Source organism: Streptomyces sp. NPDC030165, from assembly GCF_055573595.1.
The window spans coordinates 346,971-404,288 of sequence record NZ_JBVIBD010000002.1 but is presented as its reverse complement, the minus strand read 5'-3'; the positions used below and the strand labels follow the sequence as shown (position 1 = coordinate 404,288).

Here is a 57,318-nt window from a genome sequence, read left to right as displayed (position 1 = left end):
GGCTGGCGGACCTCTACGTACAGGTGCAGGCGGCCCGGTCCGCGGCCTACTACGCGGCATGGGCGGTCGGCGGCCCCGAGGGGAGCGCCGAACCCGGCGCCCCCGGCCTCGCGCTCGCCCACGCCCTGGAGGCGCTGCGCGCGGTGTCCGGGGAGGCCATCCAGTTGCACGGCGGTATCGGCTTCACCTGGGAGCACGACGCCCACCTCTTCTTCAAGCGCGCGGTCTGCGACGAGCTGCTGCTGGGACCTGTGCACCGGCTGCGGGCGCGCGCCGCCGAAGTGGCGGGAGTGTTCGGGGGCGGCGGGGTGCGCGCAGGGGTGTCCGTATGAGAGCGCCCGGCGGCCCGGGGGCATGCGGCGGCCCGGGAGCGTCCGGCGGCGCGGCGGCGTCCGCCCGGGTGAAGGCGTCCGGCAGGCGGGTGGTGCAGAAGGTGTCCGCGACGCGTGCGTTCGCGCGGGTGGCGCCGTACGTCGTGCCCGCCGTGGACCGTACGGTGCACCGGCTCACCCGGGGCCGGCTGCTGCTGAGCGCGCGGATGCTGCCAGGGGTGGTCCTGACGGCGACGGGGGCCCGGACCGGCCTGCCGCGGCGGACGCCGCTGGCCTGCCTGCCGGAGGAGGAGACCGGGACCTGGCTGCTGGTCGGCAGCAACTTCGGCCGCCCCGGGCACCCGGCCTGGACGGCCAACCTGCTGAAGAACCCGGAGGCGGAGATCAGTTGGCGGAGCCGGGACGTTCCCGTACGGGCCCGGCTGCTGACGGGCGCCGAGCGGGCGGAGGCGTGGGCGGCGGCGGTCGGGTTCTGGCCGCCGTACGCCGCGTACCAGGCGCGCGTCACCCGGGAGATCCGGCTCTTCCGGCTGGAGCCGCGCTGAGCGCCGGCGCCCCGGCCCGCCGCTGCGCGGTCCGCAGACGCGCACAGCGGGTGCCGGCCGGCCCCGAGGGGCGGACAACACCCGCTGTGACGTACAGCTATGGCAGGACGAGCGCGAACGGAGAACGTTCCATGGGCTATTTCGTGAGGTATTCCCGAGTTGTGTGGTGGGGTGGGAAGCAGGAGTGAGCCGTGGGGCGAGCCCTGGGTTATTTGGTGGGCTTTTTCCCGGTGACGCCCAGGTGGACCAGGAGCGCCAGGTTCGGCTTCAATTCCTGCTGTTTGACGCCCCAGCTCGTGAAGCCCTTCTGATGGGCGGCGACCGCCGCCAGCATGGCGACGAGCGAACCGGCCATCGCGGCCGCGCTGACGTCCTTGTCGACCTTGCCCTTGGACTGGAGTTCCTTGATGGAGTCCGTAAGGGAGTTGGTGACGGCATTCAGGATCTTCATGCGGATCTTGTAGAACCGTTTGTCGCCCTCGGCGGCACCGAGGTCGACGACGCGCAGGATCGCGTCGTTTCTGCGCCAGAAGGAGAGGAATCCCTCGACGAGTTCCTCGGCCGCCTGCCGGCCGGACTTGCCCACCCAGGAGCGTCCGGCCACCAGATCGGTCAGGCTCGCGCCCTCTTTGGCCATCTCCTCGGCGATTTCCAGTACCGCGCCCTCGACATCGGGGAAGTACTGGTAGAACGTCGCGGGCGAAGTGCCCGCTTTGCGGGCCACATCGATGACCTTGACGTCTCTGTACGGGGACGAACTGAGCATGTCGCTGAGGCAGTCGAGCAGCTTCTGCCGGGTCGCCTGTCCACGGCGCCCGGCGACTCTGCCGTCGACGGTCCGAACTTGTCCTGTCATGCCGTCAGCTTACCGAGGGGTGATCGGAGCGCGATTTGGCTGCCTGCAAATGGGGATGCGGGAGTTCGGCCGTATCGGTCCTGGCCGGCCCTGCGCACCGGCCGGCCGGTGCGGCCCGGGCAGGGCCGGGGGACGCCTTGGCCCGAACAAGTGAATCGTATTGTCAACAGGCTGTGGACAACTTTCCGGTAAGCGGGGGGCGGGATTCCGCCGGAGAGCGCCCGTCGCCGGACAGCCGGGGAATGTCCGGTAATGAACGTGATCACAGCGAATTGGCAAAATGTTCGATTAATCTCCGGGCGCGGAGCTTGATCCGGGGCTAGTTTGGCCCCATGACTGCATTCGCTGCGGGCGTCCCGTGCTGGGCCGATGTCATGCTTCCCGACCTGGAGGCGGGCAAGAGATTCTACGGAGAGCTGTTCGGCTGGACCTTCTCCGAAGGCGCTCCGCAGTTCGGGAACTACACCGAGGCGTACAAGGACGGCAGGGCGGCCGCCGGGCTGATGCCCAAGCGGGACGGCCGGATGCCCACCGCGTGGAACATCTACTTCGCCACCCCGGACGCCGCCAGGACCAGCGCGCGGATCCTGCGGGCGGGCGGCCGGATCGTCTCGGAGGCCTCACCCGTCGGCGACTTGGGCACCATGCTGGTCGCCGCCGACCCGACGGGCGCGGTCTTCAGCGTCTGGCAGGCCGGCACCCACCAGGGCTTCGGGGCCCGGCGCGAGCCCGGCGCGTATGTCTGGACGAGCCTGAGCACCCGTGAGCCGGAGCAGGCCGACGCCTTTTACGAAGAGGTCTTCGGCTTCGAGAGCGTGGCCGACAGCCCGGCGTCCGACGAGCGCTTCCGGCCCTGGCGGCTCGCCGGGCAGGACCAGGAGATCGGCGGCCGCATCCGTATGGACGAGCACGCCCCCGCCGCGATGCCGGCGCACTTCACCGTCTGCTTCCTCGTCCCCGGGATGGACGACGCCGTACGGACCACCACTCGGCTCGGCGGCCGGATCACGGTGGAGCCGGTCGGCACACCGGGCGGCCCGTTCGCGGTGTTCGCCGACAACCAGGGTGCCGGCTTCGGCGTCATGGCCCCTAAGTAGGCACCCACCCACCACAATTGGGACCGGTAGCAGCTCCCGCTGTCGGGCCGCGGACGGCGCGGCCCGGCAGCGGGTCTGTGCGGAGCCTGTGGAGGACCTGTGAGGGGGAGCCTGCGCGAGGGCACTCGTCCGGGCAGAAGTGACCACCCGGCGGGGCAGCGCGACGACCTTGAGTACGGCACAGTGGGTACGGCCGCGCCGGTGCGCGACGGCACGGCGGCGCCGACCCGGCACGGGGTCCGCGCGCGGGGAGAGAACGGGGACGGGGCGCATGACCGGTACGGACAGCAGGCTCGGCGGACGCCTTCCGCTGCGTGCGGGGGAAGGCCGGGGGCCGCGGGACATACCGGCGCTCGACGGACGTACCCGGACGAGGTGACGGCCCGGCGCCGGTTTCGGGCGAGGTGACGGCGCGGCGACCGCACGGCGCGGCGCGATCCGGTCGTACGGTGTTCGACAGCCCGCCGGCGGCCCGCGCCGGTGCCCCGGGCACACCCGTACGGACGCCCGTCCGCACGGGCCCGTCACGGCATGTGACGGTACCGGTGCGCACCGCAGGAGCCGCCGGGACACGACGGGAGCGGCCCCGGGTTCGCAACCGTGGGCCCGGCCAGGAAGAATCAGCACGCGTACGGCCGAATCGGCCAGGCGGTGAGACGCTGCACGGGGCAGTGGCTCTCGGCGGCCACTGGCTTTTGAGAGTCTCTTTTACGCCCCACGGGGAGGTGGCAGGCAAGTGGTGGAGCAGCTGACACAGCTGACGCAGCACGATCCCCGGCGGATCGGCCCGTTCGAGGTGCTCGGCCGTCTCGGGGCCGGCGGCATGGGGCTGGTCTACCTCGCGCGCTCGGCGTCCGGACGGCGCGTGGCGATCAAGACGGTGCGTACGGAACTCGCCGAGGACCAGCTGTTCCGGGTCCGCTTCACCCGCGAGGTCGAGGCGGCCCGCGCGGTCAGCGGCTTCTACACCGCCGCGGTGGTGGACGCCGACCCCCGGGCCGCGGTGCCGTGGCTGGCGACCGCGTACGTGCCCGCACCCTCCCTGGAGGAAATAGTCAATGAGTGCGGGCCGCTCCCGGCCCAGGCGGTGCGCTGGCTCGCGGCCGGCATCGCCGAGGCGCTGCAGTCCATCCACGGCGCGGGCCTGGTCCACCGGGACCTGAAGCCGTCCAACGTGCTGGTCGTCGAGGACGGTCCCCGGGTCATCGACTTCGGCATCGCCAGCGGCGTCTCCAACACCCGCCTGACCATGACGAACGTGGCCGTCGGTACGCCCGCGTACATGTCGCCCGAGCAGGCCCGCGACTCCCGCAGCGTCACCGGCGCCAGCGACGTCTTCTCGCTCGGCTCCACCCTGGTCTTCGCCGCCACCGGACACGCCCCCTTCCACGGCGCCAACCCGGTCGAGACGGTCTTCATGCTGCTGCGCGAGGGCCCGGACCTGGCCGGGCTGCCGGACGAGCTGCGGCCGCTGATCGAGTCCTGCATGCAGATGGAGGCGTCAGGGCGCCCCACCCCCGCCGACCTCCAGTCGCAGCTCGCGCCGCACCTGTTCGGCTCCGGCAGCGACGACAGCGGCACCGCCTCCGCCTGGCTGCCGGCCGGCGCCGTCGCCCTCATCGAGGGGCGGCGCGGCGGTCGCCAGGCCGCGGCGGCGTCCGCCGGCCGCGGCGGCTCCGGGCAGGCCCGTGCCGCCGCGCGGCAGCCCGTACCGCAGTCACCGCCGCCCGCCCAGCCGCCGCCACCGCGCCCGCGCAACGCCCCGGCAGCCGCGGCCGTGCAGGCCGGCGGCGGTGCGACGGCCGCGCCCGAGGCGGAGCCCGGCTGGGCCGGAGCCGCCGGCGTGGGCCCCGGCGCACGCCGGGCCGCCGACCCGCGCGGCGCCGCGCAGCCGCCGCAGTCCGCGCCCGCCGGTCCGGTGTCCGCCGCGCCGTCGGTCTCCGTGGCCCCGCAGGTCTCGTCCGCCCCGCCCGTACCGTCACGGCTGCCGGAAGCCGACGCTCCGGACGGCTCCGTTCGCCTCGCCGGCACCTCGGCACCGATAGGCCCCGGCCCCCGCGCCGGGGACGGCGGCCAGCCGCAGCCGCCGCGCGCCCAGGCGCCCGCCACGGACTGGGTCCGGCCGCCCGCGGGCGCGCCCGTCCCCGGCCCCCACGAGAGCGACCCGCCCGCGTCCCTGCCGCAGCAGGGCGGCGCCGCGGGGCACGGCTCCGGGCAGGCCCCCGCCGGGGCTTCCGGAGGCGCTGCCCCGGCCCGCTGGCGCCCCTGGCGTTTTCGCATGTCCAACGACGTGTGGGGCACGCCCACGGTCGCGGGCGACCTGCTGTACGTCACCTCCTTCGAGGTGCACGCCCTCGACGTGGCCAGCGGCCGGCGCCAGTTCAAGACCCGCGACGTCGCCTGGAGCATGGCCGTCGCGGACGGCCGTATCCACGCCTCCGACGGGCCGAGCCTGTACGCGCTCGACGCGGCCGACGGCACCGAGCGCTGGCGCCTGGGCAGCGACGGCTGGATCTACGCCCTCAGGGCCGACCGCGGCACCGTCGTCACCGGCACCCGTGGCGGCGGCGTCCAGGCATGGGAGGCCGCCACCGGCGAACGGCTGTGGGAGACCGGCGGCGTCCAGACCGACTTCGAGACCGCCGACCTGGGACCGGTCCTGCACGAGGGCACGGTCTTCGTCTGGGCCGACGGGCGGCTGAAGGCCCTGGAGGCCCGTACGGGCGCCGAGCGCTGGTCGTACCCGGTCGGCGACGCGGCCTCCTGCGGCGGCGTCCCGGTGCGGCTGCTGCCCGCGCCGGACGGCGCCGTGTACGTCACCGCGGGCACCCGGGTGCTGGCGATCGACATCGCGCGCGGCGAGGTGCGCTGGCACTTCGAGGCGCCCGCCGCCTTCCTCGGCCGCCCCGCGTTCGCGCCCGGGCCCGCGGTCACCGGCGGCGGCCTCTACCTCGCCGACTACCTCGGCACGGTCTACGCCCTGGACGCGGCCGACGGCCGGGACCGCTGGCGCATCGCCACCGAGGCCCGGCAGTCCACCGAACCGGTGCTGGTCGCCGACGGCGCCGTCCACCTCGGCAGCGGCAAGGCGCTCTACACCCTGGACGCCGTCACGGGCACGCCGCGCTGGCGCTTCCAGGCGGGCGGCGAGGTGATCGGCGCGCCCGTCGTGGCGGACGGCCGGGTGCACTTCGGCTCCGCCGACCACTGCCTGTACACCCTGGACGCGATGGGCGGGCAGCTGCGCTGGAAGCTGGCCACCGGCGGCGAGATCACCGGCACGCCGGTGGCCGTCGGGGGCGTGGTCTACGCGTGCAGCAAGGACCGGTGCGTGTACGCGCTGGACGCGGCGAAGGGGACGGGGCTGGCGCGGCGTTCGTGACGGGCCGCCCGCGGCGTTCGTGACGGGCCGCCACGGCGCGCTGGGCGGCAACGGCCGTAAGCCTACTGGTCCTTGTCCCAGCGCGGGCGGTCCTCCGCAGAGGGCCGCTGTTCGGGCCGGTCCGGCTGACCGGCCCGTTCCGCCGGCCGGTCCGGCTGTTCCGGAGGCGGCGTGGTCCTGATGGGGCGCGTCTCGTCGTCGGGGCGGGGCGGCGGCTGCCCCGGGTCGTCCGAGGCCGGCGGCATCCGGACCGCGCGCGTGGGCTGGTCGTCCGCGGCCTGCCCCGACTCCGGCGGCGGGTGCCCGGCGCCCGGCCACCGTACGGGCGGCTGGTGGTGCGGTGTCGAGGGCGGCGGCGCGCCGTATGCGGGCACGCCCTGCGGCGGGGTGTCCCCGCCCCGGATCGGCCCGGGCTCCCACTCGGGCGCGGGACCGGGGCCGCCGGGAGCCGCGTACGGTTCCGGATCGCCGTACCGTTCGTCGAAGCCCGCGTCACGACGCCGGGCGCGTAGGCCGCGGCGCCCGCTCATCACCAGCGCCGCCAGCCACAGCAGCGCGCCCCCGCCGAGGGCGTACGCCACGCCGAGGCCGAGGTCCTGGTTCGCGTTCTCGCCCACCGTCAGGCTGCCCGCCTCCTGGCCCTGGCGGACCATCCACAGGATGGTGAAGCCGAGCACCACCACGCCCGCCACCGTGACGAGCAGGCGGGAGCGCAGCACGATGCCGACCAGGGTCACCAGCGCGGCGAAGGCCATCGGCAGAAACAGCGAGCCGAACAGATCGGCCTTCTCGCCGGTGATGCCCCGGAAGAGGTCCTCGATACGGATCTCGCGTCCGGGGCGGCCGTCGTACCAGGCACGGAAGGGGCTCCAGACGGCGGCCGCCGCTCCGGCGAGGGCCAGTACGGATCCGAGTACGTTGCGCACCACAGGCGTCGCCTCTCAGGTCGCTGATTCGTCCCGTTTCCCTCTGTAAACGACGCTACGCCCGACTGCGCGCGTGCGCCAGAGCTGCGCGTTTTACCTGGTCAGGAAGAGATTTTGGGTAATGCAAAGACGTTGCTAGTCTGCCGTGCACTCGTCAAGAAAAGATAAGGACGAGATGCGCCGCGCGTGCGGCGCGGTTCTTTCAACGGGGTCAACGGGGGCACAACATCATGAAGTTCCGTCATGTCCGCGCGGTCGCGGCGGCCGGGGTGGTCCTGGTCGCGCTGACCGGCGCCCGTCACTCGCACGGCGGCGGCTGCGGCAGCAGCCACAGCAGTGGCAGCGACGGCGGCTCCAGCAGTACGGGCGGCAGCAGCACCAGCGGCGGCTACGAGGCCAGCACCGGCGGCTACGACGGCGGCACCAGCAGCGGCAGCTCCAGCAGCTCCACCAGCGGCAGCACGTCCGGCTACACCACCGGCGGCAGCACGTCCGGCTACACCACCGGCGGCTCCGGCAGCAGCCGCAGCGCCATGCGCGACATCAAGATCGACGGCTGCCGGTACAACGGCGCCGGAAGCGTGAAGACCACGGTCAGCGCCACCAACAGCTCGTCGACCACCAAGTACACGTACCTGCTGACGGTGAAGTTCACCGCGCCGGGCGGCAAGGACCTCGGTACCCGCCACCCGAGCATCCCCTACGTGATGCCGGGCCGCACCGACTCGCTCGACGTGATCCAGTACGTGCCGTCCGACGCCGCCACCACCGGCACGTACCGCTGCTCGGTCACCGACGTCCAGCGCACCCCGCTGTCCTGATGGCTACCGAGGGACGACGGCTCGGCCGGGCCGCCATCGCGGCCGCGACGGTGGCCGCCAGCGCGCTCGGACTGGTCGGCTGCGGCGCCCTGCTGCCCGGCGGGCACGCCCGCCGGGTGACACCGCCGCCGCCACCCCCCACCGGTTACAGCTACTCGCCGTCGTACTCCTACTCGCCGTCGCCGACGCCGGAGGAGACGTACGACCCGGACGGCCGTTCGGACGCGCGCGGCAACAGCTGCCGCTACGACCAGTCGGCCCGCCGCCTCGAATACTCGGTCTCGGTGACCAACCCGTCGCTCACCAAGACCTTCAAGTACGAGATGGCGGTCAACTGGATGAAGGCGCGGCCCGCCGACGGCACGGCGTTCGGGCTGCACCAGCGCAGCATCATCGTCCGGCCGGGACAGACCGAGACGTACACGGCCACGTACTACTACACCAACCGGTCGACGCAGCAGATGTGGTTCACCTGCGAGATACGCAGGGCGCGCAAGTCGGAGCTGTGACGGGCCGCCCGGGACGAACGGCCGGCCAGGTCATCGGACCCGGAAGTCCCGGACCCGGGCCGCGAAGAGCTCCGCCTGCCGCTCCGGCGGCAGGCTGCCCAGCGCGATGAGCTGCGGGGCGTGGGCCACGGCCTGCGCCCGCGCGGCCTCCCGCGACGCCCACAGGGCCCGTACGGTGCCCTGCACCGCACCGGTCGGCTGGGCGGCGAGCACGGTGGCGGCCCGCCGGGCCGCGGCCACCGCGCCGCCCGGCGGCGTCAGTTCCGAGACCAGGCCCGTCTCGTAGGCGCGGCGGGCGCCGAGCCGCTCCGCCGTGCCCATCAGGGACAGCCGCGCGATCTCGCCGTACGGCATCCGCTGCGCCATGTAGACCGACTCGTACGCGCTGACCATTCCGTACGTCGTGTGCGGGTCGAAGAACGTGGCCTCCTCGGAGGCGACCAGGAACTCGCACTCGCCCAGCAGGTAGAACGCCCCGCCGCAGGCCATCCCCTCGACGGCCGCGACGACCGGCTTCCACAGGTCGTTCGCCTTCGGGCCGATGCCGAGCAGCGGGTCGTCGGCCGAGTACGGGGAGGACGGCTGCGGGACGTCCGCCGAACGGTCCATGCCGGTGCAGAACGCCGCACGCCCGGCGCCGGCCAGGACGACGGCGCGCACGTCGTCGTCGGAGCGGAACCGGCGCCAGACGGCCGCGAGCGCGCCGGCCGTCGCCAGGTCGACGGAGTTGTGGCGTCCGGGCCGGTTGAGCGTGACCAGGGCGACGCCGTCCGGTGCCGTCTCGACACGGACCGGAGACGGGGCCTCCTCCTGTGCGGACGGCATCGTCACGGCCGCTCCAGCAGCCAGCGCGGCACGGTCACACCCGGCGCCTGCTCGTGGAACGCCACCCTGACCGGGGCGCCGATGCGGATGCGGGCCGGGTCGACGGAGTCCAGCGGGGCGTCCGGGGCGGTGACCAGGTTGCCGACGAGGCGGATGCGCGGGGCGTCGGCCAGCTCCACCACCACGACGTTGTACGGGGCCTGCGCGGCGTAGGCGGGCAGCAGCGGCGGGTGCGGTACGACGTACGACCAGACGCGGCCCCGGCCGGACATCCGCCGCCAGCGGTGGTCGAACGACTGGCAGTGCGGGCAGCACGGGCGGGGCGGGAAGCGGAGTTCACCGCAGGCGGCGCAGGCCTGGACGCGGAGTTCGCGGCGGGCGGCGTACTCCCAGAAGGGGGCGCCGTCGTCGTCCGGGACGGGGAGCAGGAGGGCGTCGGCGGGGGCCGCGGCGGAGTGCGTGTTCCGGAGTCCGCCCTGGTCCGGGGCCGGTTCGGGGCCGTTGTCAGTGGTCGGCCCCATGCTGGTGGACATGAGCACTCAACTCCTCAGCAGCAGTGCCGATGTGGGGACGCCCTCACCGGCCGTGACCAGACAGGTGGCGGCGTCCGGGACCTGGGCGGTGCCGGTGCCGCGCAGTTGCCGGACGCCTTCGGTGATGAGGTTGAAGCCGTGGACGTACGCTTCGCTCAGCCCGCCGCCCGCGGTGTTGAGGGGGAGCCGGCCGCCGATCTCCAGGGCGCCGCCCTCGGTGAAGGCCGCGCCCTCGCCGCGCCCGCAGAAGCCGTACCCCTCCAGGGACAGCGGGATCAGCGGGGTGAACGCGTCGTAGATCTGCGCCACGTCGACGTCCTCGGGGCCGAAGTCGGCCTGCTTCCACAGCTGCCGGGCGGCGGTCCAGGCCGGTCCGGTGAGCGGGTCGTCGGTCCAGTAGTTCACCATGCCGTGGTGCTGGGCGGGCAGGCCCTGCGCGGCGGAGTGGACGTAGACCGGGCGGTGGCGCAGGTCGCGGGCGCGTTCGGCGGCGACGACCACGCAGGCCAGCGCGCCGTCGGTCTCCAGGCAGTTGTCGAAGAGGCAGAGCGGCTCGCTGATCCAGCGGGCGGTCATGTACATCTCGCGGGTCAGCGGCCGGTCGTACATGATCGCGGCCGGGTTCTGGTTGGCCCGGTTGCGGCAGGCGAGGGCGACGTTGAAGAAGTGATCACGGGTGGCGCCGTAGTCGTGCATGTAGCGCCGGGCGAGGACACCGATCTCGTCGGCGGGGCGGAGCAGACCGAAGGGGCGGGTCCATTGGGCCGGAGTGGGCAGTTGGACAGCGGTGTTCCGCCACGGGCGGGGCCCGGAACCGCGCTTGCGCGAACGCCAGGCGACACCCACGCTCGCCTGCCCGGTGGCGACGGCCGCCGCCAGGTGCGCGACGGTGGCGCACGAACCACCGCCGCCGTAACCGGCCTTGGCGAAGAAGGTGACGTCCCCGGCGCCGATCGCCTTGGCGACCTCCACCTCGTCGGTCTCCTCCATGGTGTACGAGGCGAACGCGTCCACCTCGGCCGGGGCGACCCCCGCGTCGTCCAGCGCCGCGACGATCGCCCGGCACGCCAGCGTGCGTTCGGACTCGGGCAGCCGCTTGGCGAACGCCGTCTGGCCTATCCCGGCTATCACCGCCGCGTCCTTGAGGGTCGCGCCCATCGCCACCTCCGTGGTCGGCCGTCCGTACGGACTTCGGTGCCGTCGGCGCGGACATCCGGGCCGGGGACGCGGCCCCCCGCGCCGGGTCCTCGGCCATCCGTGCTGACAGCCGAGGAGGCTACCGCTAACCTGACGGGTAGTCAGCTCTTTCGCGGGAGGTTGTGCGATGCGCGGTGACCTGGACGAGCCCGACGCCACCGGCCCCCGCGCCGACCTGGAGCACGGCACGATCCCCCGCCTCGTGCGCACCGCCGCCGAGCGGTACGGCCCGGCCGAGGCGGTCGCCGAAGGCCGTCACCGCCTGACGTACGCGCAGCTGGGGGAGCGGATCGAACGGGCCGCGGCGGCCTGCGCCGCCGCCGGTGTCGCACCCGGCGACCGAGTCGCCGTCTGGGCCCCCAACACCACCGACTGGATCACCGCCGCACTCGGCGCGGTGACCGCGGGCGCCGTCCTGGTCCCGGTCAACACCCGCTTCAAGGGCGCCGAGACGGCCGACGTACTGCGCCGCACCCGCGCCCGCCTGCTCTTCGTCACCGGCACCTTCCTCGGCACGTCCTACGTGGCCTCGCTGCGCCGCGCGGCCCGGGACGGCACCGGCCGCGGCCCGCTCCCCGGCCTGCCGGACCTGGAACAGGCCGTCGTCCTCTCCGGGGACGCCCCCGACGGCTTCCGCACCTGGAAGGACTTCCTGGCGGCGGGCGAGGCGGTGCCCGCCGCCACGGTGCGCGCGCGGGCCGACGCGATCCGCCCCGACGACCCGTCCGACATCATCTTCACCTCCGGCACCACCGGCCGCCCCAAGGGCGCCGTGATCACCCACGCCCAGACACTGCGCGCGTACGCCGTCTGGAGCGCACTCGCCGGACTCGCGCCCGGCGACCGCTACCTGATCGTCAACCCCTTCTTCCACACCTTCGGCTACAAGGCCGGCATCATCGCCTGCCTGCTGCGCGGCGCCACGATGATCCCGCAGCCGGTCTTCGGCGTCCCCACGGCGCTCGCCCACATCGCCGCCGAGCGCGTCACGGTCCTGCCCGGCCCGCCCACCCTCCACCAGCAGCTCCTCGACCACCCGGACCGGGCCCGGTACGACCTCGGCTCGCTGCGCCTGGTCGTCACCGGCGCCGCCGTCGTACCGCTGGAACTGGTCGAACGGCTCCGCGCCGAACTGGGCGTCACCACCGTCCTGACCGCCTACGGCCTCTCGGAGAGCTCCGGCATCGTCACGATGTGCCGCCGCGACGACCCGCCCGCGACCGTCGCCGCCACGTCCGGACGTGCCATACCCGGCACCGAGATACGCATCGTGGACACCGACGGCCGGGTGGCGGGGACAGGGACGGCGGGCGAGGTCCAGGTCCGCGGCTACCACGTGATGTCCGGATATCACGAAGACCCGCGGGCCACCGCGGACGTGCTGACGCCGGACGGCTGGCTGCGCACCGGCGACGTCGGAGTGCTCGACGCCGACGGCAACCTGCGCATCACCGACCGCCTCAAGGACATGTTCATCGTCGGCGGCTTCAACGCCTACCCCGCCGAGATCGAGCAGCTGCTCGCCCGCCACCCGGACGTCACCGAGGTCGCCGTCGTCGGGGTCCCCGACCCCCGGCTCGGCGAGGTCGGCAAGGCGTACGCGGTGCGCCGTCCGCGCTCCACGCTCACCGCGGCGGAGCTGATCGCCTGGGCGCGCAGGGAGATGGCGAACTACAAGGTGCCGAGGGAGGTCGCGTTCGTGGCGGCGCTGCCGCGCAACGCGAGCGGGAAGATCGTCAAGGGGGAGCTGAGAGGAGGCCTCCCGACGCTCGCGTAGCGAGAACACCCAGGCCAGGGAGGGTGAGGTCGGAGGCCGGCGGGCGGCTCGGGCTCGGCCGGCGGCGACACGGGCTCCGCGGGCGCGGGCTCCTCGGGTACGGGTTCCTCGGGTTCCACCGGGCCCACGGGTTCCACCGGGTCCGGAAGCGGGACGGGCACGGGCACCGGCCGTAAAGGCGGCACCGTCACTTTGAACGGCACGCTGAAGTACCTCGCTCCGGGCACGTACACCGTGGCCCCCGAGTCCGGCACGGAGCAGGCGTTCTTCACCGCCACGGACACCAGGATCCTCGGCGCCACGACCGTCTGCGGCGGTCCCGACGGCAGCGTCACCATCGGCCCCGGCAGCTACGGCACCACCGCCTGTACCGAGGGACAGCTCGAAAAGGCGTCCCAGCAGAACACGGTCAAGGTCCGGGTCACGGTCAAGAAGGGCATCGCCACCAAGGTGGAGGAGCGCTACCACCCGTGAACCGGTCCGTCCGTGAACCGGTCCGTCCGTGAACCGGTCCGTCCGTGAACCGGTCCGTCCGTGAACCGGCCCGTCCGTGAACCGGCCCGTCCGTGAACCGGCCCGTCCGTGAACCGGCCCGTCCGTGAACCGGCCCGTCCGTGAACCGGCCCGTCCGTGAACCGAACCGCCGGTGAACCGGCCTGCCCGTAGACCACCGCACCCCCAGCGCGGTGTGACCGGCCGCTTGCCCGGTCCGGTGGTTGGGAAGCGGCCCTCGCGTGGAAGGCGTGCAGTATGAGCACTCCGTATCCCGGCGGGCCGGAGCCCGGCGGCCCCGTACCCGACCCACCCGACCCGCCCGGCCCGCAGCCGGGACCCGGCCCCCGGCCCGGCCCCGACCGCCCCGACCCGAGCCCGCCTCCGCCCGGGCCGAGCGACCCCATGGGGCCGGACCCGGTCCCGCGGCCGTCCGACCCCGACGCGGCCCCGGAGCCCGTGCCGCAGCCCGGCCCTCTCACCTGACCCCGGCCGGCCGGGCCCTCAGAGCCCCCCGAACCGCTCCCGCAGCGTCCCCTTGAGCACCTTGTTCAAGGGCCCGCCCCGCGGCAGCGCATTCAGGACCTCCAGTTGCTCCGGCAGCTTCTGCGGCATCAGCCCGGCCCGGCGCAGGTGGGCGGTGAGCGCATCGAGCGTCAACGCCTCCGCGCCCGGCCGGGGCCCCCGCAGGGTCACCACCGCGCAGACCCGCTCGCCGCGCTCGCGGTCCGGCAGGCCGATCACCGCCACCTCGTCCACCGCCGGGTGCGCGCGGATCAGCTCCTCGATCTCCGGGGCCGAGATGTTCTCGCCCTTCCTGATGATGATGTCCTTGAGCCGCCCGGTGATCACGAGATGCCCGTCCGTACGCAGCAGGCCCAGATCGCCGGTGCGGAAGTATCCCTCCGCGTCGAAGGCCCCGGCCGTCAGCGCCGGGTCGGTGTAGCCGCGGCAGACCATCGGCCCGCGTACCGTGATCTCGCCCGGCTCGCCGGGCCCCGCTTCGCTGCCGTCGGCGCGGGTGATCCGGACGCGTGCCCCGGTCACCGGCTTTCCCACGGTGTGCGCGAGCTGTTCGTCACTGTCGTACGGCGTGCCCATCGCGATCATCGGGCACTCCGTCATCCCGTACCCGTGCACGACCGAGCACTCCAGCTCACGGCCGGCCGCGTGGTACAGCTCCGGTGGAAGCGGCGCCCCGCCTCCGGACAGCAGCCGCAAGGTGGGGATGAGCGGGACTGCGGGCCCTGGCCCGGCGTGCCCCCGGCGCCGCCGGGCCTCGTCGAGGAACGCTTGGTAGAAGGCGGTGCTCCCGCCCGCCATCGTCACCCCGTGCCGCCGGTACGCCGTGACCGCCGCCGCCGGGTCGAATGCGTCGAGCACCACGGCCGGGAAGCCGCTGAGCAGCATGGCGACGACGTAGTCGGGCCCGGCGATGTGCGCGTACGGGAAGGCGATCGAGCCGGTGTCCGCGTCCGTCATGCCCAGGGCGGTGGCCAGCCCGACGCCGCCCGCGATGAGCGAGCCGTCGGTGTGCTCGACGCCCTTGGGCTCGGCGGTGGTGCCGGAGGTGTAGTAGATCCACGTCGGTGTGGTGCCCGGCCGTACGAACTCGGGCAGTACGCCGTCGGGCGGGGCCTCCGGCAGCCCGTCGGCGACGGAGAGCACCCGTACGCCGCCGGGTGCGGCCTTGCGTACCGTGCCCGCGTAGTCGTGGCCGCGCCACACGCCCGGCACGACCGCGTACGCGGCGGCCGACTGCCGGAGCGCGAAGCCGACTTCGCGCTCCCGGTGCAGGTGCAGGACGGGTATCTGTACGGCCCCGAGGCGTGCCAGCGCGAACGACACCGCGACGGTCAGGGGCCAGGTGGGCAGCTGCCACAGGACGCGCGTGCCGGCGCCGATCCCCAGCCCGTGGAACCCGGCCGCCAGCCGCAGGGCCCGGTCCCGCACCTCGCCGAAGCCGACGGCCCGGCCGGAGCCGGTGGTGGTCTCGTCGTGGAACATCGGTGCCCGCGGGGACAGTTCCGCCCGGTGGTGCAGCAGTTCCCACAGTGAACGCACACGGTCGGCTTCGAACACGTCGCGCCTCCAAGGGGAGCGGGGGCGTGACCGTAGCAGACGCGAGGTGATATGACGAGGCGTCAGGTCGGTGGTGGAGCGGAACATTCACGGGAGCGGCGACGTTGGGCGGGCTGGCGACCTTGTCCGCACGAGCACGCGAGGAGACGACCCATGCCGTTGAGTACGGAAGAGCGCGAGGCATTTCTGGCCGAGCCGCACATCGGGGCGCTGTCGGTGGCATCGGGCGAGGCGGACCGCGCCCCGCTCACCGTGCCCATCTGGTATGCGTACGAGCCGGGCGGCGACCTGTGGATCACGACCGAGCGGGACTCCCGCAAGCACCGGCTGATCGCTGCGGCGGGCCGGTTCTCCCTGATGGTGGACCGGCTCACGCCGACGGTCCGCTATGTGTCGGTCGAGGGGGCGGTCGTCTCGACCGAGCCGTCGACGGACCAGGAACTGCGCGCGATGGCCGAGCGCTACCTCGCTCCTGAGGCCGCGGCGGTGTACCTCAAGGACATGCTGCCCACGTTCGGCCCGTCGGTGACCATCCGGCTGCGGCCGCGGCGCTGGCTGTCGGCGGACATGGGGTCGCTCGCGTAGCGCCGGCGCGGTACGCCGTAGGGGCCGGCCTCACCGGTCCGGCCCCCGTCGTACGTAGTCCGGCCCCGAACGGGCCGGCGGGTCACGGACGGTGTGTGTCCAGCGGTACAAAACCGCCGGCGTCCGGACGATGGGTGTCGGGCGCGACGGAGCGGTCGGCCGGTATCGGCCGGTGGGTGTCCAGAACGCTGACGTCGGCCGGACTGTTCGGGGCGTGGCTGTCGGCCATGGCGGGGGCCGCCGCGGCGCCCGCCACCGCGGTGGTGAGGGCGAGGGTGACGAGGGTGCGCTTGATACGGCTCATTCCATTTCCTCCGTGGGGGAATCCCTGGTGAGTGACGCTGGCTAACGGTGAGGCGTGTGTTCGATCCCCCCGGCTGGAAACAGCCGTAAGAATGGGGAGAAATCAATATGGCTGCGGGTATGCCGCGGGGACCGGCTTCGATGGCTCCCCCCTGAGTGCCATCGAAACCGGCCCCCGCGATCCCCCGGATCCCCCCGGATCCCCCGATCCCCGGATTCAGTGGTCCCCCCGGATCCCCCGATCCCCCGGACCACCGAAACCGCAGTGGGTCTCGTGTGGTGGTGCTCGCCGTACGGGCGGGCCGGCCATTCCCCCGTGGCCCGCCCGTACGGGCGTCGCGCTACTTCGGTTCGGCGACGGGCAGGTCGCTCTCACCCATCACGACCACGTTGCCGTCCTCGGCGGCCGGCTGGCCGTCGATGATCGGCCGGTGGCTGTCCTCCGGCTTGATGGGCCGGTGACTGTCCATGGGCTGGTTCGGCCGGTAGCTGTCCTCCGGCTTGATGGGCCGGTGACTGTCCATGGGCTGGATCGGCCGGTGGCTGTCCATGGGCTGAATGGGCCGGTGGCTGTCCATGGGCTGGATCGGCCGGTGGCTGTCCTCCGGCTTGATGGGCCGGTGGCTGTCCTCCGGCTGGATCGGCCGGTGGCTGTCCAGCGGTTTGACGATGTCCTTGTCGTCGTCCTTTCGAGCCTGATTCTGAGAGCTCACGGTGATCAACTCCGTTGTGTGGGCGCTGTCGGCCCGCCCGGCCGGCAACTCCCCCGTGGGTCGCCGGACGGGCGGACCGCGGCCTGGCACCTTACGGTGGGGCCTGGTCACCGAGCCGCTTGCCCCCCGAGGCGGCGGGTCGGTAATTAGAGACTGGACCCTCGCGATGAACGATCGATAAACGCCTGAAGCCCTCGGTCCGGGCGGCTTTTACACCAACGCGACGGGGGCGGTGAGATGGTGTATCTCCCCGTCCACGGGCAGGCCCATCTGCTCGTGAATGGACACGACTTCCTGCCAGCAGACCTTGGCCCGGCCGGTGTGGCCGATCTGGTTCAGGGCGTGCCCCAGTGTCGTCAGCGCGTCGGCCCGCCACCGGCCGCCGCCCAGCCCCCGCAGGGCGGACAGCGCTTGCTCGGCGTAGTTGGCCGCGTTGGCCGGGCGGTGGGCCGCGAGGTCGACCTCGGCCAGCCGCAGGTAGGTCATGCCCTCCCAGAAGCGCTGCCGGCTGTCGCGGAAGATGGCGAGTGCCTCGGTCAGCTGCTGGGTGGCCTCGTCGAGTCTGCCGGCCAGCGTCAGCGCCATGCCCAGCGCGTACCTGCCGTTGCCGAGGCGGCGGGTGGCGCCGACCTCCCGGAGTGCGGCGACGCCCTGTTCGGCGAGCTGGATGGCGCTCTCGATGCGCCCGGTGTCCAGGTGCAGCCGCGACAGGTTGCACAGCGCGCTGGCCTCGGACTGCTTGTTGTCGGTCTCGCGGAAGGCGAGCAGGGCCTGGTTCAGGTAGCCCTCGGCCGCCTCGAAGCGGTGCTGGATGCTGGCGATGATGCCGCGGTCGTTGGGGCCCTGGGAGGCGGCGAAGGGATCTCCCGCGGCGAGCCCCAGCAGGGTGGCCAGCTTCGCGTGCTCGTCCGCCTCGTTGAGCCGCCCGGAATGGGTGTAGAAGGGTGCCAGTGCCCAGTGGGCCCGGCCCTCCGCGTGCTGGTCGCCTGCCCGGCGCGCGGCGTCCAGCAGGACGAGGTTGGCCTGCTCCCACTGACGGCTGTTGGCACCGGACTCGGCCATGTCCCGGGTGAGGAGAAGCAGGTCGACGGCGCGCCGCAGCACCTTCTCGCCGGTGTTCTGCAGTGCGCAGGCGATCAGGGAGCGGGTCTCGTTGAAGAGCCAGCTCAGGGCCTCGGAGCGGTCGGTGAAGAGCAGGCCCGGGTAGTGCGGGGTCTCCGTGTGGTCGGTGAGGCGGTCACCGGGGCGCTCCAGCGCGAACATGTGGGTGGCGGTGGCCAGGTAGAAGTCCAGCAGCCGGGCCAGGGCCGCGTCGCGCTCCTCGGCCGGCTGCTCGTCGCGCTCCGCGCAGGAGCGGGCGTAGAGGTGCACCAGGTCGTGGAAGCGGTAGCGGCCGGGGGCGGCGGACTCCAGGAGGGAGGTGTCGACGAGCGATTCCAGGAGGTCCTCGGCGTCGTCGGTGTCCATGTCGAGGAGGGCGGCCGCGGCGGCGAGCGAGATGTCGGGGCCGTCGGCGAGGCCCAGGAGCCGGAAGGCCCGCGCCTGGCGGGGCTCCAGCTGCTTGTAGCCCAGCTCGAAGGTGGAGTTCACGGCGAGGTCGCCGGCCCGCAGCTCGTCCAGCCTGCGGCGCTCGTCGGCCAGCTTGCGGGCGAGTACGGAGACGGTCCAGGTGCGGCGGGCGGCCAGCCGGGACGCGGCGATACGGATGGCCAGCGGCAGGAAGCCGCAGGCGCCGACCACGTCCATGGACGCCTCGCGCTCGGCGTTCACACGCTCCTCGCCCACGATGAGCGCGAAGAGGGTGAACGCTTCCTCAGGGCTCATCACGTCCAGGTCGACCAGGTGGGCGCCGGCCAGGTCTATCATCCGGACGCGGCTGGTGATCAGCGCCGCGCAGCCGTCCGTACCGGGCAGCAGCGGGCGGACCTGGGCGGCGTCGCGGGCGTTGTCGAGCAGGACGAGCAGCCGGCGGCCGGCGAGGGCCGAGCGGTAGAGGGCGGCCCGTTCCTCGATGCCGTCGGGAATGGCCGCGCCCGGCGTCCCCAGCGCGCGCAGGAACGCGCCCAGCACCGCTTCCGGGTGGGACGGGGAGTGTCCCGCGCCCTGGAGGTCCACGTACAGCTGGCCGTCCGGGAAGTGCGCGTGGGCGGCGTGCGCGACATGTACGGCGAGGGTGGTCTTGCCGACGCCGCCGATGCCGGTGAGCGCCGAGACGGCCATCACCCGGCCCTCGGCGGTGGCGAGTTGCTCGCTCAGTTCCGTGACGAAGGCGGCCCGGCCGGTGAAGTCGGCGACGGTGGCCGGAAGTTGCTGCGGTCGTACGAAGGCCGGCTCGCCGGGCACCTGGCCGTCGTGCGGCACGGCGGGCGCGTCCAGCTCGGTGTCCGCGCGCAGGATGCGCTGCTGGAGGTCGGAGAGCGACGCGCAGGGGTCCACCCCGAGCTCATCGGCGAGCAGACGCCGGGTGTCGGCGTATACGGCGAGTGCCTCGGCCTGCCGGCCGCTGCGGTACAGCGCCAGCATGAGGAGTTCTCGCAGCCGCTCGCGCAACGGGTGGGCGGCGGTCAGCGCGGTCAGCTCCGAGACGGCCTCGCCGTGGCAGCCCAGCTCCAGGTCGAGTTCCAGGCGCGTCTCCGTGAGGGACAGGCGCCACTCCTCCAGGCGGGTGCGCTGGTTCTCCGCGTAGGGCCCGGCGAGGTTGGCCAGCGGCTCGCCGTCCCACAGGGCCAGCGCGGAGTCCAGGAGGTCCCGGGCGCGGCAGCGGTCGCCGGACGCCTTGGCCTTCTCGGCCTCGGCCGCGTACTGCTCGGCGTGGCCCATGTCCAGGTCGAGCGGCTGGTTGTCCATGGACCGCAGCGCGTAGCCACCGGACTCGCTGACCAGGGTGTCCGCGTCCGCGCCGAGGGCTTTGCGGATGCGGGAGGCGTACGTGCGCAGCGCCGCGAGGGCGGCGTGCGGTGGTTCCTCGCCCCAGAGGGCGTCGACGAGTTCGGACGCGGTGGCGGTGCGTCCGCCCCGCAGGAGAAGGGCGGCCAGCAGCGCACGCTGCTGCGGGGAGCCGGCCGCCAGTGGCGTCGCGCCGCGCCAGGCCCGTACGGGACCGAGCACGGTGAAGCGGAGCCGCTCCTGGCCCTGCCCCGGACCGTCGTCCATGGTGTCCCCCTGCCCTGTGCACTTCGTTCGCATCGGCCAGTCTGCCTTGTCGTAGCCCCTTACGTCAGTAGGGGTCCGGACTCGGCACGGTCTCTCCACGCCTGGTGTTCGGGCTGGTGTTCGGCTGTGTGGCGGAATGGGGAGCGGGGGGTGCGCCGGTGCGGATTCCCGTGCGGATGCGCGTGCAGCCGCCCGTGCGTGGCCCGGGCGCCGGCGTGGGCCCGAGCGTCGCTGCTCAGCCGCCTGTGCGGCCGTGTGCCGCCAGGCCCGGGTGCGAACCGGTGTCATCTGCACGCGTTCCCTCGCGCCACAGCTTTGCTGACGGGTCGTCAGTTCAGCGCTACGGTAAAAAACATGGAGAGTTTTCCGAAGATAATCTCGGTGGACGACCACACGGTGGAGCCGCCCCATGTCTGGCGGGACCGTCTCCCCGCGAAATATCAGGACATCGGCCCCCGAATCGTGCGGGCACCGCTGACGGAGATGACGTTCACCGGCGGCCGGTTCGCGCCGAAGATGGGCCGGCCGGGGGACGACGGGCCACTCGCCGACTGGTGGGTCTACGAGGACCTGCACCGCCCGCTGACCCGCCTGGACACCGCCGTCGGGTACGCCCGCGACGAGATCAGACTGGAAGGCATCACCTACGAGCAGATGCGCCCCGGCTCCTTCAGCGTGCCGGAGCGGCTGGCCGACATGGACGTCAACCACGTCCAGTCCGCGCTGTGCTTCCCCACGTTCCCGCGCTTCTGCGGCCAGACCTTCACCGAGGCCGAAGACCGCGAACTGGGGCTGCTGTGCGTGCGCGCGTACAACGACTGGATGGTGGAGGAGTGGTGCGGCCCGGAGGCGCGCGGACGCCTCATTCCGCTCGGCCTCGTCCCGTTGTGGGACGCGGAACTGGCCGCACAGGAGGTGCGCCGGAACGCGGAACGCGGCGTACGGGCGGTCTGCTTCAGCGAGATTCCGCCACATCTGGGCCTGCCCAGCATTCACACCGGCGACTGGGACCCCTTCCTGCGCGCCTGCGAGGAGACCTCGACCGTCATCGCCATGCACATCGGCTCCTCCAGCAGGATGCCGTCCACCTCCGCCGACGCGCCGCCCGCCGTCGGCTCCACGATCACCTTCGCCAACTGCTGCTTCTCGATGGTCGACTGGCTGATGAGCGGGGCGTTCGACCGCTTCCCCGGCCTGAAGATCATGTACGCGGAGGGGCAGATCGGGTGGATCCCGTACATCCTGGAACGCGCTGACGTGGTCTGGGAGGAGAACCGCGGCTGGGGCGGCGTCGCCGACAAGGTCCTTCGGCCGCCGTCCGAACTCTTCGCCGGGCACGTGTACGGCTGCTTCTTCGACGACGCCTTCGGACTGCGCAACCTGGACGCGATCGGCGTCGGCAACGTCCTGTACGAGACCGACTACCCCCACTCCGACTCCACCTGGCCGCGCTCCCGCGAGGTCGGCGAGGCGCAGATGGGGCACCTGGCGCCCGGCGTGGTCGAACGGATCGTCCGCGGCAACGCCATCGAACTGCTCGGCCTGACACCGGAGGGGCTGTGGGCAGGAGCAGGGGCAGGAGCGGGAGCGGGGGTGTAGCGCCGGCGCGCGCCTGCGCGAGGTGACGCCTTTCGTGCACCCGCAACCGCCCGGGACCTCCCCGTACGGCAGCCGAACGGTCACGATGGGAGGCCTGGAGGTGACACACATGACGACGTTCGTGCTGGTGCCGGGCGGGTACACCGGAGGGTGGATCTGGCGGGAGGTGGCGGACCACCTGCGCGCGGCGGGACACCGGGCGCATCCGGTGACCCTGACCGGGATGGGGGACCGCCGCCACCTGTCGGGTCCGGGCACCGACCTGAACACCCATATCGAGGACGTGGTGCAGGTCCTGGATCACGAGGGCGCGGGGGATCCGCAGGAAGCGGGCGAGACCGTGCTCGTCGCGCACTGCTACGGCAGCTACCCGGCCCTGGCCGCAGCCGACCGCGACCCGGACCGCATCGCCCGCCTGGTGTTCGTGGACGCGGGCCTGCCCCACGACGGCGGCACCGTCCTCGACGCACTGCCCGACCCGGCCGTACGGGACCGCCTGCGTCGCCGCGCCCAGGAGCACGGCGACGGCTGGCGGTTGCCGCCGCCCGCGTTCGAGGAAACGGACATCTGGGGCGCCCTGGACGGCATCTCCAAGGACGGCCTGGACCGGCTGGCCCGCCTCGCCGCACCGCAGCCGCTGGCCACCCTCACCCAGCCGGTCCGGCTGACCGGCGCGACGGCCGCCCTGCCCACGACCGGCATCTTCTGCACGCGCAACGTCACCAGCACCGCGGCCGTCCGCGCCCTGGTGGCCACCGGCGACCCGGCCTTCGCCGGCCTCGCCGAGCCCAGGGTCGGCTTCTTCGACCTGGACACCGGGCACTGGCCCATGCTGTCGTGCCCCGGCGAGCTGGCCGACCTGCTGCTGCGGGCGGCGGCGGACGAGGGGGAGCGCATCGGCGTACCGGACCGGTGAGCGGAGGCGTACCGGACCGGTGAGCGGAGCTGCCGGGACGCCCGGTCCGGGGCGCGCCGCGCGGCCCGGGACGCCCGGTGCGGGGTGCCGCCGGTGTGCCGCCGACGCCCCGGCATGATGGGGGCATGAGGACACGACCCGTACTCGTCTACGACGGGGACTGCGGCTTCTGCACCACCTCCGTGCGGATCGCCGAAGCCCGCATACGCCCCCGCTGCACCGTCACGGCCTGGCAGTTCACCGACCTGGAAGCGCTCGGCGTCACCCAGGAAAGGGCCGAGCACGAGGTCCTGTGGATCACCCCGGCCGGGCGGGTGTACGGCGGCGCGCAGGCCGTCGCCAAGCTGCTGATGAGCGCGCGGGGCACCTGGGCCGTGCCCGGGGCGCTGCTGACCCTGCCGCCGTTCCGCCCTCTCGCGCACGCCGTGTACCGGCTGGTCGCCGACAACCGGCACCGGATGCCCGGCGGCACGGCGGCCTGTTCGCTGCCCGCCCACCTGAGGCCCTGACGTCCGTACCCCCGCCACCCGCACCCCTTGCCTGATGGCCCGGCAGCCCACACCATGACCTCTAGGGCGCTTCTGATGGATCTCCGTGGCCTCGCGACGCCCGGCACGCACCCTCGCCGCACGGCGCGAAGGGACAGGTGGCTCCGCCACATGACCCTTCACACCGCACTCCCCCAAGCTCTTCGAGCAGGGGGGACCCCCAAGCGCACGCACCGAACGCCGCTCGGTGCCCTCCACGGAGATCCATCAGAAACGCCCTAGCCGTCGAGGACGGGCCGTGGGCCGGGCGTGCGGGGGTGGGCGTGGACAGCGGTACGGAGCGAGGCGCACGGAACGACGGCGCCTTCGAAGGCGTACGGATACTGCCCGAGGGGCGGCTGTCCTACGGCATCCAGCTCCCCGTGCAGTCGCAGAGCACCCTCTACGCGGAACCGTGGGAGGCCGCGGCCGGACCCGCCGACCTCGTCGAGATCGCCCGGGCCGCCGACCGCCACGGCTTCGCCTACGTCGCCTGCTGCGAGCACATCGGCATCCCGCGGCGGCTGGCCGCGGCGATGAGCACGGTCTGGTACGACCCGGTCGCCACCCTCGCCTACCTGGCGGCGGCCACCACCCGCGTACGGCTGCTCAGCCACATCGCGCTGGTCGGCCTCAAGCACCCGCTGATCACCGCCAAGCAGTACGCGACCCTCGACCACCTCTCGGGCGGGCGGCTGATCCTCGGGGTCGGCGCCGGGCACGTACGGGAGGAGTTCGACGCCCTCGGCGTGGACTTCACGCGGCGCGGCGCCCTGCTGGACGAGGCGGTCGACGCGCTGAAGGCGGCCCTGGGGCCGCAGGAGTTCCCCTCCTACCAGGGCAAGGAGATCGCCTTCGAAGGGCTGGGACAGTCCCCGCGCCCCGTGCAGGAGCCGCGCCCGCCGGTCTGGGTGGGCGGCTCGTCGCCCGCCGCCGTCCGCAGGGCGGCCGTACGGGGCGACGGCTGGCTGCCGCAGGGCGACCGCCGGGACCAGCTCCCGCCGCAGCTCGCCGAGCTGCGGCGGCTCCGGGAGGAGGCCGGAAACCGTACGCCCGCCGAGGCCGGTGCCGTCACCGAGCCGCTGTACGTGGGCGAGCCCGCGTGGGACGTCGGGCGACGCACCCTGGCCGGGGCGCCCGGACGGCTGGCGGAGTCCCTGCGCGAGTACCGGGCGATGGGCGTGCACCAGATCCAGGTCCGGTTCCGCAGCCGGAGCCGTACGGAACTCACCGACCAGATGGCGGCGTTCGCCGAGGGCGTCGCTCCGTACCTCGGCGGCTGAAGCGCACGGTGCTCCCCGAAGGGACCGGTAGGGCATGGGAAAGCTGGACGGCCGGGTCGTCATCATCACCGGCGCCGCACGCGGCCAGGGCGAACAGGAAGCGCGGCTCTTCGCCGAGGAGGGCGCGCGCGTCGTGCTGGGCGATGTGCTGGACGGTCCGGGGGAGGCGCTCGCGAAGGAGCTGGGTGACGGCCGTGCCCGGTACGTCCACCTGGACGTGAGCCAGGAGGCGGACTGGGAGGCGGCGGTCCGGGCCGCCGGGGAGGCGTTCGGCACGGTCGACGGGCTGGTCAACAACGCCGGCATCCTGCGCTTCAACGAGCTGGCCGCCACCCCGCTCGCCGAGTTCCAGCAGGTGGTGCAGGTCAACCAGGTCGGCACGTTCCTCGGGATGAAGGCGGTGGTCCCGGAACTGTCGGCGGCCGGCGGCGGCACCGTCGTGAACACCGCCTCGTACGCCGCGCTGTCCGGCATGGCGTACCTGACCGCGTACGCGGCGTCGAAGGCCGCGGTGGTCGGCATGACGCGGGTGGCGGCGATGGAGCTGGCGGGCCGGGGCATCCGGGTCAACGCGATGTGCCCGGGGGCCGTCGACACCCCGATGACCCGGCCGGAGCGGGGGCCGGAGGACGCGGCGGGCGTCCCCGGCGCCTCCGCCGCTTCGGCGCAGGACCTGGACGCCTTCTACGCGAAGGCCGTCCCCCTCGGGCGGATCGGGCGGCCGGAGGAGGTGGCCCGGCTGGCGCTGTTCCTGTCGTGCGCGGACTCCTCGTACATCACGGGACAGCCGTTCGTCATCGACGGGGGCTGGCTGTCCGGCATCAGCCTGTACTGAGGCGCGTACACGGACGGGAGTCCGTACCTGATGAGACGTCGGGTATTGACGGTCGGGGTGCCCGGTGCGAGAGTCGGTCCCGATCTGACGGGGCGTCAGTTCATGACGCCGGGGCGGACGAGGGACGGTGAACCCCCTATGGAGTTCGGGCTGTTCGTACAGGGATATGTGCCCGCCGCGCGGGCGGAGACCGACCCCGAGGCAGAGCACCACGCACTGATGGAGGAGACCGAATACGTCATCCAGGCCGACCGGTCCGGGTTCAAGTACGCGTGGGCCTCCGAGCATCACTTCCTGGAGGGGTACTCGCACCTGTCCGCCAACGACGTCTACCTGGGCTACCTCGCCCACGCCACCGAGCGCATCCACCTCGGCTCCGGCATCTTCAACCCGCTCGCCCCGGTCAACCACCCGGTCAAGGTCGCCGAGAAGGCGGCCATGCTCGACCACCTCTCCGGGGGCCGCTTCGAGTTCGGCACCGGGCGCGGCGCGGGCAGCCACGAGATCCTCGGGTTCCTGCCGGGCATCACCGACATGAACCACACCAAGGAGATGTGGGAAGAGACCATCGCCGAGTTCCCCAGGATGTGGCTCCAGGACGAGTACCAGGGCTTCCAGGGCAAGCACTGGCAGCTGCCGCCCCGCAAGGTGCTGCCCAAGCCGTACGGGCCCGCCCACCCGCCCATGTGGTACGCGGCGGGTTCACCGTCCTCGTACGCGATGGCGGGGAAGAAGGGCCTGGGCGTGCTGGGCTTCAGCGTGCAGAAGGTCGCCGACATGGAGTGGGTCGTCGAGTCGTACAAGACGGCCGTCGAGCAGGCCGAACCGGTCGGCGCTTACGTCAACGACAACGTCATGGTGACCTCCACCGCCGTCTGCGCCGAGACGCACCAGAAGGCGGTCGAGATCGCGGTGGGCGGCGGGCTGAACCACCTCCAGTCGCTGCTGTTCCACTATCACGACACCTTCCCGCGCCCCGAGGGCATCCCCGAGTGGCCCGAGCAGCTGCCCGAGTACACCGAGGAGATCATCGAGCTGCTGATCGCCGAGGAACTGATGATCTGCGGCGACCCCGACGAGGTCTTCCGGCAGTGCAAGCGCTGGGAACAGGCCGGCGCCGACCAGCTCACCTTCGGCCTGCCGATCGGCATCTCGCCCGAAGACACCCTCACCACCATCCGCCTCATCGGCGAGCACGTGATTCCGAAGATCGACACGGACCCGGTGCACCGGACGGCCCGCTTCCGGCAGGGCGCCGCCGGACCGCACGTCTGAGCGGAAGGGACCACCCGGGGATGTACGACCACCTGATCAGGGGCGCCACGGTCGTCGACGGCACCGGCACCCCCGCGTACCAGGCCGACCTCGCCGTCCACCAAGGCCGGATCGCCGCCCTCGGCCGGATCACCGGCCCCGCCGGGACCACCGAGGACGCCCACGGCCTCGTCCTCACGCCCGGCTTCGTCGACCCGCACACCCACTACGACGCCCAGCTCTTCTGGGACCCCTGCGCCACTCCCTCCATGCACCACGGCGTGACCACCGTCGCGGGCGGCAACTGCGGCTTCACCCTCGCCCCGCTCAACCCCGACCGCCCCGGCGACGCCGACTACACCCGCCGCATGATGAGCCGGGTCGAAGGCATGTCACTGGCGGCACTGGAGCGCGGCGCACCGTGGAACTGGTCCACCTTCGGCGAATACCTGGACGCCCTGGACGGCCGGACCGCCGTCAACGCGGGCTTCATGGTCGGCCACTGCGCGCTGCGCCGCCACGTCATGGGCCCGGACGCCATCGGCGGGCAGCCCACGGACGCGCAGATGACGGCCATGCTCCGGCTCTTCCACGACGCCATGGACGCGGGCGCCTGGGGCCTGTCCACCACCCAGTCCTCGACCCACGCCGACGGCGACGGCGAACCCGTCGCCTCCCGGCACGCCCACCCCGCCGAACTCCTCGCACTCTCCCGCGCGGTCGCCGACCACGAGGGCACCCAGCTGGAGGCGATCGTCGCCGGCTGCCTCGACCAGTTCGCGGACGAGGAGATCGACCTGCTCGTCGAGATGTCGGCCGCCGCCGGACGCCCCCTGAACTGGAACGTGCTGACCATCGACAGCGCCGTACCGGAACGCGTGCCCCGGCAGCTGGAGGCGAGCGAGCGCGCCCGTGAGGCGGGCGGCCGGATCGTCGCCCTCACCATGCCCATCCTCACCCCCATGAACATGTCGCTGCGCACCTTCTGCGCCCTCAACCTCATCCCCGGCTGGGGCGACATCCTCGCCCTGCCCGTACCGGAGCGCATCGCCCGGCTGCGCGACCCGGCCGTACGGGAGGAGATGCTGCGGCGCGCGGCGAGCAAGGAGGCGGGCGTCTTCCGGCGGCTGGCGGACTTCGCCCGGTACGTCATCGGCGACACGTACTCCGCCGCCAACGCGGGACTCTCCGGCCGGGTGGTCGGCGACATCGCCGCCGAACGCGGCCAGGAACCCTTCCACACCCTGGTGGACATCTGCGCCGAGGACGAGCTGCGCACCGTCCTGTGGCCGATGCCGACCGACAACGACCCGGCCAGCTGGGAACTGCGGCAGCGCACCTGGCAGCACGAGGACGTCATGCTGGGCGGCTCCGACGCGGGCGCCCACCTGGACCGCATGTGCGGCGCCCCGTACACGACACGCTTCCTCGGCGACTGCCTGCGCGGCCGGAAGCTGGTGGAGCTGGAGCAGGCCGTACGGATGCTGACCGACGACCCGGCCCGGCTGTTCGGGCTGCGCGACCGCGGCCGGATCGCGGTGGGCCACCACGCCGACCTGGTGCTCTTCGACCCGGAGCGGATCGACGCCGGGCCCGCCCGGCTGGTGCACGACCTGCCGGGGGACAGTCCGCGGCTGGACTCGGAGGCGGCCGGGATCGTGAGCGTACGGGTCAACGGCGTCGAGACGGTCCGGGACGGCGCGGTGACCGGGGCGGTGCCGGGAAAGGTGCTGCGGTCGGGGCGGGACACCGAGACGGTGCGGACGCGGTGAACGCGCCCGGTACGGCCGTACCGCGGCCCGAGCGGCTGCTGATCGGCGGCGAACGGACCGCACCCGATCACGGCCACTACGAGGTCATCGACCCGGCGACCGAGGAGACCGTCGGACTGGCGGCGGAGGCGAGCCGAGACCAGGCGTACGAGGCGGCCCGCGCGGCGCGCGAGGCGTTCGGGCCCTGGTCGCGCACGGCGCCCGAGACCCGCGCGCAGGTCCTGGACCGCGCCGCCGAGATCCTGGCGCGCCACCTCGGCCCGTACACCCGGCTCGCACAGGCGGAGACCGGGGCGACGACCGGCACGGCCCGCGCGATGCAGGTCGGCGTCGCCGTCGCCCGCTTCAAGCGGTACGCGCGCGGAGCGCTGGAGCCCGTGGAAACGCCCCTCCCACCCCAGATCAACGAGGCGGGCCCGTTCGGGAAGGCGGCCGTCCTCGGGGCGCTCGCGGTGCGCCGCCCCGTCGGCGTGGTCACCTGCATCACCTCGTACAACAACCCGTGGGCCAACCCGGCGGGCAAGATCGCACCCGCGCTGGCCATGGGCAACACCGTCGTGATCAAGCCCGCGCCGCAGGACCCGCTCTCCGTCCACCGGCTGGCCGAGGCGCTCCAGGAGTCCCTGGACGAAGCCGGTGCGCCACCGGGCGTGATCAACCTCGTGACCGGCGCGGACCCGGCGGTCGGCGAGGCCGCGGTCGACGCGCCGGACGTGGACATGGTCAGCTTCACCGGGTCCACGGCCGTCGGGCAGCGCATCGCCGAGGTGTCCGGACGCGGCATGAAACGCCAGCTCATGGAGCTGGGCGGGAAGGGCGCCGCGCTGGTCTTCGACGACGCCGACCTGGACGCGGCCGTCGCCGGCATCGGCACCACGTACTCCTTCTACAGCGGCCAGATCTGTACGGCGCCGACGCGCGTACTCGCCCAGCGCGGCATCCACGACCGGCTGGTGGGGAAACTGGCCGCGTATGCGGACCGCTTGAAGACCGGTGACCCGTCCTCGGCGGACACGGTCGTCGGCCCGGTGATCTCCGCCGCCCACCGCGACCGCGTCGAGTCGTACATCGAACTGGGCCGCAAGGAGGGCGCCACACTGGTCGCGGGCGGCGACCGCCCGCCCCTCCCACGCGGCTTCTACGTAGCCCCCACCCTCTTCACCGACTGCACCCCCACCATGCGCGTGGTCCGCGAAGAGATCTTCGGCCCGGTGATCGTCGTCCTCCCCTTCGACGACGAGGAAGAGGCCGTGGCACTGGCCAACGACACCGACTACGGCCTGCTGGACTACGTCTGGTCCGGGGACGTGGCGCGCGCGTTCCGGGTGGCGGGGCGGCTGCGGACGGGCGGGGTGGGCATCAACACGGTCGGCCGGAACATGGAGGCGCCGTTCGGCGGCTTCAAGCGGAGCGGGGTGGGGCGCGACGTCGGCTCGTACGCGCTGCACGCGTACAGCGAGACGCAGGCGGTGGTGTGGCCGGGGTGAAACGGGGGGAAGGCCGGGCGGGAAAATTTTGAACCGGGACGAAGCGGACAGCGCTGCGGTTCCCGCAGTCCGGAATTCGACTGTACGGCCTTCAAGTTACCGAACGTAACGCATGCCTGGCCTTGTAAACCTCGACCGGCCAGCACTTCGACCTGCCGAAGCGAGGGCCTGGTCGCCGTATACGGGTGGATCTTCAGCCCCTCGATGCGGAAACAGCACCACTTAACGTCCTGTTCATGGTTCAGGCAGACCCCCGGCCCAAGGCCGGAGACACGGTAACGAGGGCCGGTGGCACGGCCGGTGGCGGCACCGGCGGGACCCGCGGCAAGGGCCTGAGCGGAAACTCCGTCGGCCTGCTCGGCAGCGCCGTCATCGGCGTCTCCACCGTCGCCCCCGTCTACTGCCTGACCTCGACGCTCGGCCCCACCGTCGGCGAGGTCGGCCTCCAGATGCCGGCCGTCTTCCTCGCCGGCTTCCTGCCGATGCTGCTGGTCGCGTTCGCCTACCGCGAGCTGAACAAGGCCGTACCCGACTGCGGCACCTCCTTCACCTGGTCGGTGAAGGCGTTCGGCCCGCGCATCGGCTGGATGTGCGGCTGGGGCCTGGTGATCGCCACGATCATCGTCCTCTCCAACCTCGCCGGGGTCGCCACCTCCTTCTTCTGGCTCCTGCTCGGCGAACTCACCGGCAGCGACGCCGTCGCCGCCCTGGACGGCAACAAGGCCGCCCACGTCCTGACGTGCCTGGCCTTCATCGCCCTCGCCACCGCCGTCAGCTACCGCGGCATGACCGCGACCAAAGGCGTCCAGTACGCCCTGGTGGGCCTCCAACTCGCGGTCCTGGCCCTCTTCGTCGCCATGGCCTTCAGCAAAGCCGGCTCCGGCGACTTCCTCGGCTCCCTGCACTTCTCCCTCACCTGGCTGGACCCCTTCGCCGTCCGGTCCTTCTCCGCCTTCACCGCGGGACTGTCCCTGTCGATCTTCATGTTCTGGGGCTGGGACGCCTGCCTGACCGTCAACGAGGAAACCGCCGGCAGCGCCAAGACCCCCGGCCGCGCCGCCCTCCTCGCCATGATCGTCCTCATCGGTTCGTACCTGCTGACCGCCGTCGCCGCCCAGATGTTCTCCGGCGTCGGCACCAAGGGCCCCGGCCTGGGCAACCCCGACACCGCCGGCAACGTCTTCGCCGCCCTCGCCCACCCCGTCATGGGCCCGGTCCTCGGCGTCCTCCTGTTCGTCGCGGTCCTCGCCTCCGCCGCCGCCAGCCTCCAGACCACCTTCATCCCGGTGGCCCGCACGGTCCTGGCGATGAGCGCGTACGAGGCCCTGCCGCCGTCCTTCGCCCGCGTCCACCCGCGCTTTCGCTCACCGGGGCGCGCCACCATCGCGGCGGGCGTCGCCACCGGCGTCTTCTACGCCGGAATGACCTTCCTCTCGCAGAACGTCCTCGTCGACACCATCTACGCCCTCGGCCTCATGATCTGCTTCTACTACGCGATCACGGCCTTCGCCTGCGCCTGGTACTTCCGCCGCGAACTGCGCCGGTCGGTACGCGACCTGCTCTTCAAGGGAGCCTTCCCCGTCATCGGCGGCGCCCTCCTCACCGCCGTCTTCACCAAGACCCTCGTGGACATGTGGAACCCGGCCTACGGCTCCGGCAGCTGCGTCCTCGGCGTCGGCTCGGTCTTCGTCATCGGCGTCGGCCTGCTGCTGCTCGGCTTCGTCCTCATGCTGGTCATGCAGCGACGCAGCCCGGCGTTCTTCCGGGGCGAGGTACTGACGCGGGCCACGCCGGCGATGGTGGTGGAGGAATAGCGCGGCACCGCCTCTCGCCTTCTAGGTTGCTAGCATGCTAGCTTCGTGGTGTGGGTGATGAGGAAGTCAAGCAGTTCAACGTCTATCTGCCGATCACGCTGATCAAGCAGGTCAAATACCGCGCCATCGACTCGGGCAGTTCCCTGTCCGCACTGGTGGCGGACGCGCTGCGCGCCTACCTGGACGAGCCCGCCGAGCAGGACCGCGATGCGGCCGGAAAGGAGAACCGAGATGGCGACTGAGGGCATCGAGGCCGTCTTCCTGGAGACGCACAACTGGGGAAAGACGGCGAGGTTCTTCCAGTCCCTGGGCTACGACCTGGAGTTCGAGACCGGCCACCACTCCGGACAGCTCCGCAACGGCGACGGCCCGTACGTCTTCATCGCCGAGGTGCCCGAAGACCGGGAGCCCCGGACGCAGGCCGTACTGAAGGTGCCGGACGAGGACGCGTTCCGTCCCGGCCCGGACGTCGAGGTGGTCACGCCGTTCGAAGACACCCACTTCGGGACCAGGACGGCGACCGTACGCGACCCCGACGGACGCCTGTGGAGCCTCCAGGCCCCTGCCAGGAGCTGACCGCACGGAAGGCGGCACCATGACGGACGACACCACGAAAGGCCCGACCGCCGGGGCGACGCCGGACAACACCGCGGTGCGCTGCGCGCTGTGGCGGGCGATGCACGTCCGGATCGATGCGGCACCCCACGTACTGGAGGACGAGATCGGCCTGCGGCTGGCGGACCCCGGAGCCGACTGGCAGCGCCGTCCGGACATGGACCCCGAGGCCACCCGCGCGTTCCGGGCGGCGATGGTGGCCCGCGCACGTTTCGTCGAGGACCTGGCCGCCGAGCAGGCCGAGCGGGGCGTCACCCAGTACGTCATCCTCGGAGCCGGGCTGGACACCTTCGCCCAGCGCAGGCCGAAGACCGCCGCCCGCCTGCGGATCTTTGAGGTCGACCGGCCCGGCACCCAGGCGTTCAAGCGCCGCCGCCTCCTCGAACTCGGCTACGGCATCCCCGACCGGCTGCACCTCGTACCGGTCGACTTCGAGGCGGGCCAGTCGTGGTGGGAGCAGCTCGCCACCGTCGGATTCGACCCGCACAGCCCGGCGGTCGTCGTCTCCACCGGCGTCAGCATGTACCTCACCGAGGACGCGATCACGGCCACGCTGCGCCGGGCCGCCGCCCTCGCGCCCGGATCGGTCTTCGCCATGACCTTCCTGCTGCCCGCCGGCCTCCTTGCCGCCGCGGACCGGCCCGGCCTGCGGACCAGCCAGGAAGGCGCCCAGCGGGCCGGCACGCCGTTCGTCAGCCTCTACGCCCCGCACGACATGCTGGCACTGGCCCGCGAAGCCGGCCTCAAGGACCCGCGTCACATCCCCGGGTCCGCCCTCGCCGAGCGCTATTTCGCCGACCGCGCCGACGGCCTCCGCCCGTCCAGCGGCGAGGACTTCCTGGTGGCCACGATCTGACCGGACGGCCTCGGCCTACCGGTACTCCCAGCCGCGGCGCCCCGCATGTCGAAACGGGGCAGGGGCGCTCAGGCCTTCATCGCCGCGACCGCCCGCACCCGGTCACTCAGGGCGCGCACGGACCGCGCGCGGCGGTGGCGGCGGATGCGGGCGCGCAGGGTCGTGAAGTGGGCGTCGCCCCGGGCGGAGGAGATTTCCGTGTAGTCGTCCAGGAAGCGGTGCCAGGTCGCACATGCCGCGTCGAGGTGGCCCAGTTCGAACTGGCGCTGGGCGAGCAGGGCGTGGGAGTGGACGCGTCCTTGCCGTTCCTGGCGGGGCTGGGCCTTCAGGGAGCTGTTCAGGGCCTTGACCGAACCGGGCAGGTCCTTGAACTCGTACAGCACGTGCGAGACATGGAAGAGATACGCCGAGGCGTCGTACTCGCCGATCGACTCGCGCCGGGAGTCCGCCTTGGAGAGCGCGGTCTCCGCCTCCCGGAGCCGGGTGATCGCCGTGTGCCGGTCCCCGGTCATCGAAGCGGCGTGGGCCTGCTGCCCGCGCAGAAAGGCCACCAGACGCGGCCCGGCCGAGGGGGCGGCGGCCGCTGCGGAGTCCGCCAGTTCCAGGGCCTTCGTGCCGTAACCGAGGCTGGACGCCTGGAGGGACATGCCGCGCAGCGTGCGGCAGTACGTGAGGTGGTCCTTCGCCTCACCGGCCAGGTGCAGGGCCTTGACGTAGTAGCGCTGCCCGAGACCGTGCGCCCGCTCGTACATCGCCATCCAGCCGGTGAGGTACGTCAGGTCGGAGGCCGCCGCGAGCAGGGCGTCGTGCACCCGCTCCGACGCGGGGGCCGTCAGCCACGGGCCCACCGAGTTCACCAGGAACGCCGCCGCCATCGGCCGCGCGTGACCGCCCCCGAACTCGTCGAGGATGTCCGCCACCCGGTCGGTCACCGTCCGGACCGTCGCCACCTGCGCCGGACCGACGCGGCCGGTCCGGCCCGGACGCGCCGCCGCTTCGGCGCGTCCGGCGAGGTCGGAGAAGAGCGGTACGGCCAGGGCGGCCGAGTAGAGGCCGGCTTGCAGGACGCCCCTGCGGGACGGGTCCATGTCGTCGCGGCTCAGGTCGAGGAGTTCTTCGACGGCTGAGCTGCCGGCCGGGGGCGCACTGCCCGGCCGGGTGGGGAAACCGGCTTCGGCGTGGGTGACGGGACGTCCGAGGCGCCTGGCCAGGGCTTCCAGGACGACGGGCCGGACCTGGGGCCTCGGCATGGTGCCGGAGAGCCAGTGGGCGACGGCCGACTGCTCGTACCGGAGGGTGAGACCCGCTTCCGCCCCCGCACGGTTCACCGCGTTGGCGAACTGCTGCTCGGTCCACGCGGCCTGCCGGAGCAGGCGGGTGAGGTTCATGTTCGGTGTGCGCCGACTGGTCGCCATGCTCAACTCCTGGCAGCGTTCATGGCTTTCGTCTTCCCACCCGCCTTCCACGGTACCCGCGCGGGCGCCACACAGGGTTACCTCTGTGCACGGACAGGTCACCCCGGACGAGGTGCCCCGGTACCCAGGTAACGAGGAAGCAGCGGTGAGGGACATGGAGCCACGGGAGCAGGCGGGTGCGGCGTCGGCGGGAGTCGACTTCGAGGCGGCGCGTCGCACCATCGGCACGATCAGGGCACAGGTGCGGAGCTGCTCGGCGACGGAGGACGCGGCGCGGCTGATGGGTGAGGTGCGGGCCATTCTGCATCTCGTACCTCGGCTACGTCGCCCACGTCGCCGATCACCTGCTGAGCTACTTCCCGGACCGGAGGCCTGAGGAGGGAGCGTGATGGCCGGCGTCAGTTCTGTCCCAGGAAAATCGGATTCGTCATGGCCGCCATCGGGCCCGGCGCCCCCGGTGTCGTCGTCGGGTGGCGGACCTCCGCGCGTACGTAGGCGGCGTTGGCCGGGGTGGTGTGCCATGTGGTGGTTCCCGTGGCGGGGGTGGTGAAGCGTTGGCCCTGGTCGGTGAGGAAGCGGATGGTGCTGTCGGGTGGGGCGCCGGTGACGGCGAGGTGGATGGTGACCGGGGTCGAGTCGTGTACGGGGAGGCGGTCGCCGATGGTGGCGTGTTCGCCCTTGGGGCCGGTGGCGGTGAAGGTGAGGGAGAGGGAGGACGATTCGGCGAGGTAGGCGTGGCCCTTGCGGATGCCGTCGAGGATGGCGTGTCGCGAGAGGCCGTCGGCGTGGACGACGGTCTGGGGGAGGCCGATCACGTCCGGGTCGCGGTGGGCGTCGCTGTGGCCGACGGCGGGGAGGAAGCGGCCCCGGCCTCGTGTGTGGGCTACGAGGGCGTTGTCCCACTCGGCGATGGCGACCTCGTCGTCGAGGGTGAACGGGCCGTTCCAGACCTCGACCGCGTCGGCCTCTTCGTAGCCGAACTTCCAGTTGCAGCCGATGCAGGTGGCGTGCGGGTGGGCCGGGATGACGAGGCCGCCCGCGCGGTGGATGCGGCGGGCGAAGCGGGGGAAGACGTCGTCGCGGGCGCGGTAGCGCCAGTCGATGAAGACGCCGGGGTCGGTGCCCATCGCGACCACGTGGCCGTTGCGGGTGGTGACTTCCTCACCGGTGAGGATGAGCAGGTCGTCACCCCACAGGCCCTCCCAGGCCGGGTGTGCGGCGGTGGTGTTGTGCTCGGTGGTGGTGATGAAGTCCAGGCCGGCGGCGCGGGCGAGGGCGGCGATCTGGGCGGGGGTGCGTCTGCCGTCGGAGTGGACGGAGTGGAGGTGACTGTCGCCTCGGTACCAGGAACGGCCGCGGCCCTTTGCGCGTTGGGGTGGGTAGACAGGGGCGCGGGGTGCGGAAGGGGGGCCGTGGTGAAGGGTGATGGTCACTTCGTAGGTGAGGCCTTGCGGGGCGACGGTGTACGGGCCGAGGGCGATGTGCCAGGTGCCCGCGTCGACCGGGCCGGGGAGATACCCGGGCGTGGCCTCGTCGGCGCGGATGAAGAACTCCGTACGGGCGCCGCCCGACCAGCCGCGGAAGCCGCGTCCGCCCAGGTCCGTGCCGCGTTCGTCGAAGATGCCGATGTCGCAGGCGTTGCCCGCGGTGCCGGGCGGGGTGGCGGGGCGGTCGTACGTGTAGGAGACGGCGATCTCGCGTACGCCGTGCGGGATGTCGACGGGTAGGTAGACGTAGTCGGGCGCCCCGGCGGGGAGGTGTCCGGTGACCTTGCGGGTCTCCGCGCGGCGGCTCCCGCCGGTCCGGCCGCCGTCCTGGGCCGGCCCGCCGCCGTCCTCGCCGGCCGCCGCGAAGCTCACACCGTTCAACGTAAGCGCCGCGGCGGCTCCCGTCACCAGGAGGGCGCGGCGTCCGAAGGGGCCGCTGGTTCTGTCGTCGTCGCACATGGGGCATCACTCCCGGACAGGCGTGGTGGAACCGGCGTACGGAAACTCTCGTATTGAGGCGTGAACGGGCGGACAAGGGAAGGGGGCGGGGCGGAAACGCTCGCGTGTGGCGCGTTCGGCGGCCACCGCACCGGCGCCTCATGGACGCTGCCCGTTCCCGGCGGTAGGAAGGGAGCACTGCCGACGCGGAGGTACGTCCAGTATGCGGATCTCGACCACCATCTTCCTGACCGACGAGACGGTCCGGCCCGACCGGCTGGCCCGGGAACTGGAGCAGCGCGGTTTCGCCGGGCTCTACCTTCCCGAGCACACGCACATCCCGGCGAGCCGGGACACGCCCGCCCCCATGGGCGGGCCGCTGCCGCGCGAGTACGGGCGCACTCTCGACCCGTTCGTGGCCCTGGGCCAGGCCGCCGCGGTCACCGAACGGCTGCGGGTCGCCACCGGCGTCACCCTCGTCGCCCAGCACGACCCGATCGTCCTGGCCAAGCAGGTGGCCACGCTGGACTTCCTGTCGGGCGGGCGGTTCACGCTGGGCGTGGGGTACGGCTGGAACGTGGAGGAGGCTGCCGACCACGGGGTCGAGTGGTCCACGCGGCGCGCACTGGTGCGGGAGCGGATGCTGCTGATGCGCGCCCTGTGGGCGGAGGAGCCGACCGCGTACGAGGGCCGGTTCGCTTCCGTACGGGCCAGCCTGGCGCACCCGAAGCCGGTCAAGGGCGCGCCGCGCACGCTGCTCGGCGGCGCGCCGGGTCCCCGGCTGTTCGCGGGCATCGCGGAGTACGCGGACGGCTGGCTGCCGATCGGCGGCGCGGGGCTGGCGGAGGCGCTGCCGGCGCTGCGGCAGGCGTGGGCGGAGGCGGGCCGGGACGGGGAGCCGCTGGTGGTGCCGTACGGGGTGCAGCCGTCGGCCGGGAAGCTGGCGCGGTTGCGTGACCTGGGGCTGGAGGAGGTCGTCGTGGGACTGCCGCCGGCGGGGGAGGCGGAGGTGCTGCGGACGTTGGACGAGTACGCGCAGTATTTGTGACGCGCGGGTGGCGGCCGGAGCAGTGCCGGTGAAGGGCGCGGTGTCTGCGGGAGTGCGGTGTCTGTGAGGGGTGCGGTGTGGTGAGGGCGCGGTGCCTGTGACACGCGCGGTGACTGTGAGGGCCGGGCGCCCGTCCTCCGCGCCTGGGGCGGGGCAGTCGATTCCCCGCCATACGGTCATACTTCTCCCTCCCAGGCTGCCCGCCCGAACCCCGGAGGGAACCTCCGCATGACGTGATCAGTGGCACACCGCCCCAGGCCGTCCGGTCGGCGGCACTGCCGGTGCTCGCTCGTATGCTCGTTGGATGACTAGCAGCGCGCAGGTACCCGGGCAGGGGACGGACCGGGTGGCGGTCCCCACCGGCACGCCCTCTTCCGCCACCGCTCCCACCGCCAACGCCATGCGCCGCGCCCTCAAGCGCGCCCGCGACGGTGTCGCGCTCGACGTCGGTGAGGCGGCGGTGCTGCTCCAGGCGCGCGGCGACGACCTGCGGGACCTGTGCGCGTCCGCGGCCCGGGTGCGTGACGCGGGCCTGGAGGCCGCCGGGCGGCCGGGTGTCATCACGTACTCCAAAAGCGTGTTCATCCCGTTGACGCGCCTGTGCCGGGACAAGTGCCACTACTGCACGTTCGTGACCGTCCCCGGCAAGCTGCGCCGCGCCGGCCACGGCATGTTCATGTCCCCCGACGAGGTGCTGGACATCGCCCGCCGCGGCGCCGAACTGGGCTGCAAGGAAGCGCTGATCACGCTCGGCGACAAGCCGGAGGAGCGCTGGCCCGAGGCGCGCGAGTGGCTGGAGGCCGAGGGGTACGACTCCACGATCGCGTACGTGCGGTCCATCGCGATCCGCATCCTGGAGGAGACGGGGCTGCTGCCCCACCTGAACCCGGGCGTGCTGTCGTGGACGGACTTCCAGACGCTCAAGCCGGTCGCCCCGTCGATGGGCATGATGCTGGAGACCACCGCCGAACGCCTGTGGAGCGAGCCCGGCGGCCCGCACTACGGATCCCCCGACAAGGAGCCGGCCGTGCGGCTGCGCGTCCTGGAGGACGCCGGGCGCTCCAACGTGCCGTTCACGAGCGGGCTGCTCATCGGCATCGGCGAGACCTACGAGGAGCGCGCCGAGTCGCTGTTCGCGCTGCGCAAGGTGCAGCGCGCGTACCACGGCATCCAGGAAGTCATCGTGCAGAACTTCCGCGCCAAGCCGGGTACGGCCATGGGCGGCATGCCGGACGCCGAGCTGGAGGAGCTGGCCGCCACCGTGGCCGTCGCCCGGCACATCCTCGGCCCGTCCGGCTGCCTCCAGGCGCCCCCCAACCTGGTCGACTCCGAGTACGCGCTGCTCATCGACGCGGGCATCGATGACTGGGGCGGCGTCTCCCCGGTGACGATCGACCACGTCAACCCCGAGCGCCCCTGGCCGCAGATCGAGGAGCTGGCCGAGAAGTCCGCCGCCGCGGGCTTCGAGCTGCGCGAACGGCTCGCCGTCTACCCGGAGTACGTGCAGCGCGGCGAGCCCTGGCTCGACCCGCGCCTGCTGCCGCACGTCCGCGCCCTGGCCGACCCGGAGACCGGCCTCGCCCGCAAGGACGCCGTGGTCGAGGGCCGCCCCTGGCAGGAGCCCGACGAGGGCTTCTCGATGAGTTCCGCGGGCCGTACGGACCTGCACCGCACCATCGACACGGACGGGCGGACGGCCGACCGGCGCGACGATTTCGACGAGGTGTACGGCGACTGGGACGCGCTGCGCGAGGCCGCGGCCCCCGGCATGGCGCCCGAGCGCATCGACACGGACGTCCGGGCCGCCCTGGCGCAGGCTGCCGACGACCCCACCAAGCTCGCCGACGACCAGGCGCTGGCCCTGTTGCACGCCGACGGTCCGGCGCTGGACGCGCTCTGCGGCATCGCCGACGACCTGCGCCGCGCCGCGGTCGGTGACGACGTCACGTACATCGTCACCCGCAACATCAACTTCACCAACGTCTGCTACACCGGCTGCCGTTTCTGCGCCTTCGCCCAGCGCCGCACGGACGCCGACGCGTACACCCTCTCCCTCTCCCAGGTCGCCGACCGCGCCCAGCAGGCCTGGGACGTGGGCGCGGTCGAGGTCTGCATGCAGGGCGGCATCCACCCCGACCTGCCCGGCACCGCGTACTTCGACATCGCGCGCGCCGTCAAGGAACGCGTCCCCGGGATGCACGTCCACGCCTTCTCACCCATGGAGGTCGTCAACGGCGCGACGCGCACCGGCCTGTCCATCCGCGAGTGGCTGAGCGAGGCCAAGGCCGCCGGCCTGGACACCATCCCGGGCACCGCCGCCGAGATCCTCGACGACGAGGTCCGCTGGGTGCTGACCAAGGGCAAGCTGCCCACCGCCACCTGGGTCGAGGTCATCAAGACCGCCCATGAGCTGGGCATCCCCTCGTCCTCGACGATGATGTACGGCCATGTCGACCAGCCCCGGCACTGGCTCGGCCACCTGCGGCTGCTCGCCGAGATCCAGCAGGAGACCGGCGGGTTCACCGAGTTCGTGACGCTGCCGTTCATCCACACCAACGCGCCGGTCTACCTGGCCGGCATCGCCCGGCCCGGCCCGACCACCCGCGACAACCGCGCCGTGACGGCGATGGCCCGCGTCCTGCTGCACCCGCACATCCCCAACATCCAGACGAGCTGGGTCAAGCTGGGTACGGAGGGCGCCGCCGAAATGCTGCGCTCGGGCGCCAACGACCTCGGCGGCACGCTCATGGAGGAGACCATCTCCCGTATGGCGGGCTCCAGTTACGGCTCGTACCGCTCCGTCCAGGACCTGGTCGCCATCGCGGACGCCGCGGGCCGCCCGTCGCGCGCCCGCACGACGACGTACGGTCCGGTGGCGGCGGAGCGGGAGGCGGCGGCGCTGGCGTCGGACGGACATCTGCCGGAGTTGCTGCCGGTGGTGGAGTAACGAGGGGCCGGGCGTGGCCGTATCCCGCTACGGTTGTGCCCGGAGGCCCGCCGGGGGAGCGCGGGACCGGGAGGTGAGCGGTGGACCGCAGGCGGCTCTCGCGCCAGGAGCTGATCCGGGCCCGGCACCAGGACGGCTTCGTCGGCCGCGACGGCGAACTGGCCGCGTTCCGGGCCAACCTCGCCCGCGACCCGGCCGACCCGGACTTCCGCTTCCTCCACCATCTGCACGGCCAGGGCGGCGTCGGCAAGACCTCCCTGGTCCGGCGCTTCGAGCAGATGACACGGGAGCTGGGCGCGCTGACCGTGTACACGGACGACTCGGTGCACGGCGTCCCGGAGGTGATGGCCGAGATCAGCGCCCGGCTGGGCCGCCAGGGCAGCCCGCTGAAGTCCTTCGACAAGCTGCTGGCCACCTACCGGGAGCGGCGGCACGAGGCCGAGGCGGCGCTCGCCGGGCCGGACGGGCCGGGCGACGAGGCGCCGCCCTCGGCCGGCAGCATGATCGTGGCCAGGGCGGGCGTGGCGGGCATGGGCCTGATCCCGGGCGTCGGCCCCTTCGCCGGCGCGGTGGACACCACCCAGGTCGCCCGCGGCGCCGACCGGCTGCGCGGCCGGATCGGCGCGCGGCTGCGCAACCACGACGAGGCACGGCTGGTGCTGTCCCCGGCCGAGGTACTGACCCCGGTCTTCGTACGGGAGCTGGGCGACGCCGCCGACGCCGTGCCCGTACTGGCGCTCTTCTTCGACACGTACGAGGCGACCGGCCCGCTCCTGGACACCTGGCTGCGGGACGTCCTGTTCAGCGACCGCTACGGGCCGCTGGCGCCGAACGTCATGGTCGTCCTCGCGGGGCGCGACGCGCTGGACCGGAGCTGCTGGGCCGACCACCTCGAACACGTCACGGACGTGCCGCTGGACGCCTTCACGGAGGCCGAGGCCCGGCAGTTCCTGTCGGCCCGGGACGTCACCGACGCGGAGACCGTCGAGGTGATCCTGCGGCTGACCGGCCGCCTGCCGGTCCTGCTGTCCACCCTGGCCGAGAGCCGGCCGCACGCGGTGGAGGCCGTCGACGACCCGAGCGACACCGCCGTCGAACGTTTCCTGAAATGGGAGACCGACCCCGTACGCAGAGAAGCCGCGCTGGCGGCAGCCCTGCCGCGCCACTTGGACGAGGACGTGTACCGCGAGGCGGTCGACGCCGAGGCCGCCGACCACTTCGGGTGGCTGTGCGCGCTGCCGTTCGTCACCGGCCGCGGCGGCCGGTGGCAGTACCACGAGGTGGTCCGTACGGCGATGCTCCGCCTCCAGCGCCGCCGCTCGCCGCGCGCCTGGGCCGAGCGGCACCGGCGGCTGGCGGAGGCGGCTCGGCGGGGGCGGGAGGAGTACGCGGGCGGGCGGGGGCCGGACGAGTGCCGGTGGGACGGACGGTGGCGGGAGCTCCGGTCGAGGGAGCTCTACCACTCGCTGTGCGCCGACCCGCGGGCATTCCTGTCCGAGGCGCTGTCCGAGGTGGTGACCACGGCCGAGCACGCCCCCGTCGCCGTACGCCTGGTCGCGGAGACCATCCGGCAGGCGGGGGAGGACGGGGACGCGGCCGGGGTACGTGGCTGGGGTGCGCGGCTGACGGACGCCCTCGACGGGGCGGACGGCCTGGAGCGGGCCCTGACGGCATTGCTCAACCGGCCCGGCCTCGGCGCGCCGGAACAGGTGGCGATCCACCACGTACGCGGCCGCGAACACCGCATGGCAGAACGCTGGCAGGAGGCGCTCGCCGACTTCGGACGGTGCCTGGAGCTGGCACCGGACGACGTACGCGCGCTGGTCGGCCGCGGTCTGACGCACCGCTACCGGCGCGACTTCGAGCACGCCGCCGAGGACTTCGCCCGTGCCCTGGACCTGGAACCGGGTCATGCGGCCGCGGCTTTCCAACTGGGCGAGGCCAACCGGCTCATGGGCCGCCATGAGCATGCGCTGACCGTGTTCGACCGGGCTCTGGAGCTGGACCCGCGGCACGTTTCCGCCCACGGCAGCCGCGCCGTCTGCCTGCGGCACCTGGGGCGTTACGAGGCGGCGCTGACGGGGCTGGAGCGCGCCATCGAAATGCGTCCGGAGTACGCCTGGGCGATGGCTGAGATGGGCATGACCTACTGCGCGATGGGTCGGTATCCGCAGGCCCTCGCGGAGTTGGACCGGGCGCTGGCCGTCAACCCGTCGTACGCGTGGGCCGCCGGGGCCCGGGGAAGGGTCGCGCTCCTCGCGGGGAGGCTCGCGGAGGCGGTGGCGGCCTTCGGCCGGGTCGTCGCCCTGGAGTCGGCCCACCCCTGGCTCTTCGCCCGCCGGGCCAAGGCACATCAGCTGCTGGGGGCGGACGAAGAAGCGCTCGCCGATTACGGCAAGGCCCTGGCCGACGCGGACGGGACCGGTGTCTCGGACGTGGCCCGGGCCGCCTTCCTGGCCGGGCGGGCCGGGTGCCTGCGCCGCGCGGGACGCTTCGACGCGGCACGCGAAGCCGTCGGGGCGGCCTCGGCCCTCGTGCCGGACGGGCTGCCGGTCCGGTACGAGGCCGCGCTGCTCGCCGCCGCGGTGAACGGGGTACGGGGTTCCGCGCCCGCCTGGGAGGCGCTACGGGACTCCGCGCCCACCGGGGAGGCCCTGCGGGACGTTGCGTCCCGGCCGTCGGCCGACGACGACCTGACGAGTCCCGCCGCCGCGGCGATCACCACCCGCTGCGCCCTCGCGGACTGGCCCGGCGCCCACACCGTGCTCACCGGCCTGCTCGGCGCCGGAGCCCCTTGGGAGCACCTGGCCGACGCGGAGTTCGCGCTGCGGGAGCTGACGGCCCTGTGGCCGGAGCGGGACGCAACGGCCGCCGGGCAACTGGAGGCGCTCCGCCGCGTGCTCCTGCGGAGGATGGCGGAGGTACGCCCGGGGCCCTCGTGACCGTGCCGTACGCCCTCACCCGTCCCCCGACTCCGCCTCCGCCTCGTGCTGGAGGATGCACTGCTGCCACTGTGCCAGCGCCTCCGCGCGGTCGCCGCCGGTGTCCTCGGCGGCGGAGATGAGCGCGTCGGCGGCCATCGCGGCGAGCCGGACGGTGATCTGGCACACGTCGCGCTGGGAGAGCGGCCGGAGGAGTTCCACGGCGCCGTCGCTGTCACCGGCCAGGGCGCAGGCCACGGCGGCCATGGCGGTGCGGTCCCACTCGAAGTCGGGCATGGGAGGAGCATTCCCACGGCGCACCGGTCGTATGGCCTCGGTACGCAGGGGGCACGACTGTGCTGATCGGGACCGTCGTGATCAAAAGCCTCCTCCGGGGTGACTGTTCGCATAGCGTTCCTTGCCCGGAGTTGACAGTTCTTGGTCGATTACAGTGCTGCGGCGGGGGAGCATAAGGGCCCCGTAAGGGAAGTGGCGGGCCACGGGGAGGGACGAGAGTGAGCGCAGCGGCAGGGGGCACGGCCATCTGGGGCCGGGCCGAACAGCAGGACTTCCGCAGCCGGGTACGGGGCTGCCTGCTGGGCGGGGCGATCGGCGACGCGCTCGGCGCGGGCATCGAGTTCAGCTCGCTGGACGCGATCCGCGAGGCCCACGGCCAGGACGGCGTGACCGACTACGTACCGGCCTTCGGGCGGCGCGGCACCGTCACCGACGACACCCAGATGACCCTGTTCACCGTCGACGGCCTGATCCGGGCCCAGGTACGGCGCGACACCGGCGCCTGGCACCCGCCCACCGACGTGCACCGCGCGTACCTGCGCTGGGCCGCCACCCAGCGCGACTGGGGCCCCGACGAGCGCAAGAAGGACGACGGGTGGCTGGCGCGCGAGGAGTGGCTGTACGCGCAGCGGGCGCCCGGCCGGGCCTGCCTGTCCGGGCTCGGCGACGACCGTATGGGCACCCTGGAGCAGCCCAAGAACCCCGACTCCAAGGGCTGCGGCGCGGTGATGCGGTCGGCGCCGTTCGGGCTGCTGGTCGGCTGGGAGCCGCAGCTCGTCTTCCAGCTCGCCGTCGAGTGCGCCGCCCAGACACACGGCCACCCGACCGGATACCTCGCGGCCGGCGCCATGGCGGTGATCACCCACTCGCTGGCCCGCGGCGAGGACCTGGACGGCGCCGTACAGAAGTCCCTGGCCCACCTGGCCACCCGGCCGGGCCACGAGGAGACCGGCGAGGCGCTCAAGCAAGCGCTGGGCGCCGTACGGCAGGGAATGCCCACGGCCGCCCGCGTGGAGTCGCTCGGCGAGGGCTGGACCGCCGAGGAGGCCCTGGCGATCGGCGTGTACTGCGCGCTGGTCGCCGAGGACGTCCGGCACGGCCTGCTGCTGGCGGTCAACCACGGTGGCGACAGCGACTCCACCGGCGCCATCTGCGGCAACCTCCTGGGCACACTGCACGGCGAGACGGCGCTGCCGCCCGTGTGGCTGGCCGAACTGGAGGGCCGGGCGACGATCCTCCAGCTCGCCGACGACTTCGCCATGGAGATGACACAGGGCCCGGCGCTGCACGGGTCCGGGAACTCCGCGCCGGGGTGGCTGGAGCGGTATCCGCGGGCTTGAGGGTCCGGGGCGAGCCTGGGGGGGGCTGGGCGTGAGGTTCGGGGGCGGGGCTGGGTGTGAGGCCTGGGCTTGGGGCCTGGTGTGGGGGCCCGGGGCGGGGGCGGGCGATGGGTGCCGTGAGCCCGAATCACGCGCCTACAGGGCGAATCGAACGGATCCGTCCCCCCAGCAGGGGGTTACCCGGGGCCGGCGCACCGGAACCACGCCGCCCCACCCCGCCCACCTCCCCCGCCCCGCCCACCTCCCCCGCCCCAAAAGAGCCGAACTCCCCCACCCCCCACCCCCATTCGCCTCGTCCCGCTTTGGGGGAGGCTTGGTCGACAAACCCGCCCCGGGCATGCGAGAACAGCCCAGGGGGCCGCGGGCGGTCCGTGCCGGAACGTACGAGGGGGAGAGACAGCATGGGCCGCTACCTGCTGCGCAGGCTGGCCGGTTACCTGGTTCTGGTGATCGTGGCGGCGTCCCTGACGTACTTCCTCGCCGGGCTGAGCCTGAACCCGCGGGCCCGGTTCGAGAACCGCAACCCGCCGCTGCCCGAGGCCGCCGTCACCCGGACCCTCGACGACGTCAACATGAACCCGGACACCTCGGTGGTGACCCGCTTCGCACGCTGGGCCGGTGACGTCGTCCACGGCGACCTCGGCCGGACCCTGGCCGGCGACTCGCTCAACGACGACTTCGGCCGCCGGGTCGGCGTCAGTACCCGGCTGCTGCTCCTGGCCACGTTCGCCGGTTCGGCCCTCGGCGTCGCCGTCGGCGCGTACGGCGCGATCCGGCAGTACCGGTTCTTCGACCGGTTATCCACCCTTGCCTCGTTCTTCGTGCTGGCGATGCCGGTGTTCGTGATCGGCGTCGCGCTCAAGATCGGTGCCACCGCCCTCAACGACGGTACGCAGACGATCAAGGTCCTCGGGGAGTACGACGCGCAGTACGCCGGCCGGTGGGACCCCGCCGCCCTGTTCAACCGCGCCCAGCACATGCTGCTGCCCGCCCTGACGCTGATCATCGTGCAGGTCGCCCTCTACAGCCGCTACCAGCGCAACACCATGCTGGACGTGCTCGGCGCCGACTTCCTGCGCACCGCCCGCGCCAAGGGCCTGCGCCGCCGTCCCGCGCTGGTACGGCACGGACTGCGCACGGCCGTCCTGCCGGTCGTCCCGCTGCTGGTCTACAACATCGTGCTGCTCTTCGCCGGTGCCACCTTCGTCGAGAAGACCTTCGGCTGGCACGGCATGGGCGAACTGCTCGTCGACGCGGTCGCCGGACAGGACGTCAACGCGGTCGCCGCGGTCGGCCTGTTCACCGCCGTACTCGTGCTGGCCGCGGGGCTGCTCTCGGACCTCCTGTACGCGGCCCTGGACCCCCGCGTACGGGTGCGGTGATGCGCACCCCGGGCGGCGGCCGTACGCAGGGACGGGCCGGCCGTACGTCGCGGACCTGCCTCACGCCCGGCAGCCGCCACCACCGCCCCTCGCGCGCCCGTCGCACCGCCCGCCGCTTCGCGCGCAACCGGCTCGCGCTGGCCGGCCTGGCGATGCTCGTCCTGCTCTTCCTCGCCGCGTACGCGGGCCCGCTGCTGAGCCCCTGGGACCACCGCACCCACGACTTCCTCAACTTCCTCTCCGGGCCGTCCGCCGAGCACTGGTGGGGCACCACCCAAAGCGGCCTGGACCTGTACGCGCTCACCCTGCGCGGACTCCAGAAGTCGCTGGTCATCGGCCTCCTCGTGGGCGTGGTGTCCACCCTCCTGTCGGCCGTGGTGGGCGCCTTCGCCGGATACTTCGGCGGCTGGACCGACCGCGTGCTGACGGGGTGCGTCGACCTGCTGCTGGTGATGCCCGCGTTCCTGGTCGTCGCCGTGCTGTCGCCGCTGGTCCGCGGTTCCGGCTGGCCGGTCTTCGTCGTCCTGCTGGCGGCCTTCAGCTGGATGATCACCGGACGGGTGGTCCGCAGCGTGACCCTCACGCTCAAGGAACGCGAGTACGTCAAGGCCGCCCGCTACATGGGCGTACCCGGGCCGGTGATCGTCTTCCGGCACATCCTGCCCAACATGGCGTCGCTGCTGATCATCGAAGCGGTGATCCAGGCCGGGGCGGCGGTCATCGGGGAGAGCGGGCTGTCGTACTTCGGGTTCGGGGTGCAGCCGCCGGACGTGTCGCTCGGCACGGTCATCGCCGACAACACCAACATGGCCGCGAGCTACCCCTGGCTGTTCTTCTTCCCCGCCGGGTGCCTGGTCCTCATCGGCGTCTCCCTCGCCTTCATCGGCGACGGGCTGCGGGACGCGCTGGACCCCGACGCGGCGGGGGCGCAGGCGCGCGCCAAGGGTCGCAGGAAGCCCGGACACCTCGCTGGTGCCGCTACGGAGGGCCGCCGCCGGTGACCGGACAGCGCGCCACCGTCACCCCGGACGCAGCGGCCGCCCGCCCCGCCCTCCAGGTGACCGATCTGCACGTCACCTTCCCCGGCGAGAGCGGCCCCGTGCACGCTGTACGCGGCCTGAGCTACGCCGTACGGCCCGGCGAGGTGCTCGGCATCGTCGGGGAGTCCGGCTCGGGCAAGTCGGCTGCCGCGCAGGCCGTACTGGGGCTGCTGCCGGACGGCACCGACGTACGGGGTTCGGTCGAGCTGGACGGCCGGGAACTGCTCGGCCTCGGCGACGCCGCGCTGTCCGGCATCCGCGGCAACGGCATCAGCATGGTCTTCCAGGACCCGCTGTCCGCCCTCACGCCCGTCTACAGCGTCGGCAGCCAACTCGTCGAAGCGCTCCGCATCCACCAGGACCTCGGCCGCAAGGCCGCACGGGCCCGCGCCGTCGAACTCCTCGGCCTCGTCGGCATCCCCGACCCGCACCGCCGCGCCGACGCCTTCCCGCACGAGTTCTCCGGCGGGATGCGACAGCGCGCGGTGATCGCCATGGCCATCGCCAACGACCCGCGGGTCATCGTCGCGGACGAGCCGACCACCGCCCTGGACGTCACCATCCAGGCACAGGTCCTGGACGTCCTGCGGACCGCCCGGGAGGTGACCGGTGCCGCGGTCGTGCTGATCACCCACGACCTGGGGGTGGTCGCCGGGTTCGCCGACCGCGTGCAGGTCATGTACGCGGGACGGCCGGTGGAGTCCGGGACGGTCGACGAGATCTACTACCGGCCCCGGATGCCGTACACCGTCGGCCTGTTGGGCGCCACGCCCCGGCTGGACGGCCCTACGGGCGTACCGCTCGTACCCGTCCACGGCACCCCGCCGTCCCTCGCGGTGCTGCCGCCCGGCTGCCCGTTCGCACCACGCTGCCCCGCCGCCGTCGCCCCCTGCCACGAAACGGAACCCGCCCCGGCCCCGGCCGTGGGCAGCGGGCACGCCGCCGCCTGCCACCGCAGCGAGGAGATCGCGACGGGGGCGCTGCCGCGGGCGGAGATCTTTGCGGGGGCGGCGGGGGGAGTCGGGGCGGGAGATACGTCCCAGGAGCCGGGCGGCGGAATGTCCACGAGGCGGGAGAGCGGGCCGGCGGGACCGGGGGAGGCGCCCCCGGAAGCGGGGCCTGGGCCGGCCCCGGAAGCGGACCCGCCGGGTACGGATCGCGCGCCTATGAGGGCGAATCGAACGGATGCGTCCCCCCGGCCGGGGGTTACCCAAGGGGGGCGGGCCGGAACCACGCCGCCCGCCCCGCCCCCATCCGCCCCCCGCCCCGCCGTCCTCGAAATCGACGGTCTCGTCAGGCACTTCCCGCTCACCCGGGGCACGTTCGTCAAGCGCACCGTCGGCACCGTGCGGGCCGTGGACGGGATCAGTCTCGTCGTACGGGAGGGGGAGACGCTCGCCCTGGTCGGTGAGTCCGGTTGCGGGAAGACCACCACCCTGATGGAGATCATGGACCTGGCGGCCGGGCAGGTGGGCACCGTCCGCCTCTTCGGCCGGGACGTACGGGACCTGGACCGCGCCGCGCGGCGGGCCCTGCGCCGTGACCTCCAGATCGTCTTCCAGGACCCGGCGGCCGCGCTGGACCCGCGGATGCCGATCGGCGACATCCTCGCCGAGCCGCTACGGACCCACCGCTGGCCCCGGGACCGGATCGCCGCCCGCGTCCCCGCCCTGCTGGAGACGGTCGGGCTGGCGGCCGCGGACGCCGGACGCCACCCGCGCGAGTTCAGCGGCGGCCAGCGCCAGCGCATCGCCGTCGCGCGGGCCCTGGCGCTGGAGCCGCGGCTGCTGGTGCTGGACGAGCCGGTTTCCGCGCTCGACGTGTCCGTGCGGGCCGGCGTGCTGAACCTGCTGGACGAGTTGAAGGCCCGGCTGGGCCTGAGCTACCTGCTCGTCGCCCACGACCTGTCCGTCGTGCGGCACTGTGCCGACCGTGTCGCGGTCATGTACCTGGGCCGCATCGTCGAAACGGGGGACACCGCGGACGTGTTCGCGTCGCCGTCGCACCCGTACACGAGGGCCCTGCTGTCCGCAGTACCGCTGCCCGACCCGCGCAAGGAGCGGGCCCGGATGCGGAACCGCGTCCTGCTGAGCGGCGACCTGCCGAGCCCGGCGGACGTGCCGTCCGGCTGCCGGTTCCGCGGCCGCTGCCCGCTGTACGCGACGCTCGGCGCGCCGGAGCAGAGGCGCTGCCGGGAGGACGACCCGCTGCCCCGGCCCGTCACGCCGGCCGGTCACGAAGCGGCCTGCCACCACGCCTCGTACGCCCCGCCCGCCCCGGGCCCGCCCGGAGGAGGCTGAAGAACACCTCCCGCACCGCGCCCGCCCTGTGTTTACGTCAGTGCAGTCGAGAAAGGGATCGTCTCCGCAATGAAGCACTCCAGAGTTCCGCTCGCCCTCGTCGTCACCGTCGTGGTGTCGTCACTGGCGCTGACCGCGTGTGGCGGGTCGGACGACGAGGGCGGTGGCGGCAAGCCGAAGCAGGCGCCGAAGACCACCGCGCTGGACATCAACAGGACCGACCCGGCGCAGCTCACGCAGGGCGGCACGCTGAACTGGGCGATCGACCAGTTCCCGGTGCAGTTCAACGAGATGGAGACGGACGGCAACCAGGCCGCCACCAACGCCGTCATCGAGGCCCTGCTGCCGTCACTGTGGCACTCGGCGCCCAACGGCGAGCAGGTGCCGAACAAGGCGTTCCTGCTGGACGCCGCGGACCGTACGGAGGGCGGCAAGCAGGTCGTCACGTACCACCTGAACCCCAAGGCGAAGTGGTCCGACGGCACTCCGGTCACCTACCGGGACCTGGAGGCCAACGTCCGGGCGATGAGCAGCGAGGACCCGGCGTACAAGGTCGGCGCGCCGGCCGGGTACGAGGACGTGTCGTCCGTACGCAGGGGCAAGGACGACCACGAGGCCGTGCTGACCTTCGACAAGCCGTACGCGGACTGGCGCGCGCTGTTCGGCGCGCCCAACAACACCCCGCTGTACCCGGCGAAGTACATGGCCGACGCCAAGGGCTTCACCACCGGGTACCTCAACAAGATCCCGGTCACGGCCAACGCGTACAAGCTCGGCGGCATCGACAAGACCGCGCAGACCGTCACCCTGGTGCCCGACCCCGCGTGGTGGGGTGAGAAGCCGAAGCTCGACAAGATCGTCTTCCATGCGATGACGACCGAGTCGATGCCCGGCGCCTACGCCAACGGCGAGATCGACTACTTCGACCTGAACGCCGGCGTCGCCGCCTTCAAGCAGGCGTCGCGCGTGAAGTCGGGGGAGATCCGCGAGGCCGGCGGACCCAATTACCGGCACCTGACGTTCAACGGGCGAAGCCCCAGGCTCAGCGACCCGAAGGTGCGCAAGGCGCTGTTCATGGCCACCGACCGCGAGACGCTCGTGAAGTCCAGCGTCAAGGGCCTCAACTGGGACGCGCAGCCGCTGGACAACCACTTCCTCATGCCCAACCAGAAGGGCTACCGCAACAACGCCGGAGACCTCGGCACGTACGACCCGAAGGCCGCCGGCCGGATGCTGGACGAGGCCGGGTGGAAACTCGACGGCGGCAAGGTCCGCAAGAAGGGCGGCCAGGAGCTGAAGCTGCGCTTCCTGATCCCCACCGGCCAGCCCGCCTCGAAGAACGAGGCCACCATCCTCACCCAGATGTGGGCCCAGGTCGGCGTCCAGCTGGACATCCGGACGGTGCCGGTCAACGAGTTCTTCGACAAGTACCTGACCCCGGGCGACTTCGACGTGGCGCCCTACAGCTACTCCCGTACGCCGTTCGCCGCGACCGGCTCCAGCAACACCTACACCCGCGACGGCGGCGGCAACGACTCCAAGACCGGCAGCGCGAAACTGGACGACCTGCTGGACAAGGCCGGCCGCAGCCCCGGCCAGGCCGCCGCCCTGGAGGCCGTCAACGCGGCCGACGCGGAGGCGTGGCAGGTGGCGGGCGTGCTGCCCACCTACCAGCTCCCCGAGATCACCGCGGCCAAGAAGAACCTGGCCAACCTCGGCGCCCAGGGCATGTCCGACATCGTCTACGAGCGGATCGGTTACACGAAGTAGACCGCCCCGGCGGGCCGTACCCGCTCACTCCGGTGTGGCACGGTGGCCGGGCCCGCCGACCGGCCCGGCCACCGTACGGGCGGCGGCGCCCGCACCACCGGGCCCGCCGCCGTCCTCCCCTTCGGTCCGCTCCCCGGCCCCGGCTCCGGCCCCGCCCTCGTCGCCACCGGAGTTGATCCGGGCGAGCAGCGCGTCCCGCTCCGGGGTGTCCTCCGGCCGGACAAAGCCGATCAGGACGTACAGGACCAGCGAGGTGGCCACCGGCGCGACGATCTGGATCTGGAGCTGGACGCCGGACAGCCCGTAATTGGTGAGCCAGAAGGCGAACAGGCCCGCCGCCCAGGACACCAGCGCCGCGGTCGGCCCCGACCTGCGGAAGCGCGGCACCATCCCCAGCAGGAACGGGATGGAGATCGGCCCCACCAGCCCGGCCACCCACTTGATGACGACGGTGATGATGTCCTTGAACGTCGGCGAGTCGACCTGGGTGGCGATGGCCATCGACAGGGCCAGGAACGCGACGGTGGACAGCCGCGCGGCCAGCAGGCCCGCCCGGTGCGACCAGGTGCGGACCCGCGCGCCCAGCTTCGGCAGCGCGGGCGCGATGTCGCGGGTGAAGACGGCGGCGATGGCGTTGGCGTCGGAGGAGCACATGGCCATCGTGTGCGAGAAGAATCCGACGATGACCAGGCCGAGCAGGCCGTGCAGGAGCAGGTGCCCGGTGAGCAGGGCGTACGAGTCGGACGCGTCCGGCTTCTCGGCCGTCACGAGGAGCGGCGCCACCCACATGGGGAAGAAGAGCACCGCCGGCCACACGAACCACAGGGCGGCGGACAGCCGCGCCGAGCGCCGCGCCTCGCGGGCGCTGCGGGTGGCCATGTAGCGCTGCGCCTGGTTCCACATCCCCCCGCTGTACTCGAAGGTCTTGATGAACAGGTACGCGAGCAGGAACGCCGGCGTGTACGGGCCGGCCGTCGGCCGCGTGTGGCCGTCCGGCAGCCGGTCCCACACCGTCCACAGCGCGCTGACGCCGCCCAGCTCGGCCAGCACGGTCACCAGCATCGCCACGCCCGCCAGCAACTGGATCACGAACTGGCCGAGTTCGGTGAGCGCGTCCGCCCACAGGCCGCCGACCGTGCAGTAGACGCCGGTGACCACACCGGTGATCAGGATGCCCTGGTTGAGGGAGAGGCCGGTGAAGACGGACAGGAGGGTGGCGATCGCGGCCCACTTGGCCCCCACGTCCACGATCTTCAGCAGCACGCCGGACCAGGCGAGCGCCTGCTGGGTGGGCAGGTTGTAGCGGCTCTTGAGGTACTCCAGCGGGGAAGCGACGTGCAGCCGCGAGCGCAGCCGGTTCAGCCGTCCGGCGAAGAGGCGGGCCCCGATGGCGATGCCGACCGCGATGGGGAACGACCAGGTGACGTACGACGTGACGCCGTACTGGTAGGCGATGCCCGCGTATCCGGTGAACATCACCGCGCTGTAGCCCGACATGTGGTGCGAGATGCCGGACAGCCACCACGGCATCCGACCGCCGGCGGTGAAGAAGTCGCTCACGTCGTCCACGCGCTTGTGGGACCACACGCCGATCGCGACCATCACGCCGAAATAGCCGGTGAGCACGGCCCAGTCGAGACTGTTCATGGCCCCTCCAGGGGTCCGCCTTGTGAACGGGGAAACACGTCGCCGTACGTCCGCGGGGCGGCGCCCCCGTGCGGGAGCGAGGACTTCGGGGATTGAACCGTTCATGGCGAGGGCCGGTCAAGGGTGCCGATGGTCAGAGATGTGAACTGCTCTCAGCTGGGCGAACGATTTCGTGTTGCCTCGGTCTGGGGAGGGCGCGTTGAGCGCCCCTCTCCGCGAGCGCGTCCTTGCGGGGGAAGAAGGCGGGGGGTCAGCGCATGATCTCGCCGGCGTTCACCAACAGCGACTGGCCGGTGATCGCCCGCGCCCGGTCGGACGCCAGGAAGACCGCGGTCTGCGCGACATCGGCGTCCGTCGCCATCTCCGGCAGCGCCATTCGCGCGGTGAGCCGGTCCAGCACCTCGCGCTCCGGTACGCCCTCGGTGTGCGCCGCGTACCGGACGTACGCCTCGACCTGCGGACCCCACATCCAGCCCGGCTGAACGGTGTTGACCCGTATCCGGCGCGGCCCCAGCTCACGCGCGAGCGCGTACATCGCCGAGACCAGCGCGCCCTTGGACGCCGCGTACGCCGCCTGCCGCACCTCGGACGGCGCGGCGACCGACGACTGGGTGCCGATCAGCACGACCGACCCGCCGCCGCGCTCGGTCATCGACGGCAGGCAGGCGCGCGTCATGCGCAGCGCGCCGAACAGATTGATGTCCACGACCCGCTGCCAGGCATCGAAGTCGGCGTCCGCCAGCCCGCCGAAGTGCGAGTCCAGTGCGGCCACCTGGACGACGGCGTCGATGCCGCCGAAGCGCTCGGCGGCGAGCGCGGCCAGCGCGGCGCACTGCTCCTCGTCCGCGATGTCCGTCACCCGCCAGGCCACACGCTCGCCGGACGGGTCGGCCCGCGCCGCCGTCTCGGCGAGGCGGGACTCCGTACGGGAACCGAGCACCACCGAGGCGCCGTCCCGTACGCACGCCACCGCCACCTGGTGACCGAGTCCGGCGCCCACGCCTGATACGACGACGGTCTGGTCCCGCAGCAGCATGCGCGCCTCCCGGCTGGCCGAAGGGATATGACGACTCGTCAGGCTAGGGTGTCGCGTCCATGATGGCTACGCCCGCAGCGTCTTCGCCGGACGCAGCAGGCCCTCCTGGATCTCCTCCGGCGGAGGCGTCACGAAGGACAGCCGCACGGCCCCCGCGTCGGCCGGTCCCGCGCAGAAGGGCGCCCCGGGCACGTACGCCACGTCGCGCCGGATCACCTCGGGCGGCAGCGCCGTCGCGTCTTACCCGGCGGGCATCGCCGCCCCGACGAACATCCCGCCGTCCGGCCGGTTCCAGCGCGAGCCCTCGGGCAGCGCCGCGCCCAGGCCGTCCACCAGGGCGTCGCGCCGTGCGCGGTAGGCGCCGCGCACCCGCTCCAGATGCGCGTCGAGGCCGGGGCCCGCCAGGTACCGGGCGACGGCGGCCTGGTCGATGGTGGAGGTGTGCAGGTCCGCCGCCCCGGAGGTGTCGCCGGTGTCGGACAGCTCGCCCGCCGGCAGCCCGCCCGCGAAGGATATGACCTCGGGCCGGTCGGTCAGGGCGAGGATCTCGCGTACCGGGGAGCCGCCGGAACCTTGTCCGGGACTCTCGCCGCCTGACGCCCCGTCAGCTACACCTGGGGGTCATGACCCATGACCCCGGCACGGACGAGCAACCGGACACCCGCGGCGGGACCTACGCCCGCCTGGCCGCCGTCGGCCCCTACGGTGTGCGCCCCGGGCACGCGCTGATCACCCTGGTCGAGCCGCACCCGGGCCACGAGCACACCTACAACCGCTGGTACGAGGACGACCACTACCTGGCCGGCGCGATGGCGATGCCCTGGATCTTCGCGGGCCGCCGCTGGGTCGCCACCCGCGACCTCCAGCTGCTGCGCCGCCCCGCCCGCTCCGCCGTCGCCCGCCCGGTCACCGCGGGCTGCTACCTCGCCACGTACTGGATCACCGAAGGGCGCTACGACGACCACATGCGGTGGACCGTCGCCATCAACCGGCGGCTGAACGCCGACGGCCGCATCCACCACGACCGTACGCACGTCTTCACGGCCTTCCACGACCACCAGGCCACCGTCTACCGGGACGGTGCCCGGGGCCCGCGCGACTTCCACGCCCTGGACCATCCGTACGCCGGGCTGGTCGTCGAGGTCATCGACGCGGCGGACGCACCGGGCCGCGCCGCGCTGCTGCGGTGGCTGGTGGACGAGCGGCTGCCGCGGCGGCTGGCGGGCTCGCCCGCGGCCATGGTGACCGTCTTCCGGCCCACGCCGCTTCCGGAGGACCGGATGGCGTACGTACGGCAGGTGGAGGGCGTGGACACCCGGCTGACGCTGCTGTGGTTCCTCCAGGAGGACCCGCGGGCGTGCTGGGAGCCGTGGTTCACGGGGCCGGACGGGGAGGCCGGGGACGTCGCTGCGTCGGGGCTGGGGAGGGTGGAGCTGGTCGCGCCGTTCGTCCCGACGGTGCCCGGGACCGACCGGTACGTGGACGAACTGCGCTGAGGCGCCGACCCTGAGGCAGGGCCGCCCCGCGCCCCTGCCCACGGGCAAGGCCGAGCCCCCTCGGCCGGGACGGCGATCCAGTCGAGAGGGCCCTGGGGTGGTGCTCGTCATGCGGTGTGCGGTCACCGGAACCGGTCGGCTCAGGTCAGGTCGTACGCGCCTTTGCTCACGCCCGCCACGAACGTGCTCCACGCGGAGGTCTCGAAGGTCAGACGCGGGCCGTCGGGGTTCTTGGAGTCACGGACCGCGATGGCGGCGGGTGCCGGTACGGCGACCTCGACGCAGGCGCCATTGCCACCGGAGTACGACGACTTCGTCCAGGAAAATGCGGAATTGGGCTGAATGGCCATGTTCACTCCGACTCGCTCTAAGGTGCACCGCGTTGCCGCGGATTCGGTAGTCCCGACGCTACGCGCCAACATCACGGGTGGCAGGAGTAGTTCACCCATCCGTATGGCATATTCCTTGATCTCTTTTCAAGCGAGTGCGCCTCGGTGTACGGTGCCGGACTTCCTTGCGGAACCCGGAATTCAGCCACTCTGGCGCCATCATCAGCCCATGCTGTCCGCGTGCCGCTTCGCCGCCGCGGCGATGAACTCCCGGCTCTGGTCCGCGCTCAGCGCCTGGGCCCGCAGATGCTCGTACATGATCGTGTACTTGTGTACGTCATTGGTCTTCTCCAGATACAGATCGCTGGTGACACCTTCGATGTAGACCACGCTCGAATCCGCCGCGTCGTCGAACTCCAGGATCGAGAACGTGCCCGACATGCCGGCGTGCGCGCCCGCGTCGTACGGCAGTACCTGCACCGTCACATGCGGCAGATTGCTGACCTCCACGAGGTGGTCGAGCTGCTCGCGCATGATCAGATGGCTGCCCACGACCCGGCGCAGCGCACTTTCGTCCAGGACGACCCACAGGCGCAGCGGATTGTCGGGGTGGTTGACCCGCTCCTGGCGGCGCATCCGCACCTGGATGCGTTTCTCCAGCTGCTCCTGGGTGAGTTCCGGGACCGTGCCGGGAATGACGGCCTCGGCATATCCGGGCGTCTGCAACAGGCCCGGTACGAGCAGCGACTCGTACACCCGCAGCGACGCCGCCTCGGTCTCCAGACCGATGTAGACGCTGTACGGGATGTCGCCGAACGCGTGCCACCAGCCCTGCTGGCGGGAGTCCTTGGCCATCTGCATCAGCGAATCGACGACCCGGTGGTCGTCGACCTCGTACACCCCGCACAGATCACGGACGTCGCGCTGGCTGATGCTGCGGCGGCCGTTCTCCAACCGGCTGATCTTCGACTGCGACACGAGCAGGCGCTCGGCGACCTCCTCAGCCGTCATGCCCTTCAGCTCGCGAAGCCTGCGCAGCTCCTGGCCCAGCCGGCGACGCCGGACGGTGGGATTGATGTTGGACGCCACGGGACGTGCACCTCCGGCTCCGTACTGCTGTTTTCTCCTGCTCAGCAGATTGCCATCCCAGGTCCGCGCAGCGCAGTGGAATGGACACACAAGGCGAGCGGACGTGCGCGCGGGGGGGGGGGGGGGGGGGGGGGGGGGGGGGGGGGGGGGGGGGAGAGGAGGGGGGGGGGGGGGGGGGGGGGGGGGGGGGGGGGGGGCCGGGGGCGATGACGTACGGGGCCAAGGCCACCCGTTCGGCGCCCTCGGCCCG

Annotated in this window: 47 protein-coding genes and 1 pseudogene (1 of these 48 cut by a window edge); 31 read left to right on the top strand and 17 right to left on the bottom strand. The window is 72.8% G+C overall.

Going from position 1 to position 57,318, the window contains the following annotated elements:
• Positions 1-332 carry the 3' portion of an acyl-CoA dehydrogenase family protein gene (locus ACZ4Z1_RS05025; RefSeq protein WP_468485181.1) on the top strand. 928 nt of this gene lie to the left of the window's left edge, so the window shows 332 of its 1,260 coding nt (coding positions 929-1,260); the start codon falls outside the window, past its left edge; its stop codon occupies positions 330-332.
• A gap of 68 nt (positions 333-400) precedes the next feature.
• The gene (locus ACZ4Z1_RS05020; protein ID WP_468485415.1) at positions 401-877 is read left to right on the top strand and encodes a nitroreductase family deazaflavin-dependent oxidoreductase; all 477 of its coding nucleotides are present in this window, start codon (positions 401-403) and stop codon (positions 875-877) included.
• Between the two features lie 208 nt (positions 878-1,085).
• Here ACZ4Z1_RS05020 and ACZ4Z1_RS05015 read toward each other — a convergent pair whose 3' ends face one another.
• Complete coding sequence (locus tag ACZ4Z1_RS05015; RefSeq protein ID WP_468485180.1) at positions 1,086-1,733, bottom strand: TetR family transcriptional regulator; 648 nt, start codon at positions 1,731-1,733, stop codon at positions 1,086-1,088.
• Positions 1,734-2,065: 332 nt separating this feature from the next.
• Here ACZ4Z1_RS05015 and ACZ4Z1_RS05010 point away from each other — a divergent pair, with 332 nt between their 5' ends.
• Together ACZ4Z1_RS05010 and afsK are read left to right on the top strand one after the other, a co-directional pair.
• Positions 2,066-2,830: a VOC family protein gene (locus ACZ4Z1_RS05010; protein WP_468485179.1), complete on the top strand. Its 765-nt coding sequence runs from the start codon at positions 2,066-2,068 to the stop codon at positions 2,828-2,830.
• Between the two features lie 748 nt (positions 2,831-3,578).
• Entirely contained in the window at positions 3,579-6,212 is a 2,634-nt protein-coding gene (gene afsK, locus ACZ4Z1_RS05005) for a protein serine/threonine kinase AfsK (protein WP_468485414.1), read from the top strand.
• A 62-nt stretch (positions 6,213-6,274) separates the two neighbouring features.
• Here the strand turns inward: afsK and ACZ4Z1_RS05000 are convergent, their stop codons facing one another.
• Positions 6,275-7,141 carry a hypothetical protein gene (locus tag ACZ4Z1_RS05000; protein WP_468485178.1) on the bottom strand — a complete coding sequence of 289 codons (867 nt, stop codon included), beginning with the start codon at positions 7,139-7,141 and terminating at the stop codon, positions 6,275-6,277.
• Positions 7,142-7,368: 227 nt separating this feature from the next.
• On the opposite strand from ACZ4Z1_RS05000, the gene ACZ4Z1_RS04995 reads away from it, so the two are divergent.
• Entirely contained in the window at positions 7,369-7,959 is a 591-nt protein-coding gene (locus ACZ4Z1_RS04995; protein WP_468485177.1) for a hypothetical protein, read from the top strand.
• Positions 7,959-8,468: a hypothetical protein gene (locus ACZ4Z1_RS04990; RefSeq protein WP_468485176.1), complete on the top strand. Its 510-nt coding sequence runs from the start codon at positions 7,959-7,961 to the stop codon at positions 8,466-8,468. The genes ACZ4Z1_RS04995 and ACZ4Z1_RS04990 overlap by 1 nt, the downstream gene beginning before the upstream one ends.
• Before the next feature lie 30 nt (positions 8,469-8,498).
• Here ACZ4Z1_RS04990 and ACZ4Z1_RS04985 read toward each other — a convergent pair whose 3' ends face one another.
• From ACZ4Z1_RS04985 to ACZ4Z1_RS04975, 3 genes are read right to left on the bottom strand one after another with little or no spacing between them, the layout of a single operon-like run.
• The gene (locus ACZ4Z1_RS04985) at positions 8,499-9,293 is read right to left on the bottom strand and encodes an enoyl-CoA hydratase/isomerase family protein (protein ID WP_468485413.1); all 795 of its coding nucleotides are present in this window, start codon (positions 9,291-9,293) and stop codon (positions 8,499-8,501) included.
• Positions 9,294-9,295: 2 nt separating this feature from the next.
• Complete coding sequence (locus ACZ4Z1_RS04980) at positions 9,296-9,826, bottom strand: Zn-ribbon domain-containing OB-fold protein (protein ID WP_468485175.1); 531 nt, start codon at positions 9,824-9,826, stop codon at positions 9,296-9,298.
• Between the two features lie 6 nt (positions 9,827-9,832).
• On the bottom strand, positions 9,833-10,984 hold the full coding sequence (locus ACZ4Z1_RS04975; protein ID WP_468485174.1) for a lipid-transfer protein: 1,152 nt from the start codon (positions 10,982-10,984) through the stop codon (positions 9,833-9,835).
• Positions 10,985-11,150: 166 nt separating this feature from the next.
• Here ACZ4Z1_RS04975 and ACZ4Z1_RS04970 point away from each other — a divergent pair, with 166 nt between their 5' ends.
• Entirely contained in the window at positions 11,151-12,800 is a 1,650-nt protein-coding gene (locus ACZ4Z1_RS04970) for a FadD3 family acyl-CoA ligase (RefSeq protein WP_468485173.1), read from the top strand.
• A gap of 192 nt (positions 12,801-12,992) precedes the next feature.
• Positions 12,993-13,274: a hypothetical protein gene (locus ACZ4Z1_RS04965; RefSeq protein WP_468485172.1), complete on the top strand. Its 282-nt coding sequence runs from the start codon at positions 12,993-12,995 to the stop codon at positions 13,272-13,274.
• A gap of 522 nt (positions 13,275-13,796) precedes the next feature.
• Here the strand turns inward: ACZ4Z1_RS04965 and ACZ4Z1_RS04960 are convergent.
• Complete coding sequence (locus ACZ4Z1_RS04960) at positions 13,797-15,374, bottom strand: class I adenylate-forming enzyme family protein (RefSeq protein WP_468485171.1); 1,578 nt, start codon at positions 15,372-15,374, stop codon at positions 13,797-13,799.
• Positions 15,375-15,527: 153 nt separating this feature from the next.
• Between ACZ4Z1_RS04960 and ACZ4Z1_RS04955 the strand changes: the two genes are divergently transcribed.
• Positions 15,528-15,959 carry a pyridoxamine 5'-phosphate oxidase family protein gene (locus tag ACZ4Z1_RS04955; protein ID WP_468485170.1) on the top strand — a complete coding sequence of 144 codons (432 nt, stop codon included), beginning with the start codon at positions 15,528-15,530 and terminating at the stop codon, positions 15,957-15,959.
• Positions 15,960-16,041: 82 nt separating this feature from the next.
• Here the strand turns inward: ACZ4Z1_RS04955 and ACZ4Z1_RS04950 are convergent, their stop codons facing one another.
• From ACZ4Z1_RS04950 to afsR, 3 genes are all read right to left on the bottom strand, one after another.
• A complete protein-coding gene (locus ACZ4Z1_RS04950) occupies positions 16,042-16,263 on the bottom strand; it encodes a hypothetical protein (protein ID WP_468485169.1) in 222 nt (73 codons plus the stop codon).
• 340 nt (positions 16,264-16,603) lie between these two features.
• Entirely contained in the window at positions 16,604-16,975 is a 372-nt protein-coding gene (locus ACZ4Z1_RS04945) for a laminin G (RefSeq protein ID WP_468485168.1), read from the bottom strand.
• 210 nt (positions 16,976-17,185) lie between these two features.
• Positions 17,186-20,128 carry an SARP-family global regulator AfsR gene (afsR, locus tag ACZ4Z1_RS04940; RefSeq protein ID WP_468485167.1) on the bottom strand — a complete coding sequence of 981 codons (2,943 nt, stop codon included), beginning with the start codon at positions 20,126-20,128 and terminating at the stop codon, positions 17,186-17,188.
• A gap of 354 nt (positions 20,129-20,482) precedes the next feature.
• Between afsR and ACZ4Z1_RS04935 the strand changes: the two genes are divergently transcribed.
• The 12 genes from ACZ4Z1_RS04935 to ACZ4Z1_RS04880 all read left to right on the top strand — a co-directional run bounded on the left by ACZ4Z1_RS04935 (position 20,483) and on the right by ACZ4Z1_RS04880 (position 33,086).
• Positions 20,483-21,727, top strand: a complete 1,245-nt coding sequence (locus ACZ4Z1_RS04935; RefSeq protein WP_468485166.1) for an amidohydrolase family protein — start codon at positions 20,483-20,485, stop codon at positions 21,725-21,727.
• 109 nt (positions 21,728-21,836) lie between these two features.
• Positions 21,837-22,643 (top strand): alpha/beta fold hydrolase, encoded by an 807-nt coding sequence (locus ACZ4Z1_RS04930; protein WP_468485165.1) that lies wholly within the window; start codon positions 21,837-21,839, stop codon positions 22,641-22,643.
• 125 nt (positions 22,644-22,768) lie between these two features.
• Complete coding sequence (locus ACZ4Z1_RS04925; RefSeq protein WP_468485164.1) at positions 22,769-23,152, top strand: thiol-disulfide oxidoreductase DCC family protein; 384 nt, start codon at positions 22,769-22,771, stop codon at positions 23,150-23,152.
• 296 nt (positions 23,153-23,448) lie between these two features.
• Complete coding sequence (locus tag ACZ4Z1_RS04920) at positions 23,449-24,453, top strand: TIGR03619 family F420-dependent LLM class oxidoreductase (RefSeq protein ID WP_468485163.1); 1,005 nt, start codon at positions 23,449-23,451, stop codon at positions 24,451-24,453.
• Positions 24,454-24,487: 34 nt separating this feature from the next.
• On the top strand, positions 24,488-25,288 hold the full coding sequence (locus ACZ4Z1_RS04915) for an SDR family NAD(P)-dependent oxidoreductase (RefSeq protein ID WP_468485162.1): 801 nt from the start codon (positions 24,488-24,490) through the stop codon (positions 25,286-25,288).
• Between the two features lie 138 nt (positions 25,289-25,426).
• Positions 25,427-26,563: an LLM class flavin-dependent oxidoreductase gene (locus ACZ4Z1_RS04910; protein WP_468485161.1), complete on the top strand. Its 1,137-nt coding sequence runs from the start codon at positions 25,427-25,429 to the stop codon at positions 26,561-26,563.
• Between the two features lie 20 nt (positions 26,564-26,583).
• Complete coding sequence (locus tag ACZ4Z1_RS04905) at positions 26,584-28,314, top strand: N-acyl-D-amino-acid deacylase family protein (protein WP_468485160.1); 1,731 nt, start codon at positions 26,584-26,586, stop codon at positions 28,312-28,314.
• Complete coding sequence (locus tag ACZ4Z1_RS04900; RefSeq protein ID WP_468485159.1) at positions 28,311-29,801, top strand: aldehyde dehydrogenase family protein; 1,491 nt, start codon at positions 28,311-28,313, stop codon at positions 29,799-29,801. Before ACZ4Z1_RS04905 ends, ACZ4Z1_RS04900 begins: the two co-directional genes overlap by 4 nt.
• A gap of 236 nt (positions 29,802-30,037) precedes the next feature.
• Positions 30,038-31,615: an APC family permease gene (locus ACZ4Z1_RS04895; RefSeq protein ID WP_468485158.1), complete on the top strand. Its 1,578-nt coding sequence runs from the start codon at positions 30,038-30,040 to the stop codon at positions 31,613-31,615.
• A 50-nt stretch (positions 31,616-31,665) separates the two neighbouring features.
• Positions 31,666-31,857, top strand: coding sequence for a ribbon-helix-helix domain-containing protein (locus ACZ4Z1_RS04890; RefSeq protein WP_468485157.1), 192 nt, complete (start codon positions 31,666-31,668; stop codon positions 31,855-31,857).
• Positions 31,847-32,191, top strand: a complete 345-nt coding sequence (locus tag ACZ4Z1_RS04885; RefSeq protein WP_468485156.1) for a VOC family protein — start codon at positions 31,847-31,849, stop codon at positions 32,189-32,191. The genes ACZ4Z1_RS04890 and ACZ4Z1_RS04885 overlap by 11 nt, the downstream gene beginning before the upstream one ends.
• 19 nt (positions 32,192-32,210) lie before the next feature.
• Positions 32,211-33,086 carry a class I SAM-dependent methyltransferase gene (locus ACZ4Z1_RS04880; protein ID WP_468485155.1) on the top strand — a complete coding sequence of 292 codons (876 nt, stop codon included), beginning with the start codon at positions 32,211-32,213 and terminating at the stop codon, positions 33,084-33,086.
• A gap of 68 nt (positions 33,087-33,154) precedes the next feature.
• Here ACZ4Z1_RS04880 and ACZ4Z1_RS04875 read toward each other — a convergent pair whose 3' ends face one another.
• The gene (locus tag ACZ4Z1_RS04875) at positions 33,155-34,501 is read right to left on the bottom strand and encodes a hypothetical protein (protein ID WP_468485154.1); all 1,347 of its coding nucleotides are present in this window, start codon (positions 34,499-34,501) and stop codon (positions 33,155-33,157) included.
• 398 nt (positions 34,502-34,899) lie between these two features.
• Positions 34,900-36,447 (bottom strand): CehA/McbA family metallohydrolase, encoded by a 1,548-nt coding sequence (locus tag ACZ4Z1_RS04870; protein ID WP_468485153.1) that lies wholly within the window; start codon positions 36,445-36,447, stop codon positions 34,900-34,902.
• Positions 36,448-36,649: 202 nt separating this feature from the next.
• On the opposite strand from ACZ4Z1_RS04870, the gene ACZ4Z1_RS04865 reads away from it, so the two are divergent.
• From ACZ4Z1_RS04865 to ACZ4Z1_RS04855, 3 genes are all read left to right on the top strand, one after another.
• Entirely contained in the window at positions 36,650-37,474 is an 825-nt protein-coding gene (locus tag ACZ4Z1_RS04865) for an LLM class F420-dependent oxidoreductase (RefSeq protein ID WP_468485152.1), read from the top strand.
• 304 nt (positions 37,475-37,778) lie between these two features.
• A complete protein-coding gene (locus ACZ4Z1_RS04860) occupies positions 37,779-40,421 on the top strand; it encodes a bifunctional FO biosynthesis protein CofGH (protein WP_468485151.1) in 2,643 nt (880 codons plus the stop codon).
• An 80-nt stretch (positions 40,422-40,501) separates the two neighbouring features.
• Positions 40,502-43,363, top strand: a complete 2,862-nt coding sequence (locus ACZ4Z1_RS04855; RefSeq protein WP_468485150.1) for a tetratricopeptide repeat protein — start codon at positions 40,502-40,504, stop codon at positions 43,361-43,363.
• Between the two features lie 15 nt (positions 43,364-43,378).
• Here ACZ4Z1_RS04855 and ACZ4Z1_RS04850 read toward each other — a convergent pair whose 3' ends face one another.
• Positions 43,379-43,639 carry a hypothetical protein gene (locus ACZ4Z1_RS04850; RefSeq protein WP_468485149.1) on the bottom strand — a complete coding sequence of 87 codons (261 nt, stop codon included), beginning with the start codon at positions 43,637-43,639 and terminating at the stop codon, positions 43,379-43,381.
• Positions 43,640-43,857: 218 nt separating this feature from the next.
• Here ACZ4Z1_RS04850 and ACZ4Z1_RS04845 point away from each other — a divergent pair, with 218 nt between their 5' ends.
• From ACZ4Z1_RS04845 to ACZ4Z1_RS04825, 5 genes are all read left to right on the top strand, one after another.
• The gene (locus ACZ4Z1_RS04845) at positions 43,858-44,979 is read left to right on the top strand and encodes an ADP-ribosylglycohydrolase family protein (protein WP_468485148.1); all 1,122 of its coding nucleotides are present in this window, start codon (positions 43,858-43,860) and stop codon (positions 44,977-44,979) included.
• Positions 44,980-45,380: 401 nt separating this feature from the next.
• Entirely contained in the window at positions 45,381-46,361 is a 981-nt protein-coding gene (locus tag ACZ4Z1_RS04840) for an ABC transporter permease (protein ID WP_468485147.1), read from the top strand.
• On the top strand, positions 46,361-47,362 hold the full coding sequence (locus ACZ4Z1_RS04835; RefSeq protein ID WP_468485146.1) for an ABC transporter permease: 1,002 nt from the start codon (positions 46,361-46,363) through the stop codon (positions 47,360-47,362). Before ACZ4Z1_RS04840 ends, ACZ4Z1_RS04835 begins: the two co-directional genes overlap by 1 nt.
• Positions 47,359-49,701, top strand: coding sequence for a dipeptide ABC transporter ATP-binding protein (locus ACZ4Z1_RS04830; RefSeq protein ID WP_468485145.1), 2,343 nt, complete (start codon positions 47,359-47,361; stop codon positions 49,699-49,701). Before ACZ4Z1_RS04835 ends, ACZ4Z1_RS04830 begins: the two co-directional genes overlap by 4 nt.
• A 69-nt stretch (positions 49,702-49,770) precedes the next feature.
• The gene (locus tag ACZ4Z1_RS04825) at positions 49,771-51,471 is read left to right on the top strand and encodes an ABC transporter family substrate-binding protein (protein WP_468485144.1); all 1,701 of its coding nucleotides are present in this window, start codon (positions 49,771-49,773) and stop codon (positions 51,469-51,471) included.
• 24 nt (positions 51,472-51,495) lie between these two features.
• Here ACZ4Z1_RS04825 and ACZ4Z1_RS04820 read toward each other — a convergent pair whose 3' ends face one another.
• The 3 genes and pseudogenes from ACZ4Z1_RS04820 to ACZ4Z1_RS04810 form a co-directional block, all read right to left on the bottom strand.
• The gene (locus ACZ4Z1_RS04820; protein ID WP_468485143.1) at positions 51,496-53,118 is read right to left on the bottom strand and encodes a sodium:solute symporter family protein; all 1,623 of its coding nucleotides are present in this window, start codon (positions 53,116-53,118) and stop codon (positions 51,496-51,498) included.
• Between the two features lie 250 nt (positions 53,119-53,368).
• Positions 53,369-54,154, bottom strand: coding sequence for an SDR family oxidoreductase (locus tag ACZ4Z1_RS04815; protein WP_468485142.1), 786 nt, complete (start codon positions 54,152-54,154; stop codon positions 53,369-53,371).
• A gap of 66 nt (positions 54,155-54,220) precedes the next feature.
• Positions 54,221-54,610: pseudogene (locus ACZ4Z1_RS04810) on the bottom strand (PLP-dependent aminotransferase family protein); the annotation flags it as partial.
• On the opposite strand from ACZ4Z1_RS04810, the gene ACZ4Z1_RS04805 reads away from it, so the two are divergent.
• The gene (locus tag ACZ4Z1_RS04805; protein WP_468485141.1) at positions 54,533-54,751 is read left to right on the top strand and encodes a hypothetical protein; all 219 of its coding nucleotides are present in this window, start codon (positions 54,533-54,535) and stop codon (positions 54,749-54,751) included. The pseudogene ACZ4Z1_RS04810 and the gene ACZ4Z1_RS04805 overlap by 78 nt on opposite strands.
• 26 nt (positions 54,752-54,777) lie before the next feature.
• A complete protein-coding gene (locus tag ACZ4Z1_RS04800; protein WP_468485140.1) occupies positions 54,778-55,650 on the top strand; it encodes a hypothetical protein in 873 nt (290 codons plus the stop codon).
• Between the two features lie 140 nt (positions 55,651-55,790).
• Here ACZ4Z1_RS04800 and ACZ4Z1_RS04795 read toward each other — a convergent pair whose 3' ends face one another.
• Entirely contained in the window at positions 55,791-56,000 is a 210-nt protein-coding gene (locus tag ACZ4Z1_RS04795) for a DUF397 domain-containing protein (protein ID WP_468485139.1), read from the bottom strand.
• A gap of 201 nt (positions 56,001-56,201) precedes the next feature.
• Complete coding sequence (locus ACZ4Z1_RS04790; protein WP_468485138.1) at positions 56,202-57,068, bottom strand: helix-turn-helix domain-containing protein; 867 nt, start codon at positions 57,066-57,068, stop codon at positions 56,202-56,204.
• Between the last annotated feature and the right edge of the window lie 250 nt (positions 57,069-57,318).

Excerpts from the sequence above, each read along its gene's own strand:
- ACZ4Z1_RS04895 (WP_468485158.1), top strand. The coding sequence starts at position 30,038 with ATGGTTCAGGCAGACCCCCGGCCCAAGGCCGGAGACACGGTAACGAGG.
- ACZ4Z1_RS04995 (WP_468485177.1), top strand. The coding sequence starts at position 7,369 with ATGAAGTTCCGTCATGTCCGCGCGGTCGCGGCGGCCGGGGTGGTCCTG.
- ACZ4Z1_RS04815 (WP_468485142.1), bottom strand. The coding sequence starts at position 54,154 with ATGCTGCTGCGGGACCAGACCGTCGTCGTATCAGGCGTGGGCGCCGGA.
- ACZ4Z1_RS04930 (WP_468485165.1), top strand. The coding sequence starts at position 21,837 with ATGACGACGTTCGTGCTGGTGCCGGGCGGGTACACCGGAGGGTGGATC.
- ACZ4Z1_RS04915 (WP_468485162.1), top strand. The coding sequence starts at position 24,488 with ATGGGAAAGCTGGACGGCCGGGTCGTCATCATCACCGGCGCCGCACGC.
- ACZ4Z1_RS04840 (WP_468485147.1), top strand. The coding sequence starts at position 45,381 with ATGGGCCGCTACCTGCTGCGCAGGCTGGCCGGTTACCTGGTTCTGGTG.
- ACZ4Z1_RS04905 (WP_468485160.1), top strand. The coding sequence starts at position 26,584 with ATGTACGACCACCTGATCAGGGGCGCCACGGTCGTCGACGGCACCGGC.
- ACZ4Z1_RS04970 (WP_468485173.1), top strand. The coding sequence starts at position 11,151 with ATGCGCGGTGACCTGGACGAGCCCGACGCCACCGGCCCCCGCGCCGAC.
- ACZ4Z1_RS04875 (WP_468485154.1), bottom strand. The coding sequence starts at position 34,501 with ATGGCGACCAGTCGGCGCACACCGAACATGAACCTCACCCGCCTGCTC.
- afsR (WP_468485167.1), bottom strand. The coding sequence starts at position 20,128 with ATGGACGACGGTCCGGGGCAGGGCCAGGAGCGGCTCCGCTTCACCGTG.
- ACZ4Z1_RS04860 (WP_468485151.1), top strand. The coding sequence starts at position 37,779 with ATGACTAGCAGCGCGCAGGTACCCGGGCAGGGGACGGACCGGGTGGCG.
- ACZ4Z1_RS04795 (WP_468485139.1), bottom strand. The coding sequence starts at position 56,000 with ATGGCCATTCAGCCCAATTCCGCATTTTCCTGGACGAAGTCGTCGTAC.
- ACZ4Z1_RS04805 (WP_468485141.1), top strand. The coding sequence starts at position 54,533 with ATGCGCGTCGAGGCCGGGGCCCGCCAGGTACCGGGCGACGGCGGCCTG.
- ACZ4Z1_RS04870 (WP_468485153.1), bottom strand. The coding sequence starts at position 36,447 with ATGTGCGACGACGACAGAACCAGCGGCCCCTTCGGACGCCGCGCCCTC.
- ACZ4Z1_RS05015 (WP_468485180.1), bottom strand. The coding sequence starts at position 1,733 with ATGACAGGACAAGTTCGGACCGTCGACGGCAGAGTCGCCGGGCGCCGT.
- ACZ4Z1_RS04925 (WP_468485164.1), top strand. The coding sequence starts at position 22,769 with ATGAGGACACGACCCGTACTCGTCTACGACGGGGACTGCGGCTTCTGC.
- ACZ4Z1_RS04980 (WP_468485175.1), bottom strand. The coding sequence starts at position 9,826 with ATGTCCACCAGCATGGGGCCGACCACTGACAACGGCCCCGAACCGGCC.
- ACZ4Z1_RS04835 (WP_468485146.1), top strand. The coding sequence starts at position 46,361 with ATGCGCACCCCGGGCGGCGGCCGTACGCAGGGACGGGCCGGCCGTACG.
- ACZ4Z1_RS05010 (WP_468485179.1), top strand. The coding sequence starts at position 2,066 with ATGACTGCATTCGCTGCGGGCGTCCCGTGCTGGGCCGATGTCATGCTT.
- ACZ4Z1_RS04975 (WP_468485174.1), bottom strand. The coding sequence starts at position 10,984 with ATGGGCGCGACCCTCAAGGACGCGGCGGTGATAGCCGGGATAGGCCAG.
- ACZ4Z1_RS04885 (WP_468485156.1), top strand. The coding sequence starts at position 31,847 with ATGGCGACTGAGGGCATCGAGGCCGTCTTCCTGGAGACGCACAACTGG.
- ACZ4Z1_RS04865 (WP_468485152.1), top strand. The coding sequence starts at position 36,650 with ATGCGGATCTCGACCACCATCTTCCTGACCGACGAGACGGTCCGGCCC.
- ACZ4Z1_RS04910 (WP_468485161.1), top strand. The coding sequence starts at position 25,427 with ATGGAGTTCGGGCTGTTCGTACAGGGATATGTGCCCGCCGCGCGGGCG.
- ACZ4Z1_RS04825 (WP_468485144.1), top strand. The coding sequence starts at position 49,771 with ATGAAGCACTCCAGAGTTCCGCTCGCCCTCGTCGTCACCGTCGTGGTG.
- ACZ4Z1_RS04950 (WP_468485169.1), bottom strand. The coding sequence starts at position 16,263 with ATGAGCCGTATCAAGCGCACCCTCGTCACCCTCGCCCTCACCACCGCG.
- ACZ4Z1_RS04850 (WP_468485149.1), bottom strand. The coding sequence starts at position 43,639 with ATGCCCGACTTCGAGTGGGACCGCACCGCCATGGCCGCCGTGGCCTGC.
- ACZ4Z1_RS04990 (WP_468485176.1), top strand. The coding sequence starts at position 7,959 with ATGGCTACCGAGGGACGACGGCTCGGCCGGGCCGCCATCGCGGCCGCG.
- ACZ4Z1_RS04880 (WP_468485155.1), top strand. The coding sequence starts at position 32,211 with ATGACGGACGACACCACGAAAGGCCCGACCGCCGGGGCGACGCCGGAC.
- ACZ4Z1_RS04800 (WP_468485140.1), top strand. The coding sequence starts at position 54,778 with ATGACCCATGACCCCGGCACGGACGAGCAACCGGACACCCGCGGCGGG.
- ACZ4Z1_RS04985 (WP_468485413.1), bottom strand. The coding sequence starts at position 9,293 with ATGCCGTCCGCACAGGAGGAGGCCCCGTCTCCGGTCCGTGTCGAGACG.
- ACZ4Z1_RS04820 (WP_468485143.1), bottom strand. The coding sequence starts at position 53,118 with ATGAACAGTCTCGACTGGGCCGTGCTCACCGGCTATTTCGGCGTGATG.
- ACZ4Z1_RS04955 (WP_468485170.1), top strand. The coding sequence starts at position 15,528 with ATGCCGTTGAGTACGGAAGAGCGCGAGGCATTTCTGGCCGAGCCGCAC.
- ACZ4Z1_RS04935 (WP_468485166.1), top strand. The coding sequence starts at position 20,483 with ATGGAGAGTTTTCCGAAGATAATCTCGGTGGACGACCACACGGTGGAG.